This window comes from Streptomyces sp. NPDC048696 (assembly GCF_043198895.1).
GTDB lineage: Bacteria > Actinomycetota > Actinomycetes > Streptomycetales > Streptomycetaceae > Streptomyces.
Map to the genome: position 1 here is coordinate 1 of NZ_JBICVJ010000018.1, position 57,671 is coordinate 57,671.

The window sequence follows — 57,671 nt, forward strand, 5'->3', positions numbered from 1 at the left end:
ACGCCCGGTTACATTCCGAACCCGGAAGCTAAGCCTTTCAGCGCCGATGGTACTGCAGGGGGGACCCTGTGGGAGAGTAGGACGCCGCCGAACAAATCTTCAACGCTGGTCCCTGAGCTTCGGCTCGGGGACCAGCGTTTTTTTATGCCCGCTCACCTGTTGTTCATATGGTGAGAGCACCATGCCCAGCTATGGGGATCATCGCAGGGCTGAAGTCCGCGGGCTTCGCGGCCGGGGACGAAGTGATCGTGTCGGCGTACGACGACGGTGAGGTGGCCCGTGCGGTGGTCGCGGCCGGGGCCGTGCCGGTGTTCGCCGACATAGACGCGGACACCTACTGCCTCGGCGTCGGGGGCATCGAAGCCGTGGTCACCTCGCGGACCGCCGGGCTCGTTCTCGTACACCGCTTCGGACATCCGGCGGACGCCGAGCAGTTCCGCCAGCTCGCGGCCCGGTTGGGCCTCGTCCTGGTGGAGAAGCACGAAGACGATGGTCAGGACGGCCAGGGCGGCCGGGTCGGCGATGTCGCTCAACGGCGGCAGCACGCCGGGTACTTGGACCGGCGCCTCGTGGGCGTACGGACACCGGCGCCGGCGGAGGGGCACGGGTATCAGCGGTACGTCGTGCGGGTGCCCGGGAACGGGCGGCCCGATCGGGACGCGTTCGCGCGGCTGTTGCGGCGGCGCGGGGTGGAGTGCGAGGTCCCCGTGGTCACTCCCGTACACAGGACGCGGGAGTTCCGGCGCGTCGGGTGTGTGCTGCCGGAGACGGAGCGGGCCGTGGACGAGACGCTGGCGCTGCCCCGCCTGGACGGGCTTTCCGACGCCGGCGTACGGAAGTTGGTCTCGGTCTGCAACGCGCTCGGCGGGCTGCTTCAGCCTGCCTAGCGGGGTGTCCTGGGCGCACCCGTGAGGAACGGGTGCGCGTGGTTCGGACCACCGTCTGATTCAGGGTATGCTTTATCTCGTTGGTGAGGGGGAAACCCCGAAACAACAACCGGCCCCTATAGCTCAGTCGGTAGAGCGTCTCCATGGTAAGGAGAAGGTCTGCGGTTCGATTCCGCATGGGGGCTCCACAGCAAGACGAAAGGCCCCGCCCAATTGGGCGGGGCCTTTCGCGTATCCGCCCTCCCGGAGAGGGCGGATACGGTCGTCCGGCTAGTGCTTGTGCTGTTCCGGGATGCGCATCGACAGGATCGCCATGTCGTCGGACGCGGGCTCGGCGGCGAAGCGTTCCACCGCGCGCAGGACGCGGGCCGCGACGGCGCCGGCCGTCAGGCCCGTACAGGTGGCGAGAACATCTGTCAGGCCGTCGTCGCCGAGCATCCGGGTGCCCTCGCGGCGCTCGGTGATGCCGTCCGTGACGCAGAGCAGGACGTCGCCCGGGTCGAGGGTGATCGTCTGCTCGTACAGCTCCAGGTCCTCCATGACGCCGAGCAGCGGCTGGGGCTCGGCGGCGGGTTCCACCGTGCCGTCCTGGCGCAGGCGCAGCGGGAGCGGATGGCCCGCGCAGACCACCTTGAGGACGGCGCTGCCGTCCTCCTGCGGCCACAACTCGCCGTAGAGCAGCGTCAGGAAGCGGCTGCGGGCGCCCTCGTCGAGGATCGCCGCGTTCAGGCGCTCCAGGACCGCCGGGCCGCCGAAGCCCTCGCGGGCGAGCAGGCGCAGCGCGTGCCGGGCCAGGCCCGTGACGGCCGCCGCCTCCGGGCCGGTGCCGCAGACGTCGCCGATGGCGAAGCCGTACGCGCCGTCGCGGATCGGGAACAGGTCGTAGAAGTCGCCGCCCACCTCGTTGCCTTCGCCGGCCGCTCGGTAGATGACCTCGACCTCGACGCCCGGGATCTGGGGCAGGCCCGGCGGCAGGAGGCTGCGCTGGAGGGAGCGGCTGATGGCCATGCGCTCCGAGTACAGACGCGCGTTGTCCAGGGCCAGCGCGGCCCGGCGCGAGAGATCTTCGGCGAGCTCCAGGATCTCCTGGCGGAAGTGGTCGTCGGAGGGCTTGCCGAGGGTGAGCATGCCGATGACGCGGTTGCGGGCGACGAGCGGCAGGACCACGGTCTCGCCGCCGACGGCCGCCGCCGTGGACAGTGTGGTGCCGAGGCCGCTGCCCAGGTACGGGCTGGTGCCGCGGCCGAGGTCGCGCATCGAGGTGCGCAGGGCGGCCTGGTGGGCCGCCTCGGCGGGGGCGGTCCACACGCGTGCGCCCGGCGTGGGCACCGGCTCCGGCGGGGCGATCTTGGAGAGCAGTGCCTTCAGGCCGTCGATGCGCTCCTCGTCCTCGTGCAGGACATAGGAGAGGTACGGGTCGGACGCCTGGTCCGCGATCGTGTACACCGCGCACCAGGTGGCGAGAGTGGGGACGGTCATCTGCGCCATCAGGGCCAACGTCTGGTCCCGGTCGAGAGTTCCCGCCAGCAGGTCCGAGGCTTCGACGAGGAAGCTGAGGGAGCCGCGGCGCAGGCGTTCGAGCTCGCCCAGGCGGGCCGATTCGACGGCGAGCGCGATGCGGTCGGCGGCGAACTGGAGGCGCAACGCTTCTTCGTTGGAGTAGCGGCCGGGGGCCTCGGCGGCGACGCCGAGGGAGCCGGTGAGGCGGCCCTCGACCTTGAGCGGGACGGTGACGACCGAGCGCATGCCGGAGCCGCCGAGGATCGGGACGGCGCCCGGGACGGTGGCCAGGTCCTCGTGGACGGCGGGCATCCTGGCCGAGCCGTAGCGGCCGGTGCCGGCTTCGACGGGCACGCGCGCGAAGCGCTGGCGTGCGGAGGGCAGGCCGGTGGTGGCCCGTACTTCCAGTTCGGTCTCGTCGTCGGTGGCAAGCAGCAGGAACGCGGAGTCGCCGTCGAGCATGTCGCGGGCGCGCTCGACGGTGCGTTGCAGCAGGCCGTCGAGGTCGTCGGGGGCCGGGGAGCCGATGAAGACCTCGAACGGGTCGACGTGGCGGCTCTCGCCGAGGGTCGCCGGATCGGCGGCGGGGGCGCGGACGGGGGTCTGCAGCACGGCCCGCTCGTCGTCGCGCACCAGCAGGCAGACGGTGGAGGGCTCGCCGTTGGTGTCGCGTACCCGCAGATGGGAGGCGTACACGGGCAGGACGCGGCCGTCGGCGCCGCGGATGCCGTAGCTGCCTTCCCAGCGCGAGAGTTGCAGGGCCTCGACGATGCCGGTGGAGGTGCCGGGGGTGTGCGGCCAGGCGGCGAAGTCGGTCAGCGGCTTGCCGGTGACCTGCTCGGCCGGGTACCCGAAGAGCTCTTCGGCGTCCTCGTTCCAGGCGTTGACGGCGCCGGTGCGGTCGATCTGGATGACCGCCACGCGGACTCTGCCGTCGGTGACGGGCAGCAGGGCGACGGGCAGCGCGGGGCCGGCCGAGCGGGTGCCCACCGGGCGGGCGGGGAGGTCGAGTTGGAACCAGACGTGCTTCTTCGTCGGTGTGTACTCGACGCCCCAGCGGGAGGCGATGGCCGCGCAGAGCAGGAGGCCGCGGCCGTTCTCGCGGTCGGGGCCCGCGACCTCGGCGGGGGAGGCGTGAAGCGGAATTTCACGTTCGGGGTAGTGGTCGGCGACCTCGACCCGGACGCCGTCCTCGGAGCGCAGGCACAGAACGTCGGCGGCGGTGCCTGCGTGGACCACCGCGTTGGTGACCAGCTCGCTGGTCAGGACGACCGCGTCGTCGACGACGTCCGCGTACCCCCAGCCCTGGAGGGTGTCGCGGACGAAGGCGCGGGCGGTCGCGACGGACCGCCCGACGGGGTCGAAGCTGGCTGCCGCCCGCGCGGTGATCACAGAACTCCTCGTACGCGTCTCGACTGCGGGTTTCCCCTGCCGGGGCTCGGGAAGGTGCCCCCCGGGAATCAACACTCCCATGTGTGGCCCGCTCCCTCCGGTGTCCCGTGGTCGTCCTTGTGGCGCCCCGCCCCCGAGCTCTCATGGAGCAGGGGGGACCGACACCGGACGGACCGGGGCGGTTGGACAGCCGGATGCCAGGTTACTTACCTTCACTGTCCTGGCGGATGCCGGTCACCAGTGTTTCCGCCCTCCGGGGGCGGGGACGGTATGCGAAGCTGCCGAACTGTTATGGCCGGGTTCGGCCATGGTGAAACACTGGGAAGGCTTCAGAGAAAGCCCGACGAGGGCGGTCGACCCCTGCGGGAGGGACACGGTGGAGTCTGGCGTGGCGGCGCGTGGCAAGAGCACGCGCGCGAAGGGCGGACGGTCCCGCAGTCATGGGACGACCGAGGTGGACACGGCTGCGCTGCAGCGGCTGCTGGCCGCTCTGGCGTCGATGCGGGACGGGAACTTCCGCAAGCGGCTGACCGTCTCCGGCGACGGTGTGATGGCCGAGATCGCCGCGGTGTTCAACGAGGTCGCCGACCGCAATCTCCATCTGACCGGCGAGATCGCCCGGGTCCGGCGGATGGTCGGGCGGGAGGGCAAGCTGACCGAGCGCCTGGAGAACGGGGCCTGTGAGGGCTCCTGGGCGGCCGCCATCGACGCCTCCAACGCGCTGGTGGACGATCTGGCGCGGCCGGTCTCCGAGGTCGGCAGGGTGCTGTCGGCGGTCGCGGAGGGCGATCTGGAGCAGCGCATGGACCTGCGCTCGCACGGTGTGGACAACGCCGAGCGGCCCTTGCGGGGCGAATTCCTCAAAGTGGGGCGAACCGTCAACAATCTGGTCGACCAGCTGTCGGCGTTCACCGACGAGGTGACCCGGGTCGCCCTGGAGGTCGGCACCGAGGGCAAGCTCGGCGGTCAGGCCCAGGTGCGCGGAATGTCCGGTTCGTGGAAGGACCTCACGGATTCGGTGAACACCATGGCGTACCGGCTGACGGCCCAGGTACGTGACATCGCTCTCGTGACGACGGCGGTCGCCAAGGGCGATCTGTCGCGCAAGGTCACCGTGCACGTGGCCGGCGAGATGCTGCAGCTGAAGAACACCGTGAACACGATGGTCGACCAGCTGTCGTCTTTCTCCTCCGAGGTGACCCGGGTCGCGCGCGAGGTCGGTACGGAGGGCGAGCTCGGCGGTCAGGCGCAGGTGCCCGGCGTCGCGGGTGTGTGGAAGGACCTGACCGACTCCGTCAATCTGATGGCGGGCAACCTCACCGCCCAGGTGCGCGGCATCGCGCAGGTGACGACGGCGGTCGCCAACGGCGACCTGTCGCAGAAGGTCACGGTCAACGCGCGCGGTGAGGTCGCCCAACTCGCCGAGACCATCAACCAGATGACCGAGACGCTGCGCACGTTCGCGGACGAGGTCACCCGGGTCGCCAACGAGGTGGGCGCCGAGGGTCTGCTCGGCGGGCAGGCGCAGGTGCCGGGCGCCGCGGGCACCTGGAAGGACCTCACCGATTCGGTCAACACGGTCTTCCGCAACCTGACCACGCAGGTGCGTGACATCGCCCAGGTGACCACGGCGGTCGCCAACGGCGACATGACCCAGAAGGTCACGGTCGATGTCGCGGGCGAGATGCTGGAGTTGAAGAACACCGTCAACACGATGGTGGACCAGCTTCAGTCGTTCGGTTCCGAGGTGACCCGGGTGGCCCGGGAGGTCGGCGTCGAGGGCCGGCTGGGCGGGCAGGCCGAGGTGCCGGGGGCGGCCGGTACCTGGAAGGACCTCACCGACTCGGTCAACAACGCGTTCCGCAACCTCACCGGCCAGGTCCGCAACATCGCGCAGGTGACGACGGCGGTCGCCAACGGCGATCTGTCGCAGAAGGTCACGGTGGACGTCTCCGGCGAGATGCTGGAGCTGAAGAACACCGTCAACACGATGGTCGACCAGCTGGCCTCGTTCGCCGCCCAGTTGACGCGGATGGCGCAGGACGTGGGCACGGAGGGCCGGCTCGGCGGCCAGGCCCGGGTGGACGGCGTCTCGGGCACCTGGAAGGAACTCACCGACTCCGTCAACTTCATGGCGGGCAACCTCACCTCCCAGGTGCGCCAGATCGCCCAGGTGACCACGGCGGTGGCGCGCGGCGACCTGTCGCAGAAGATCGACGTGGACGCGCGCGGCGAGATCCTGGAGCTGAAGAACACCATCAACAACATGGTCGACCAGCTGTCCGGCTTCGCCGAGCAGGTGACCAGGGTCGCCCGTGAGGTGGGCACCGACGGGCGTCTGGGCGGCCAGGCGCAGGTGCCGGGCGTGGCCGGGGTGTGGCGGGACCTGACCGACTCGGTGAACGGCATGGCCGGCAACCTCACCGCACAGGTCCGCAACATCGCCCAGGTCGCCACGGCGGTGGCGCGCGGTGACCTGTCGCAGAAGATCGACGTGGACGCCCGTGGCGAGATCCTGGAGCTCAAGAACGTCCTGAACACGATGGTCGACCAGCTCTCGAACTTCGCGGAGCAGGTGACCCGGGTGGCCCGCGAGGTGGGCACCGAGGGCATCCTGGGCGGCCAGGCCGAGGTGCAGGGCGTCTCGGGCACCTGGAAGGACCTGACCCAGTCCGTCAACTTCATGGCGAACAACCTGACGTTCCAGGTGCGCAACATCGCCGAGGTGACGACGGCGGTCGCCAAGGGCGACCTCTCCAAGAAGATCACCGTCGACGCCAAGGGCGAGATCCTGGAGCTGGTGACGACCGTCAACACGATGGTCGACCAGCTCTCCAACTTCGCGGACGAGGTCACCAGGGTCGCGCGTGAGGTGGGCACCGAGGGCATCCTCGGCGGCCAGGCCCGGGTGCGCGGGGTCACCGGCATCTGGAAGGACCTCAGCGACAACGTCAACCTGATGGCCGCGAACCTCACCTACCAGGTGCGCAACATCGCCCGGGTCTCGACGGCCGTCGCCAACGGCGACCTCACCAAGAAGGTGACGGTCGAGGCGCGCGGCGAGGTCGCCGAGCTGGCCGACACCGTCAACACGATGGTGACGACCCTGTCGTCCTTCGCCGACCAGGTGACCCGGGTCGCGCGCGAGGTGGGCACCGACGGCATCCTCGGCGGCCAGGCCCGCGTCCCCGGCGTCTCCGGTACGTGGAAGGACCTCACCGAGTCGGTGAACTCCATGGCCGACAACCTCACCGGCCAGGTGCGCCAGATCGCCACCGTCACCACCGCCATCGCCAAGGGCGACCTCACCAAGAAGATCGACATCGACGCGCGCGGTGAGATCCAGGAGCTGAAGAACACCATCAACACGATGGTCGACCAGCTCTCCTCGTTCGCCGTGGAGGTGACCCGGGTCGCCCGCGAGGTGGGTACCGAGGGCCAGCTCGGCGGCCACGCGCGCGTACGCGACGTCGACGGCACCTGGCGCGATCTGACCGAGTCGGTGAACGAGATGGCCGGGAACCTGACCCGGCAGGTGCGCGCGATCGCGGCCGTGGCCACCGCGGTGACCCGCGGCGACCTCAATCTGAAGATCGACGTGGACGCTGCGGGCGAGATCCAGGCCCTCCAGGACAACATCAACACGATGATCGCCAACCTGCGCGACACCACGGTCGCCAACAAGGAGCAGGACTGGCTGAAGGGCAACCTGGCCCGTATCTCCGGTCTGATGCAGGGCCGCCGCGACCTGGACGACGTCGCCTCGCTGATCATGACCGAGCTGACGCCGGTGGTCTCGGCGCAGCACGGCGCGTTCTTCCTGGCGCTGCCCACCGGCTCCGCCGCCGAGGTCGGCGGCGACGAGGACAGCCCGTACGAGCTGAGGATGCGCGGCAGTTACGGCTACTCGGCGGGCTCGATGCCCACCTCGTTCCGGCCCGGCGAGACGCTGATCGGCACGGCGGCGGAGGAGAAGCGCACCATCTTGGTGGAGAACGTGCCGCCGGGCTATCTGCGGATCTCCTCCGGCCTCGGCGAGGCGCCGCCCGCGCATGTGATCGTGCTGCCGGTGCTCTTCGAGGGGAAGGTCCTCGGAGTGATCGAGCTGGCGTCGTTCCAGCCGTTCACGCACATCCAGAAGGACTTCCTCAACCAGATCGCGGAGATGATCGCGACCAGCGTCAACACGATCAGCGTCAACTCCAAGACCGAGGTGCTGCTCAAGCAGTCCCAGGAGCTCACCGAGCAGCTGCGGGAGCGGTCCGCGGAGCTGGAGAACCGGCAGAAGGCCCTTCAGGCCTCCAACGCCGAGCTGGAGGAGAAGGCCGAGCTGCTGGCCCAGCAGAACCGTGACATCGAGGTGAAGAACACCGAGATCGAGGAGGCCCGCCAGGTCCTGGAGGAGCGCGCCGAACAGCTCGCGGTCTCCATGCGCTACAAGTCCGAGTTCCTGGCGAACATGTCGCACGAGCTGCGCACGCCGCTCAACTCGCTGCTGATCCTGGCCAAGTTGCTCGCCGACAACGCGGAGGGCAACCTCTCGCCCAAGCAGGTCGAGTTCGCCGAAACGATCCATGGTGCGGGTTCTGACCTGCTCCAGCTGATCAACGACATCCTCGACCTCTCCAAGGTCGAGGCGGGCAAGATGGACGTCAGCCCGACCCGGATCGCGCTGGTCCAGCTCGTCGACTACGTGGAGGCGACGTTCAGGCCGCTCACCGCGGAGAAGGGGCTCGACTTCTCCGTACGGGTCTCCCCGGAGCTTCCGGCGACGCTGCACACCGACGAGCAGCGGCTGCTCCAGGTGCTGCGCAACCTGCTGTCGAACGCGGTGAAGTTCACCGACAGCGGCGCCGTCGAGCTGGTGATCAGGCCCGCGCACGCCGATGTGCCGCACGCGATCCGCGAACAGCTCCTGGAAGCCGGGTCGCTGCGGGACGCGGACGCCGATCTGATCGCGTTCTCGGTCACCGACACCGGGATCGGCATCGCGGCCAGCAAGATGCGGGTGATCTTCGAGGCGTTCAAGCAGGCCGACGGCACGACCAGCCGCAAGTACGGCGGTACCGGCCTCGGCCTGTCCATCAGCCGGGAGATCGCGCGGCTGCTCGGCGGCGAGATCCACGCGGCGAGCGAACCGGGCCGCGGCTCCACCTTCACGCTCTATCTGCCCCTGCAGCCCAGCGAGTTGCCCCCGCAGGGCTACCCGCAGCTGCCGCCCGGTGGCGAGACGGGAGCCGTTGGGGCAGCATCCGGTGCCCGGCAGGACCTTGTCCCGCAGGACTCGGCACCGTCCGTGCCGAGCGAGTCGCAGGCGGGCGCGGCCGGTCTGTTCCGGCGCCGCCGCAAGGCGCTCGGCGCGGACGGACAGGCGCCGTCGCTGCCCGGGCAGCAGCCGGGAGCCCCGCAGGAGGCCTGGGCGCAGGAGCCGGAGCGGGCGCCCGCGCGGACCTTCCAGTTCGGCGGCGAGAAGGTTTTGATCGTCGACGACGACGTAAGGAACGTCTTCGCGCTCACCAGCGTCCTGGAGCAGCACGGCCTTTCGGTGCTGTACGCGGAGAACGGCCGGGAGGGCATCGAGGTCCTGGAACAGCACGAGGACACGGCCGTGGTGCTGATGGACATCATGATGCCGGAGATGGACGGGTATGCCACGACGTCGGCGATTCGTCGGATGCCCCAGTTCGCCGGGCTGCCGATCATCGCGCTCACCGCGAAGGCGATGAAGGGCGACCGGGAGAAGGCCATCGAGTCCGGCGCTTCCGACTACGTCACCAAGCCGGTCGACCCTGATCATCTGCTCTCGGTGATGGAGCAGTGGATGCGGGGGAAGTGATCGATGGCTGTACCGTTCACCCCGAGCCGCTGACTGAGTGTGGCCGAAGGCGTGTGAGGCGGCGGTATTCGGGGAACCTTCTGGTCTCCCACTACGTTTCTGCTACGTGCACAGTGACATCGCGGTGACAGGGTGTGGCGACAGGCGGGGTGCGGCTACCATGACCGGCACAAGGACGGGCGGCGCAAGGGAGTCGTCCCCTGGGGCGGCGCCCGGCGCACTGCCGGGGCGAGGAGGACGGGCCATGGTGCAGAAGGCCAAGATCCTCCTGGTCGATGACCGGCCGGAGAATCTGCTGGCGCTGGAGGCCATCCTCTCTGCGCTCGATCAGACACTGGTGCGGGCATCGTCAGGGGAGGAAGCGCTCAAAGCGCTGCTGACGGACGATTTCGCAGTGATCCTGCTGGACGTCCAGATGCCGGGAATGGACGGTTTCGAGACGGCCGCGCACATCAAGCGCCGCGAGCGGACCCGGGACATCCCGATCATCTTCCTCACGGCGATCAACCACGGCCCGCACCACACCTTCCGGGGCTACGCGGCGGGCGCGGTCGACTACATCTCCAAGCCCTTCGACCCCTGGGTGCTGCGCGCCAAGGTGTCGGTCTTCGTCGAGCTCTACATGAAGAACTGCCAGCTGCGTGAGCAGGCGGCGCTGCTGCGCCTCCAGCTGGAGGGCGGCGGCCACACGGTCGGCGACCCCAAGGAGCCGGCCGGGCTGCTCGCCGAACTGTCCGCGCGCCTCGCGGCAGTTGAGGAGCAGGCCGAGGCGCTGTCCAAACAGCTCGACGACGAGTCGGCGGACGCGGCGGCGGTGGCGACCGCCGCCCATCTGGAGCGCAAGCTGACCGGGCTGCGCAGGGCGTTGGACGCCCTGGAGCCGGGCACGGGCAGCGGCACGGCGACCCTGCCCTCGCAGAACTGACACGCGGCCACCGACGGGGCCGACGCGGCTTCGGTGGAGTTGCCAGGAGGCCGGCGCTGAGGGTGCGTCAGTCCCCTTTGCCCGTATGCCCGTACTGAGTTGTCCGTACGTCAGCACCTTTCGTGTGTCCGACACGGACGGGTGAAGCGGCGGCCGTCGTGTCCACCGCCGTCGGCACCGGTAACCTCAGCACCATGGCCTCACGTACGTCCGGCAAGGGTTCCCAGGGCACGGCGGGCACCGCGAAGCGCACCGGCCGTACCGCGGCACCCGCCAAGAAGGCGGCCGCGCCTGCCAAGAAGGCGCCCGCGAAGAAGACCGCCGCGCCCGCGAAGAAAGCCGCTGCCAAGAAGGCACCCGCCAAGAAGGCGGCGGCGCCCAAGCCCGCGCCCAAGCCGGCGCCTTCTCCCACGGGGGGCGTGTACCGGATGGTGCGCGCCGTCTGGCTCGGTGCCGCGCACGGCGTGGGGGCGATGTTCCGCGGGATAGGGCGCGGCGCCAAGGGCCTGGACCCCGCTCACCGCAAGGACGGGCTCGCCCTGCTGCTGCTCGGCCTCGCGCTGATCGTCGCGGCGGGCACCTGGTCGAATCTGCGCGGACCGGTCGGCGACCTGGTGGAGATGCTGGTCACCGGCGCGTTCGGCCGGCTCGACCTGCTGGTGCCGCTGCTGCTCGGCGCGATCGCGGTCCGGCTGATCCTCTACCCGGAGAAGCCCGAGGCCAACGGGCGGATCGTGATCGGTCTGTCCGCCCTGGTGCTCGGCGTGCTCGGCCAGGTCCACATCGCCTGCGGCTCACCGGGCCGGGGCGACGGCACCAGCGCGATGCAGGACGCGGGCGGCCTCATCGGCTGGGCCGCGTCCAAGCCGCTGGAATTCCTGATGGGCGATGTGCTGGCGGTACCGCTGCTGGTGCTGCTGACCGTCTTCGGGCTGCTCGTCGTCACCGCGACCCCGGTCAACGCCATCCCGCAGCGGCTGCGCGCCCTGGGTGCCCGCCTCGGCGTCGTCGAGCCGCTGCCCGGGGAGCCGGGCGAGGACGAGGCGTACGACGACGACTGGCGGGACGAGGAGCCCGCGCCGCGCGCCCGGCGTGCGCCCGCGCGCCGCGTCGACGCACTGAACGACATCGCCCAGGACATCGCCGAGCAGGAGGCGCTCTCGCAGCGCCGCAAGCCCCGGCGCGCCTCGGTGCAACCGGCGTTCGACGGGCCGATGGACCCGGTCGACGTGGCCGCCGCCGCGGCCGCCGCGCTGGACGGCGCCGTACTCAACGGACTGCCGCCGTCCCCGATCGTCGCCGACCTCACCCAGGGCGTCTCCGTCGAGCGGGAGCGCGAGAGCTCGACGCCGGTGCCGACGGCCCGCGCCGAGGAACAGGCCGCGCCCAGGGCGGACTTCACCAAGGCGGCGCCCAAGCCCGCCAAGGCGGGGCCCAGGGCGACCCCCGGCGCGCCCGATGTCGTACCCGACCTGACCAAGTCCGCGCCCGAGCACTCCGAGATGCCGGTGCGGGCCGAACAGCTGCAGCTCGCCGGGGACATCACGTACGCGCTGCCCTCGCTCGACCTGCTGGAGCGCGGCGGTCCGGGCAAGACGCGCAGCGCCGCCAACGACGCCATAGTGGCCGCGCTGCAGAACGTGTTCACCGAGTTCAAGGTCGACGCCGCCGTCACCGGCTTCACCCGGGGCCCGACGGTCACCCGCTACGAGGTGGAGCTGGGTCCGGCCGTGAAGGTCGAGCGGATCACCGCGCTCGCCAAGAACATCGCGTACGCGGTCGCCAGTCCGGACGTACGGATCATCTCGCCGATCCCCGGCAAGTCCGCGGTGGGCATCGAGATCCCCAACACCGACCGCGAGATGGTCAACCTCGGCGATGTGCTGCGGCTCGCGGACGCGGCCGAGGACGACCATCCGATGCTGGTCGCGCTCGGCAAGGACGTCGAGGGCGGCTATGTGATGGCCAACCTGGCGAAGATGCCGCACGTCCTGGTGGCCGGCGCGACCGGCTCCGGCAAGTCGTCCTGCATCAACTGCCTGATCACCTCGGTGATGGTGCGCGCGACGCCCGAGGACGTACGGATGGTGCTCGTCGACCCCAAGCGCGTCGAGCTCACCGCGTACGAGGGCATTCCGCACTTGATCACGCCGATCATCACCAACCCGAAGCGGGCCGCCGAGGCGCTGCAGTGGGTGGTACGCGAGATGGACCTGCGCTACGACGACCTCGCGGCGTTCGGTTTTCGCCATATCGACGACTTCAACGAGGCGATCCGCAACGGCAAGGTGAAGCTGCCCGAGGGCAGCGAGCGGGAGCTGACGCCGTATCCGTATCTGCTGGTGATCGTCGACGAGCTCGCGGACCTGATGATGGTCGCGCCGCGTGACGTCGAGGACGCGATCGTGCGCATCACCCAGCTGGCCCGCGCCGCCGGTATCCATCTGGTGCTCGCCACCCAGCGTCCGTCGGTCGACGTCGTGACCGGTCTGATCAAGGCGAACGTGCCGTCCAGGCTCGCCTTCGCGACCTCCTCGCTGGCCGACAGCCGGGTCATCCTCGACCAGCCGGGCGCCGAAAAGCTCATCGGAAAGGGTGACGGACTGTTCCTGCCGATGGGCGCGAACAAGCCGACCCGCCTCCAGGGCGCGTTCGTCACCGAGGGCGAGATCGCGGGGATCGTCCAGCACTGCAAGGATCAGATGGCGCCGGTCTTCCGGGACGACGTCACGGTCGGGCAGAAGCAGAAGAAGGAGATCGACGAGGAGATCGGCGACGACCTGGATCTGCTGTGCCAGGCCGCCGAGCTGGTCGTTTCCACCCAGTTCGGGTCGACCTCGATGCTCCAGCGCAAGCTGCGCGTCGGCTTCGCCAAGGCGGGGCGGCTGATGGACCTGATGGAGTCGCGCGGGATCGTCGGACCCAGCGAGGGCTCCAAGGCGCGTGATGTTCTGGTCAAACCCGATGAACTCGACGGTGTGCTCGCGGTGATCCGCGGGGAGGCTCCCTGAAGGCCCGGGGCGGGCCCCGGCGGCCCGTCCCGCGACCGGTAAGTGCACTCGAAAGGGAGCGTGGGGCAACCGTTTGCCTTGGTTGTACGTCCAGTTGGGCGAAGGGCAGCAACATGCCCCCCTCCTGACCCGTTAGGAGGAAGGGAGGAGGCCATTCCGATGGCGTACAAACTCCACCCTCCCGGTTGCCCCACCCTTTCGTACCCCCCCTAGACTGAACACCCAGCAGGTGGCTCACGCTCGAAAGGCGCCCCCGTGTCCATCGGCAACTCTCCCGAAGACGACCGGCCTTCCCTCGGCGACGACGACCGGCCCTCCTTTGCTGACGACGACCGGCCCACCATCGGTCATGCCCTCAAGCAGGCCCGCATCGCGTCCGGACTGACCGTCGACGAGGTCAGTTCGATCACGCGGGTGCGCGTCCCCATCGTCCACGGCCTGGAGGAGGACGACTTCTCCCGCTGCGGTGGCGACGTCTACGCGCGCGGCCATATCCGTACGGTGGCGCGAGCCGTGGGGCTCGATTCGGAGCCCCTGGTCGAGCAGTACGACGCGGAGCACGGCGGCCGTCCCGCGCCCACGCCCGCGGCGCCGATGTTCGAGGCCGAGCGGATCAGGCCGGAGCGGCGCCGGCCCAACTGGACCGCGGCCATGGTCGCCGCCATCGTGGTGGTCGTCGGCTTCGCCGGCTACACGATGTTCAGCGGCAGCGGCGACTCCCGGGACAAGGGCACCCAGGTCGCCGAGGGGCCCACCCAGACCCAGCAGAGCCCCAGCCCCAAGCCGGCCCCGAGCACGCCCGCCCCGCCCAAGCCCGCCCCCTCGGACAGCGCCATCGCGGCCGCGCCGCAGGACAAGGTCACGGTCAAGCTGAGCGCGATCTCCGACCGGAGCTGGATCTCCGCCAAGGCGCACAACGGCAAGGTGCTCTACGACGGCCTGCTGGAGAAGGGCGAGTCGAAGACCTTCATGGACGGCGAGAAGATCGATCTCATCCTGGGCAACGCGGGCGCGATCGAGCTCTACGTCAATGGCAAGAAGGTCAATGACCAGTTCGAGGAGGGCCAGGTGGAGCGGCTCACGTACACCAAGGGCGACCCGGTCGTCGGCTGAGGACGGCCCCCGGTTCCTTGATCAACCCTCGGGGCGGGGGCGAGGGCCGGGACAAAGTAGTCTTGAGTCCATGCCCGAACGCCGTACCGTCGCCCTTGTCACTCTCGGCTGCGCCCGTAACGAGGTGGACTCGGAGGAGCTTGCAGGCCGCTTGGCAGCGGATGGCTGGGAGCTCGTCGAGGACGCCTCGGACGCGGATGTCGCCGTCGTCAACACCTGTGGGTTCGTCGAAGCCGCCAAGAAGGACTCCGTCGACGCCCTCCTCGAAGCCAATGATCTGAAGGACCACGGCAGGACCCAGGCCGTCGTCGCCGTCGGCTGCATGGCCGAGCGGTACGGCAAGGAGCTCGCCGACGCGCTGCCCGAGGCCGACGGCGTGCTCGGCTTCGACGACTACGCCGACATCTCCAACCGCCTCCAGACCATCCTCAGCGGTGGCAGCGTGGAGGCGCACACCCCGCGCGACCGGCGCAAGCTGCTGCCGCTGAGCCCCGTCGAGCGCCAGAGCGCCGACGTGGCTCTGCCCGGCCACGCGCAGGACGCCCAGGAGAGCGCCCCCGAGGACCTGCCCGACGGCCTGGCGCCCGCCTCCGGGCCGCGCGCCCCGCTGCGCCGCCGCCTGGACACCAGCCCGGTCGCCTCGGTCAAGCTCGCCTCCGGCTGCGACCGCCGCTGCACCTTCTGCGCCATCCCGTCCTTCCGCGGCTCGTTCATCTCGCGCCGCCCCTCGGACGTGCTGGGCGAGACGCGCTGGCTGGCCGAGCAGGGCGTCAAGGAGGTCATGCTGGTCTCCGAGAACAACACCTCGTACGGCAAGGACCTGGGCGACATCCGGCTCCTGGAGACGCTGCTGCCCGAGCTCGCGGCCGTCGAGGGCATTGAGCGTGTACGTGTCAGCTACCTCCAGCCCGCCGAGATGCGCCCGGGCCTGATCGACGTGCTGACCTCGACCGACAAGGTCGTCCCGTACTTCGACCTGTCCTTCCAGCACTCGGCGCCCGGTGTGCTGCGGGCGATGCGGCGCTTCGGCGACACCGAGCGGTTCCTGGAGCTCCTGGAGACGATCCGCGCCAAGGCCCCGCAGGCCGGTGTGCGGTCCAACTTCATCGTGGGCTTCCCCGGTGAGACCGAGGACGACTTCAAGGAGCTGGAACGCTTCCTCTCCAGCGCCCGCCTGGACGCCATCGGCGTCTTCGGCTACTCCGACGAGGAGGGCACCGAGGCGGTCACGTACGAGAACAAGCTGTCCGACGAGGTGATCGCCGAGCGCCTCGACCACCTCTCGCGGCTCGCCGAGGAGCTGACCGCCCAGCGCGCCGAGGAGCGCGTCGGCGAGACCGTGCGGGTGCTCGTCGAGTCGGTGGACCCCGAGGACGGCGTGATCGGCCGCGCCGAGCACCAGGCGCCCGAGACCGATGGTCAAGTGCGGTTCACGGAGGGCACGGGCCTGACCCCGGGCCGTATCGTCGAGGCGAAGGTCGTCGCCGCCGAGGGTGTCGACCTGGTGGTGACGAGTCTCGACGTCCTTGAGGAGGCGGCCAGATGACCGGAGTCCCGGCATCCGCGGCGGGCGGTACCGGCCGGACGCCGGCGCCCGGCGGCAAGCTGGGCGCTGCGGCCGTCAACCAGGCCAGCCTCTGGAACATCGCCAACATCCTCACCATGGTCCGCCTCGTGCTCGTGCCGGGCTTCGTGGTGCTGATGCTCCAGGACGGCGGCTACGACCCGGCCTGGCGGGCCTGGGCGTGGGCGGCGTTCGCCGTCGCCATGATCACGGACATCTTCGACGGGCATCTGGCCCGTACGTACAACCTGGTCACGGACTTCGGGAAGATCGCCGATCCGATCGCCGACAAGGCGATCATGGGTTCCGCGCTGATCTGTCTCTCCTCGCTGGGCGATCTGCCGTGGTGGGTCACGGGAGTGATCCTGTTCCGGGAACTCGGGATCACGCTCATGCGTTTCTGGGTCATCAGGCATGGGGTGATTCCCGCCAGCCGGGGCGGGAAGCTCAAGACCCTGGCGCAGGGCACGGCGACGGGGATGTACGTGCTGGCGCTCACGGGTCCGCTGGCCACCCTGCGCTGGTGGGTGATGGCGGTCGCCGTGGTGCTGACCGTGGTCACCGGTCTTGACTATGTGCGACAGGCGGTCGTGCTGAGGCGTGCGGGACTCGCGCAGCAGCGCGCGGAGCGCGCCTCCGAGTCCGCCGCGGAGGGACAGGGCCGGTGAGCGAGGCGGCCCGGGTCCTCCGACTTCTCACGCAGCGTGACCAGACGGTCGCGGTCGCGGAGTCGCTGACCGGTGGTCTGGTGGCCGCCGAGCTGACCGGGGTACCGGGTGCGTCGCGGGCCTTCCGGGGCTCGGTGACGGCGTACGCGACGGAGCTGAAGCGGGACGTCCTGGGCGTCGACGGGACCCTTCTGGCCGAGCGCGGCGCGGTCGATCCCGAGGTCGCGCAGCAGATGGCGGCGGGTGTGCGGGCCGTTCTGGGTGCCGACTGGGGGATCGCGACGACCGGTGTCGCGGGCCCCGAGCAGCAGGACGGACAGCCGGTCGGGACCGTGTACGTGGCGGTCCGGGGACCGGGCGGGAATGGGAAAACCGCCGCTTTGCGGTTGAACGGCGGCAGGGCGGAAATCCGTAGAGAGAGTGTACGGAGCGTGCTCGAACTGCTCTCCGGTGAACTTGGCGAAGATGCGCGGGCACAGGATACGGAACAGAACGGGGGGAATTGATGTTTGCAGCCCTGAGTGAACACGACATCGCTCCCCGCACGGCCGCAGCGCGAGGCGGTACGGTGGGGCGTGAAGGATGCGGCTACGCGGTCCGAGGAGGGAGCCACCGATGATTCTGCTCCGTCGCCTGCTGGGTGACGTGCTGCGTCGGCAGCGCCAGCGCCAGGGCCGTACTCTGCGCGAAGTCTCCTCGTCCGCCCGAGTCTCACTCGGCTATCTCTCCGAGGTGGAGCGGGGGCAGAAGGAGGCTTCCTCCGAGCTGCTCTCCGCGATCTGCGACGCGCTTGACGTACGGATGTCCGAGCTCATGCGGGAAGTGAGCGACGAGCTGGCACTCGCCGAGCTGGCCCAGTCGGCAGCGGCGAGCGATCCGGTGCCTGCACCGGTACGTCCGATGCTCAATTCGATCTCCGTGACGTCGGTGACCGGTGTCCCGACCGAGCGGGTGACGATCAAGGCGCCCGCGGAAGCGGTGGACGTCGTCGCGGCCTGACTCTGTCGGGCTCTGTTCGTGAGTGAGCCCCGGCTGGTCGATCACTGACCGGCCGGGGCTTCTCTTTGCCTCGGCATGCCCCATTTGCTGCTTATGTGCCAAGGTGGGGGAGTCGGTGCGGGCGCGTGTGTGGACGTGCTGACGTGTGGAACTCGTCGCGCACGGAAGTGGACGCACACAAGCCAACGCGTACGGAAACGCGTACGGAACGGAGTGCCTGGATGTCTGTCGTGAAGAGCTCGCTGTCCGAGGCGGAACTCAAGGTCGTCGGCGACGCCCTGCAAGGTGCGCTGGTCGACCTGGTGGATCTGTCGCTGGTCGCCAAGCAGGTGCACTGGAACGTCGTGGGGCCGCGCTTCAGGTCCGTCCACCTCCAGCTCGACGAGGTGGTGGACGCCGCCCGGCTGCACTCGGACACGGTGGCCGAGCGGGCCGCCGCGCTGGGTGTCACCCCGGACGGGCGGGCGGCGACCGTGGCGTCGTCGAGCGCGATCGGCAAGGTGCCGACCGGCTGGGTGAAGGACGGCGACGCGGTACGGATCCTCGTCGACGCGCTGGGCGCGGTGATCGCGCGGATGCGGGAGCGGATCGACGCCACGGCCGAGCCGGACCCCATCAGTCAGGATGTGCTGATCGGGCTCACTGCCGAGCTGGAGAAGCATGCGTGGATGTTCCAGGCGGAGGCGGCCTGAGCGGGTCTGGCCGGGCCTGAGCGGGCCTGACGGGCGGGTCTGGTCGGGCTTTGCGGGGGCGTGCGTGATGGCGGGCGCGCTGGGGCCGCACTCGTTGCGCCCTCCCGGTACATGAGGGGGGCCGTCTAGCGTCGGCCCGAGGAGGCGGCCATGAAAGTGGCGGTGCGATGGGTACCGGCGCTCGTGGTGGGGGCGCTGTGGTGGTGGGCCGCGCTGCGCCTGCTGACCGCGCCGGGCGAGGCGGGAGTGACCGAGGGCGCGATGGTCGTGGGCGGCTGGGGGCTGAGTCTGCTGCCGGTGCACGTCGCGGGCCCGGCGCGGGCCGTGGGCTCGATACGGGGCGGGCACTCTGTACGGGGCGGGGACCCGGCGGTCACCAAGGCATCGCGACGCCGCCGTTGGGGCGGAGGATCTGACCCGTCGTGAACGACGAGGCGTCCGACGCCAGATGGAGCACGGCGTGGGCGATGTCCTCCGGTGCGCCGACCCGGCCGAGCGGGGAGAGCCGCACCATCGTCGACTCGATCCGCTGCTGCTGATCGTCCTCGTGCCGCTCGGTCATCGGGGTGCGGACCCAACCCGGGGCCACGGCGTTGACGCGGATGGAGTGCGGGCCGAGCTCGGTGGCGAGGGTCTTGGTGAGCTGGACGACGGCCGCCTTCGAGGCGCTGTAGCAGAGCAGACCGGCGCTGGCGGAGTCGACGGCTCCGGATGCCATCGTGACGATGCTCCCGGGTGTGCCGTTCTCGATCATGACGCGGGCCGCCTCCTGGCAGGCGTACAGCACGCCCTTGAAGTTGACGGCGAGAACGCGGTCGAGATCGGCGTCGTCGGTGTCCAGGACGGGGCCGAAGTGCATGATCCCGGCTATGGCGGCCAGGATGTCGACCCGGCCCGCGCCCCGGACGGCCGCGCGCAGCCGGGGGCGGTCGGTCACGTCCAGCGTGTGGGTGTACGCGGTGCCGCCCGCCTTGGCGATCAGCTCCTGGGTCTCGCGCAGGCCCCTTTCGTCGCGGTCCGCGCAGTGCACGACCGCGCCGGCCTCGGCGAGCAGAACGGCACTGGCCCGCCCGATCCCTCCGGCGGCGCCGGTGACGAAGGCGGTGCGATCGGTGAGGTCGTACGCCGAGAGGGGCATGCGGGGACGGTACGACTGAATCTGACGGTCAGTCAACTACGCTAACTGTGCGGATGCCGTGCGGGGTTGCCGCTTTCCGACGGGTTGTCGGCGGGCGGCTGGTCGACCGGCGGCTGGTCGGCCGGAGGGTTGGGCTGGCAGTGCGGGCACCAGTATGTGGGCCGCTCGCTGCCGGAAGGATCGCGCTGGGTGGTGGTGCGCAGGGCGGTCCCGCAGCGGGGGCAGGGCTGGCCGCTGCGGCCGTACACGTACACCTTGCGCGAGGTGCGCTCCCGGTTGGCTTCGAGGATCTTCTTGGCGGCGGCGACGACCCGTTCGGGGGCGGGGAGCTCGCCGACCCGCAGCCACGGCACGGCCCGTACCGCGAAGCAGATCTCGGACTTGTAGATATTGCCCACCCCGGCGAGGTTGCGCTGGTCGAGCAGGGCCTCGCCGAGGGGGCGGTCGGGGTCTCGGAGCAGATTGCGCAGGGCCAGCTCCGGGTCCCAGTCGGGCCCGAGCAGATCGGGTCCTAGGTGTCCGACGACGCGGTGTTCGTCGCGGGTGCGGAGCAGGTCGAGCACGGCCAGCCGGTATCCGACGGCCGTGTGATCGGCGGTGGCGAGGATCGCCCGGATCTGATCGCTCCGACCGCCCCGCCAGCGCTCGCCGGGCGCGAACACCCGCCAGGACCCCTCCATCCGCAGATGCGAGTGGAGGGTCAGGCCGCCCTCGATCCGGGTGAGCAGATGCTTGCCGCGGGGGGTGACGTCCAGCACGGTCCGCCCGGTCAGGTCGACGGTCGCGAGCCGGGGCACGCGGAGGTCGGACCGGGTCAGCGCACGTCCGCCGAGCGCGCCATCGAGCCGCCGCGCGGTCTGCCAGACGGTGTCTCCTTCGGGCATGAGGCCATTGTGGGGGACCCTCCGGGGGGATGCGGGATTCGGGTGCGAGCAACCCTGCACGGTCCGCAGACGAATGGCTCCAGAGCGGGGTGCAGGGGGCGCAGCCCTCGGGAGAACCGGGGGATCACGGCCGTAGGCGCAGGCCCCTCGGGGTGGGGATGAAGCCCGACGACTCCAGCGCGCGGGCGAGCGGCGACGTGAGCGCGGCCTCGCCGTTGACCCGCTCCACCGTCACCGTGCCCAGCCGCCCCGCCCGCGCCGCCCCCGCCAACGCCTCGACCGCCGCCACGAGCGCCGGGTCGTCGGCCTCGGCCGGCCAGACCAGCAGGGACTTCCCCCCGCGCTCCATGTAGAGCGCGAGCTCGCCGTCGACCAGGACGACCATCGACCCGGCCTTGCGCCCCGGCTTGTGCCCGGCCCCGGCGGGCGGCTCGGGCCAGGGGAGCGCCGCACCGTACGCGTTGGCCGGGTCCGCCGCCGCCAGCACGATCCCGCGCGCGACCGGGCGGGCCTCGGCACGGTCGCGCGCGGTGGCCGCAGCCCGCAGCCGGTCCACGGCACCGTCCATCGCGAACTGCGCGGCGCCGAGCCCCTCGACGACATAGCCGCGCCGCGCCTGGCCGCTGTCCTCGAACGCCGCCAGGATCCGGTACGTCGCCGAGAAGCCGCCCTCGACCCCCTCGGCCGCGACCGCGCCCCGGGTGACCACACCGTGGCGGTCGAGCAGGGTGCGGGCCAGGGCGTGGGCCCGGTGGGTGGGGTCCGGCTCCCGCTCGGGGAGCAGGGACCAGCGGCCCGACACGGTCGGCGGCCCGGTGCGCGAGGCGGGCCGCGCGGCCGCGGTCAGCGTTCCGTAACGCCCGCGCGGCACCGTCCGTTTGGCACGGTGCGCGGTGGACCCGGCGGTGCGGCCCGAGCCGAGGAGCGCCCGCAGCGGCGCGAGCGTGTCATTGGTGAGCCGTCCCGACCAGGCCAGGTCCCACAGCGCGTCGGCCAGTTGCGGATCGGTCGCCTCCGGGTGTGTGGTGGCCCGGACCTGGTCGGCGATCTGGCGGAAGAACAGCCCGTACCCGGGGGCGAGCGCGGTGAGCACCGACTCATGGAGCGCGGTCAGCTCCAGGGGGTGCGGTGGTGGCAGCAGCAGGGGCGCGGCGTCCGCGACGAACAATGAGACCCAGCCGTCCTTGCCGGGCAGCGCGCCCGCCCCGGCCCACAGCACCTCGCCCGTGGTGGTGAGCTCGTCGAGCAGGGCCGGGCCGTAGTCGGAGACCCGGGACGGCAGGATCAGCTTCTCCAGGGCGGAGGCGGGCACGGCGGCGCCCTGCAACTGCTCGATCGCCCGGGCCAGCCCGTCGATGCCCCGCAGACTGCTGGCGCCCAGATGCTGCCACTGCGGCAGGAACGTGGCGAGCGCCGCGGGCGGTACCGGCTCCAGCTCATGGCGCAGCGCGGCCAGCGAGCGGCGGCGCAGCCGGCGCAGCACCGTCGCGTCGCACCACTCCTGCCCGAGCCCCGCCGGGTGGAACTCGCCCTGCACCACGCGCCCGCCCGCCGCGAGCCGCTGGAGCGCGCCGTCGGTGACGGCCGTGCCGAGGCCGAACCGGGCGGCTGCGGTGGCGGAGGTGAACGGGCCGTGCGTACGCGCGTACCGCGACAGGAGGTCGCCGAGCGGGTCCTTGACCGGCTCGGTGAACGCCTCGGGGACGCCGACCGGCAGCGCGGTGCCCAGCGCGTCGCGCAGCCGTCCCGCGTCCTCGATCGCCGCCCAGTGCTCGGCGCCGCCGACCCGCACCCGGATGGCGCGACGGGCACTCGCGAGCTCCTGCGGCCACGCCGGATCGGCGCCGCGCGCGGCCAACTCGGCGTCGGTGAGCGGGCCGAGGACGCGCAGCAGATCGGCGACGCCTTCCACGTCCTTGATCCTGCGGTCCTCGGTGAGCCACTGGAGCTCCTGCTCCAGCTCGGTCAGGACCTCCGCGTCCAGGAGCTCGCGCAGCTCCGCCTGGCCGAGCAGCTCGGACAGGAGCCGGGAGTCGAGGGAGAGCGCCGCGGCCCGCCGCTCGGCCAGCGGCGAGTCGCCCTCGTACAGGAACTGGGCGACGTAACCGAAGAGCAGCGAGCGTGCGAAGGGCGACGGCTCCGGTGTGGTGACCTCGACCAGACGGACCCGGCGCGCTTCGAGGTCGCCCATCAGCTCGGTGAGACCGGGCACGTCGAAGACGTCCTGGAGGCATTCGCGGACGGCTTCCAGGACGATCGGGAACGACCCGAACTCGCTCGCCACCTGCAGCAGTTGGGCCGCCCGCTGGCGCTGCTGCCACAGCGGGGTGCGCTTGCCGGGGTTGCGCCGGGGGAGCAGCAACGCGCGCGCGGCGCACTCGCGGAAGCGGGCGGCGAACAGCGCGGACCCGCCCACCTGGTCGGTGACGATCTGCTCGATCTCGCCCTTGTCGAAGACGGCGTCCGCCGCGCCGACCGGCGCCTGTTCGCTGTCGTAGGTGGAGTCGAGGTGGCCGGGGTCCTGGTCGAGGAGGTCCAGGCCCATCAGGTCGGCGTCGGGCAGCCGCAGCACGATGCCGTCGTCGGCGTGCATGACCTGGGCGTCCATGCCGTACCGCTCGGCGAGGCGGGCGCCGAGCGCCAGGGCCCACGGCGCGTGCACCTGGGCCCCGAAGGGGGAGTGGATGACGACCCGCCAGTCGCCCAGCTCGTCGCGGAACCGCTCGACGAGGATCGTGCGGTCGTCGGGGACATGGCCGCACGCGCGGCGCTGCTCGTCGAGGTAGGCCAGGACGTTGTCCGCCGCCCACGCGTCCAGGCCCGCGCTCAGCAGCCGCAGCCGGGCGTCTTCCGGAGCGAGGGAGCCGACCTCGCGCAGGAACGCGCCGAGCGCGCGCCCCAGTTCGAGCGGGCGGCCCAGCTGGTCGCCCTTCCAGAACGGGAGCCTGCCCGGCACGCCCGGGGCGGGCAGGACCAGCACGCGGTCGCGCGTGATGTCCTCGATCCGCCAGGACGTCGTGCCGAGCGTGAACACATCGCCGACGCGGGACTCGTAGACCATCTCCTCGTCGAGCTCGCCGACCCGGCCGCCGCCCTTCTTGGGGTCGGAGCCGGCCAGGAAGACCCCGAAGAGCCCGCGGTCCGGGATGGTGCCGCCGGAGGTGACCGCGAGCCGCTGGGCGCCCGGGCGGCCGGTGACCGTCCCCGCGACCCGGTCCCACACCACGCGGGGGCGCAACTCCGCGAAGGCGTCCGAGGGATAGCGGCCCGCGAGCATGTCGAGCACCGCCGTGAACGCCGACTCCGGGAGCGCCGCGAACGGTGCGGCCCGGCGGACCAGTGCCAGCAGGTCGTCCGCCTGCCAGCTGTCCAGCGCCGTCATGGCGACCAGCTGCTGCGCCAGCACGTCCAGGGGGTTGGACGGGATGCGCAGCGACTCGATGGCCCCGGAGCGCATCCGCTCGGTGACCACCGCCGACTGGACCAGGTCGCCCCGGTACTTGGGGAAGACCACTCCGGTGGAGACCGCGCCCACCTGATGGCCCGCGCGGCCCACCCGCTGCAGCCCGGAGGCGACCGAGGGCGGCGACTCGACCTGGACGACCAGGTCCACCGCGCCCATGTCGATGCCCAGTTCAAGACTTGAGGTGGCGACGACCGCGGGCAGCCGGCCCGCCTTCAGGTCCTCCTCGACCAGCGCGCGCTGCTCCTTGGAGACCGAGCCGTGATGGGCGCGCGCGAGGACGGCGGGCGCGCCTTTGGAGGCGCCCGACTGGGCCATGATCTCGGCCGGGGAGTGGGCCTCGTCCAGGGGCACAACAGCCTCGCCCGCGTCGAGCGCCGCCGCGGTGGCCCGTTCGTACGCGATCTCGTTGAGCCGGTTGCACAGCCGCTCGGCCAGGCGGCGGGAGTTGGCGAAGACGATCGTCGAGCGGTGGGCCTGGACCAGGTCGACGATGCGCTCCTCGACATGGGGCCAGATCGACGGCTTCTCGGCGCCCTCCTGCGCGTCGGCCGCCGGGGAGCCGCCCAGCTCGCCCAGATCCTCCACGGGCACGACCACCGACAGATCGAACTCCTTGGTGGACGGCGGCTGGACGATCTCCACCTTCCGCTGCGGGGACAGGAAGCGCGCCACCTCGTCCACCGGACGCACCGTCGCCGACAGACCGATCCGGCGGGCGGGCCTGGCCAGCAGCTCGTCCAACCGCTCCAGGGAGAGCGCGAGATGGGCCCCGCGCTTGGTGCCCGCCACCGCGTGCACCTCGTCCAGGATCACCGTCTCGATGCCGGACAGGGCCTCCCGCGCCGAGGACGTGAGCATCAGGAACAGCGACTCGGGGGTGGTGATCAGAATGTCCGGCGGCCGGGTCGACAGGGCGCGGCGCTCGGCGGGCGGGGTGTCTCCCGAGCGGATCCCGACCCGCACCTCCGGCTCCGGCAGGCCCAGGCGCACCGACTCCTGGCGGATACCGGTGAGCGGGGAGCGCAGATTGCGCTCGACGTCGACCGCGAGCGCCTTGAGCGGCGACACGTACAGCACGCGACAGCGCTTCTTCGCCTCGGCGGGCGGCGGGACGGCCGCCAGCCGGTCCAGCGCGGCGAGGAACGCGGCGAGGGTCTTGCCCGAGCCCGTCGGCGCGACGACCAGGACGTCCGAGCCCTCCGCGATCGCCCGCCAGGCGCCTTCCTGGGCGGCGGTGGGCGCGGTGAAGGCTCCCGTGAACCAGCCCCTGGTCGCGGGAGAGAAGGAATCCAGCGCTGTCCGTGCCATGGTCCCCATCGTGCACCCACCCACTGACAATGGCCCCCAGCTGCGAGAATGCGGGTATGAACGCGGCCGAGGAGTGGGCACGGCACTGGCAGTACCCGGGGCTGCCCGGCCTCGATCTGCTCCGCGCCCGCTATGTCAGCCACTCGTTCGCCCGGCACAGCCACGAAGGCTTCGTCTTCGGCGCGGTGCGCGGCGGGATCGAGGACGTGGTGCTGCCCGGCGAGACGATACGGGCGCGCCCCGGCACCGTCGTCATGATCAACCCCGAGGTGCCGCACGCCGCCCACGCCGGAGTCCCCGAGGGCTGGTCGTACGCGACGCTCTACCCGTCGGCGCGGCTGGTCGCCGAGATCGCGGCCGAGACCACCACCTTGCGCGGCACCGCCGGATTCGCCGAGACCATCGTCGAGGACCCGGAGACGTCGCTGCTCATCCAGGAGGTGCACCGGGCGGCCGAGCAGGGCAACGCGCTGGCCGCCGACAGCCTGTTCCGCATCGCCGTCGCCCGGCTGCTGCGCCGCCACGGCCGCTCGCTCCCCACGCGCGCGACGGTGTCGGCGGGCGCCCGCACCGCGGCCGCCGCCAAGGCGGTCCTGGAGGAGCGGCTGGCCGAGCCGCCGTCCCTGGAACAGCTCGCGCGCGACCTCGGGACCAGCCCGTTCGCGCTGCTGCGGGCCTTCAAGGGCGTGTACGGGCTGCCCCCGCACACCTGGCTCACCGGCGAGCGCGTCCGCCGGGCCCGGCTCCTGCTTGAGGCGGGGACCACGCCCGCGCAGGCGGCCGTCACCGTCGGCTTCAGCGACCAGCCGCACCTCAACCGCCACTTCACCCGCATCGTCGGAGTGCCCCCCGGCGCCTACCGCAAGGAACGCCTGCGCGCCGAGCACCTCCAGGAGCGCGTGTCCGGCGCGTAGGGGAGGAGCCCGCAAGAACGTACAAGAACGCCGGGGCCGGTTCCCCGTAACCTCCGGGGCGTGGCAGCAGAACAGACAGCACCTCCAGAGATACGCCCCCAGGGCGCGGCCAAGCCGGACTCCGCCGTCGTCAGGGACGCCCTCGGCGTCGGTGTCGCCGTGGGCCTGTCCGGCTTCGCCTTCGGTGTGACCTCGGCGGGATCGGGGCTCACGGTCCTGCAGACCTGCGCGCTCAGCCTCCTCGTCTTCACGGGGGCCTCGCAGTTCGCCCTGGTGGGCGCGCTGGCGGCGGGCGGCAACCCGTTCACCGCCGCGGCCGGCGCGTTCTTCCTCGGCGTACGCAACGCGTTCTACGGGCTGCGGCTCTCGCAGCTGCTCGCCCTCCCGCGCGCGATGCGGCCGCTCGCCGCCCAGTGGGTGATCGACGAGACGACCGCGGTGACACTCGCGCAGCCCACCCGGCGGGCCGCCCGGATCGGCTTCACCGTCACCGGACTCTCGCTCTACGTGCTGTGGAACCTGACGACCCTGGGCGGGGCGCTGGGCGCGGAGGCGATCGGCGACACCGACGCGTGGGGGCTGGACGCGGCGAGTCCCGCCGTCTTTTTGGCGCTGCTCGCGCCGATGCTCACGACCGCCACCGAGCGGATCACCGCCGGGGTCGCCGTGCTGCTGGCGCTGGGGCTGCTGCCGGTACTGCCCGCCGGGGCGCCGGTCCTGGTGGCCGCGCTCGCCGCGCCTGTCGTGCTCTTCCTGAAAGGGCGGAGGATGAACGCGAGCCCCGAGGAGTCCGAGAAGTCAGAGAACTCCGGCAACTCCGAGAACTCCGGCAACTCCGAGAAGGGAGCGGGGCGTTGAGCGTATGGATCGCGATCGCGGCCACCGCCGCCGGGTGCTACCTCGTCAAGCTGCTCGGGCTCCTCGTCCCCGCCGGGGCGCTGGAGCGGCCGCTGGTGAAACGCCTCGCGGCACTGCTGCCGGTGGCGCTGCTGGCCGCCCTCACCGCCCAGCAGACCTTCAGCACCGGCCACCAGCTGGAGCTCGACGCCAGGGCCGCGGGCCTCGCGGCGGCAGCCGTCGCCCTGCTGCTGCGGGCCCCCTTCCTGGTCATCGTCGGGGCCGCCGTCCTGGTGACGGCGGGGGTGCGGGCGCTGGGCGGCTGAGGCCGGTCGATCCGGCCCCGCGCCGACCGGCGCCCGCACCGCGCGCGTACGCCGTCAGTCGATCGGGCGGCCGTGGGCGCGCAGGGTCCGCAGTGCCTCGACCGTCACGATCGGACGCCACTCCAGGGCCGTGCCCGGCGCCCACTCGCGCCAGTGGATGGGCCAGCCGCCGTCCTCGCGCTGCTCGGCCGCGAGGTGGTCGAGCGAGCGCGCCATCTCCTCGTCGGTGAACCAGCGGCGGGCCAGTGATTCGGGCACGCGCGCGTAGTCGTGCGGGAAGTGGTGCTCGCCCGGCGCGTATCCGGGGGCGACGGGGAAGTCGTCGAGCCGGTCCGGATCGAGCACCGCGAGGCGCTGTTCGCGCACCAGGTGTCCCAGCCGGTCGGCCGCGGCCTCGGCCCGGCCGCGGTCGGGCACCCCGTCCAGGAAGGCGATCGCGGCCTCGATCTCGTACGGATGGGACTTCTCCATCCCCTCGACCGCCGCCCAGCAGAAGTCCGTGGCCCGGAAGAGCCACGCGTGCCACACCTGGCTGCGGTGGAGCAGCCCGACCACCGGACCGGTGGCCAGCAGTTCGCTGGGCGGGTCGTCGACGACCTGGATGAACGGCGCCGAGGGGTAGCCGCGCAGCGACGGATGGAGCGCCGGCAGGGCGCCGTCCTGCGCGGAGACCCCCGTCAGATAGCGGCAGACCCGCTCGGCCCGGCGGCCGCTGAGACGGCCCACGGAGTCGAGCACGCGCAACGCGTGCGCGGTGTGCAGCGGCTGGCTGACGGGGCCGCGCAGATCGGGTTCGAGCGCGTGCCCGTAGCCGCCGTCGTCGTTCTCGTAGGCGGCGAGCGCGGTCTCCACCGCGTCGGCGGCGCCGCCGAGGAAGTGGTACGCGAACCGCCGCTGTTCCAGCACGCGGGCCGTCAGCCACACGAAGTGCTCGGCGCGCGCGAGGGGCGTGCGGACAGTCGAGGGTGGTGCTCCTGATCCGGCCATGGTCCGACCGTAGGGCGCACAGCGCCGCGGGCAAGGGGGGACGGGCCCGGCTGCACTCTCAGGGGCGGGATACTGGGGTCATGCGGTTGACGATTTTCTGGGAGCGGATGGCCGACCACTTCGGCGAGGCGTACGCGGACTCCTTCGCGCGCGACCATGTGATGGCCGAACTGGGCGGGCGTACCGTGCACCAGGCGCTCGACGCGGGGTGGGAGACCAAGGACGTCTGGCGGGCCGTGTGCCGCGCCATGGACGTGCCCGCGCACAAGCGGTGACGACCGCCTGGGCCACGGCCTGACACCCCGGCCCGGAACGCTCCCGGCGAACGCTGGCAGCGGCATCGGCGAGACTTGCTCCGTGGCACCGACTGACGACAGCGACACCCAGACAGACCGCCGGGCCGACCGCCTGACCGAGAACGAGCGCCGGACGACCGCGCCCGAGGGCGGCATTCCGCGCGCGGCCACGGGCGAGCGCTCGGCCGTGGCGGGCGGCGCGGTCCCCGGCGGCGGGACCGCCGAGCCGACGCCCGTCCCCGGGGCCTGGGGCGCCGCGCGCATGCCCCGGTGGCTGCCGCGCGCCATGGTGCTCGGGCTCGCCCTCTACGGCTGTTTCCAGCTCGGCAGCTGGGCCTTCCACCAGCTCATCGGGCTGCTGATCAACATCCTGATCTCGTTCTTCCTCGCCCTCGCGGTCGAGCCGGCCGTCAGCCGGATGTCGGCCCGCGGGATGCGCCGCGGGCTCGCCACCTTCCTGGTCTTCTTCGCGGTGTTCCTCGCGACGGCCGGGTTCGTCGTGCTGCTCGGCTCGATGCTGGCGGGCCAGATCGTCGACATGGTCGAGCACTTCCCGAGGTACCTCGACTCGGTGATCAGCTGGATCAACCAGACCTTCCACACCGATCTCTCCCGGGTCGAGGTGCAGGACAGCGTGCTGCACTCGGACTGGCTGCAGAAGTACGTGCAGAACAGCGCGAGCGGTGTGCTCGATGTCTCGACCACCGTCCTCGGCGGGCTCTTCCGGCTGCTGACGATCTTCCTTTTCTCGTTCTACTTCGCGGCGGACGGGCCCCGGCTGCGGCGCACCGTCTGCTCCATGCTGCCGCCGGCCCGCCAGGCCGAGGTGCTGCGCGCCTGGGAGATCGCGGTCGACAAGACCGGCGGCTACCTCTACTCGCGCGGCCTGATGGCGCTCGTCTCCGGCGTCGCGCACTACATCCTGCTGCAGATCCTGGGCGTGCCGTACGCCCCGGTGCTCGGTGTCTGGGTGGGTCTGGTCTCCCAGTTCATCCCCACCATCGGTACGTATCTGGCGGGCGCCCTGCCGATGCTGGTCGCCTTCACCGTCGACCCCTGGTACGCGGTGTGGGTGCTCGGCTTCGTCGTGGTCTACCAGCAGTTCGAGAACTACATGCTGCAGCCCAAGCTCACCGCCAGGACCGTGGACATCCACCCGGCGGTGGCCTTCGGCTCGGTCATCGCGGGCACCGCGCTGATGGGTGCGGTCGGCGCGCTCATCGCGATCCCGGCGGTCGCGACGCTCCAGGCGTTCCTGGGCGCCTATGTGAAGCGGTACGACGTGACGGACGACCCGCGGGTGCACGGCAGGCGCGAGCGGCCCGTGCGCGGCGGAGACCCGGCGGCGGCGCGGATACGGCGGGCCCTGGGGCGGGACCGGGCCGCCCAGCCGGTGCCGCCGACCGGTGGCGACGGGGTCTGAGCCGGGCCTGCCACGGGCCCGCACCGGTGGTCGCGGCGGCCCGGCGGGGGTGCCGGGCGTGCCGCGTGGTGCGCTTGACACCAAAATCGAACATCCATTCAGATGGAGTCAGGGCCCTGTGTTTGCTTGGGTTCCGCCGGTTCGACGGCGGAGTTATCCACAGGCCGGGAGGGACTCCGGGGCCCATTGTCAGTGGCAGGGGTTAGCGTCTTTGACGTGAAGCGATCGACTCAAGCAAACCGGGTGGAACCCATGGCAGGAACCGACCGCGAGAAGGCGCTCGACGCCGCGCTCGCACAGATTGAACGGCAATTCGGCAAGGGCGCGGTGATGCGCCTGGGCGAGCGGCCGAACGAGCCCATCGAGGTCATCCCCACCGGGTCGACCGCGCTCGACGTGGCGCTCGGCGTGGGCGGGCTGCCGCGCGGCCGAGTGGTGGAGGTGTACGGACCGGAGTCCTCCGGCAAGACGACCCTGACGCTGCACGCGGTGGCGAACGCGCAGAAGGCCGGCGGCCAGGTCGCCTTCGTGGACGCGGAGCACGCGCTCGACCCCGAGTACGCGAAGAAGCTCGGCGTCGACATCGACAACCTGATCCTGTCCCAGCCGGACAACGGCGAGCAGGCTCTGGAGATCGTCGACATGCTGGTCCGCTCCGGCGCCCTCGACCTCATCGTCATCGACTCCGTCGCGGCCCTGGTGCCGCGCGCGGAGATCGAGGGCGAGATGGGCGACTCGCACGTGGGTCTGCAGGCCCGTCTGATGTCCCAGGCGCTCCGGAAGATCACCAGCGCGCTGAACCAGTCCAAGACCACCGCGATCTTCATCAACCAGCTCCGCGAGAAGATCGGCGTGATGTTCGGCTCGCCGGAGACCACGACCGGTGGCCGCGCGCTCAAGTTCTACGCCTCGGTGCGCCTCGACATCCGCCGTATCGAGACGCTGAAGGACGGCACCGACGCGGTCGGCAACCGCACCCGCGTCAAGGTCGTCAAGAACAAGGTCGCGCCGCCCTTCAAGCAGGCCGAGTTCGACATCCTGTACGGCCAGGGCATCAGCCGCGAGGGCGGCCTGATCGACATGGGCGTCGAGCACGGCTTCGTCCGCAAGGCCGGCGCCTGGTACACGTACGAGGGCGACCAGCTCGGCCAGGGCAAGGAGAACGCGCGCAACTTCCTGAAGGACAACCCCGATCTCGCCAATGAGATCGAGAAGAAGATCAAGGAGAAGCTGGGCGTCGGCGTCCGGCCCGAGGAGCCGAAGGCCGAGCCGGGCCAGGACGCGGCCGGAGTCCCGGAGGCGGAGGCGGCATCGGTGCCGGCCCCGGCCACCAAGGCGAAGACGGCCAAGGCCGCCGCTGCCAAGAGCTAGAAAATGACACGCAGGACCGAGTGGGCCGAGCCGGACGGAGCGGGTCCCGAGCGGGCCCGGTCCGGGCGGCCGGTCCCGGGGCGGGCCGGGTCCCGAAAGGGCGGCCCGGAGGGATTCGGCGACGGCCCCGACTCGTCGAGGGCCGAGAAGGAGCCGTCGCCGCAGGACCCGGCCGAGCGGGCGCGGGCGATCTGTCTGCGCCTGCTCACCGGGCAGCCCAGGACCCGTAAGCAACTGGCCGACGCCCTGAAGAAGCGGGAGATCCCCGACGAGGTCGCCGAGGAGGTGCTCTCGCGCTTCGAGGAGGTCGGGCTGATCAACGACGCGGCGTTCGCGGGGGCGTGGGTGGAGTCCCGCCACCACGGGCGCGGCCTCGCCCGCCGTGCCCTGGCGCGCGAGCTCCGCACCAAGGGCGTGGACTCGGCGGTGGTCGACGAGGCGGTCGGGCAGCTCGACTCCGACCAGGAGGAGGAGACCGCGCGGGAACTCGTGGCCCGCAAGCTCCGCTCCACCCGGGGCCTGGACCGCGACCGCCGGATCCGCCGTCTCGCGGGCATGCTGGCCCGCAAGGGCTACCCGGAGGGCATGGCCCTGCGGGTCGTCCGCCAGGCCCTGGAGGCCGAGGGCGAGGCGGCGGACGACTTGTACGAGACGTACTGACGTATTGACGTACTGAACTGACGTGTTGACGTACTGGTTGACGCGCTGAGGGGACTGCGGCGGAGTACCCGGGGTGGGGGGCTTCGGCCCAGCCGACCCGGGGCCGCCGCCCCCTAGGCCGACGCCTCTCGGCCCGCGGCCTCCGCCGGTGCCGTCACCGGGAGGCCCTGAGCGCGCCATGCCTGGAAGCCGCCCACCAGGTCCGTGGCGCGGTGCAGGCCCAGCCCGTGCAGGGACGCGGCCGCGAGGCTCGACGCGTAGCCCTCGTTGCAGATCACCACGACCCGCAGGTCATGGCCGGTGGCCTCGGGGGCGCGGTGGCTGCCCTGGGGGTCCAGCCGCCACTCCAGCTCATTGCGCTCGACCACGAGCGCGCCGGGGATCAGACCGTCCCTCTCGCGCAGCGCCGCGTAGCGGATGTCGACGAGCAGCGCCTCGCCCGCCCGCGCGGCGTCGTGCGCCTCCCGGGCCCCGATCCGGTCGAGGCCGTGCCGGACGCGCTCCAGCAACTCGTCGATTCCCAGCGGCCGTTCACTCGCTTCGCTCACTGCCAGTCCCCCGGGTGCTCGACCCGCTCAAGGCGCAGCACCGCGCCCGTACGGCTGTAGCGCCGGATCAGCGGCAGGGGCGGATAGTAGGCGTGGACCGAGATGGTGTGCTCGGTCGTCGACTCGTTGCGGACCTCGTGCACATGGTGCGGTCCGAACGCTCGCCCCGTTCCGGCCGCCACACTCCGTGAACGGTCGAGGTCCTCCGCGAGTTCCAGCGTCTTCCATCCCTCGGTCGGCAACCGGGCCGCCAGGGAGTCCTCCTTGAGCGTGCCCGCCGCCGTGGCGAAGGCGCCGTGCGAGCCGCCGTGGTCGTGCCAGCCGGTGCCGGTGCCGGGCGGCCAGCCGATCAGCCAGGCCTCGCTGCCGCCGGGACCGTCCAGCCGGATCCAGGTCCGGCCCTGCGGATCGAGCGGCAGGGAGGCGACGAGCGTGTCGTCGGCGGCGGTGCGGCGGGCGAAGTCGAGCAGTTCCGCCTGGCTCGGCCCGGACGAGGAGGCGGACCGGGAGACAGGGGCCGTCGCGGGCGTGGGGGAGTGCGTGGAAGGTGACACGAAGGGACCGTCCTGGAGAGTTCGCGAGAGCGCGCGTACGCGGGACAGCGGCCCGGCGGCGCGCGAAGGGGAAGGCGAATCAGCAGGAGGGGCGACACACGCAGCCCGCGTAACGGACGAGGTCCATATGGACCCTCCGCCACAGGCGCACATCGGTGTCGGTCACGTTCCGGAGTAGACCATGCGCGCCCGCGTCGGTCAATTGACGTCCGCCGTACGGTCCTCCACGCGCGCGTGGGCGAGGGATCCGCCGCGTGCCGCGTCCGCCGCCGCGTACAGCTCGGCGGGCCACACCCCGCCGAACGCGGCCACCAGGTGTCCGTCGGGGCGTACGAGCAGCACCGAGTGGGCGGCCGCGCCCGGGTACTCCTCGGCGACCAGCAGCTCGGCGTCCGCGGGGAGCGAGCCGACCGCCGCCGCCAGGCGCGGCATCACTCCGGCGGTCAGCCAGTGCCGCCGCTCCCACACGCCGGTGCCGGGCGCGATCAGGATCACCAGGAGCCGTCCCCGGCCGAGCCGCTCGCGCAGCGCCACCGTGGACCCGTCCGGCGCCGTCACCGGTACGTCCTCGACGGGCGCCCCCGGCGCCGTGCCGACCGGGGTGTGCGCCTCGGCGGGTGGGGGTGCCAGGGGGGAGTGCGGGTAGGAGGGGGGCGCGCCGAGCGGGCCGCGCCCCAAGTGGCCGTCCGCGAGCAGCGCGTCGTGGCCGCGCGCGGTGCCCGGGATGTACGCGCGCAGCCCTCCGCCGCCGCGCAGGACCGGCAGTGCCTGGTCGGCGGCGCGCAGCCGGGCGGCCACGCTCGCGCGCCGCTCGGTCTGATAGCTGTCGAGCAGCACCTCGGACGCCCCGTGGTGCCAGGCCTGGGCCAGCTTCCAGGCCAGGTTCGCGGCGTCCCGCAGCCCCTCGTCGAGCCCCTGGATGCCCACCGCGCCCAGCAGATGCGCGGCGTCCCCGGCGAGGAAGGCGCGGCGCACCCGCCAGCGCCGGGCGAGGCGGTGGTGCAGCGTGTACACACCGGTGTCGAGGAGTTCGAAGGGAGGCGTCGTGCCGCACCAGCCGGCCAGGGTGTCGCGCAGCCGGCCCATCAGCGCGTCGGGGGTGACGAGTTCGGCACGCGGCGGCAGCAGCCAGTCGATGCGCCACACCCCGTCCGGCAGCGGCCGCGCCGTCACCTCGTCGCCCCCGGTGCGCCAGGGCGGCAGCCGGTGCAGCAACGCCTCCTGGGGCCAGGGCAGTTCGGTGCGCAGCGCCACGACGGCCTGGCGCTCCACCGCCGTACGCCCGGCGAAGCGGATGTCGAGGAGCTTGCGCACGGTGGAGCGGGCGCCGTCGCAGCCCACCAGGTAACTGCCGCGCCACCAGGTCGCGTCGGGCCCCGAGGAGTGTGCGGCGACGCCGCTCTCGTCCTGCTCCAGGGCGTCAAGGCGGCTGTGCGGCACCACCCGGACGAGGCTGGAGGCGGCCGCGGCGTCGCGCAGCCCGCGGGTCAGGGAGTGCTGCGGCAGGTGGACCGGGGACGGGCCGCCGTCGTGACCGTCTCCGAAGGAGACCTGGCGTTGCAGATGGCCCCGGCGCATGGCCCGCCAGCCCGTCCAGCGGGCGCTCTCGTCGCGTACCGTGGCGCTGCCGAGGCATTCGGCGAACGCGGCCGTGTCGGGCCGCAGGACGGCCGTACGGGCCGGTCGGGACTCCTCGCGGCCGGAGCCCTCGTCCAGCACGACGCTGGGCACGCCCTGGGCGGCGAGCGAGAGGGCGAGCGCCAGTCCGACGGGACCGGCGCCGACGACGATCACCGGGTCCACGGCGCGTCCCCTCCGGCCCGTCGGGACGGCTGGCAGGTGGCGCTGGGGACCCGGTGCACGATCACAGAACGTATGCAACCCACTGCGGGTGCTTGCGTCAAGTGACGGAGGCAGTGACGCGGTCGCCACTGCCTCACATACCGTCAGTTCGTCGTACCACCAGGCCCGTCGGGCACATTGGCCCCGGCGCCCGCGATGGCTCCGACCGGGTCGGCGGCGGTCACGGGAGCGGCGGCCGCGCCCATCGTGATGCCGGTGCGGGCGCGCCGTCCGCGCCGCTCGATCCAGGTGGCGAGCCCGGAGAGCGCCAGGCACATCGCCACGTAGATGGTGCCGATGACGACGATCGTCGACACATACGGGTACTGGCCGTTGACCTGCGTGTTGCTGGCGATCAGCCGGGCGGTCTGGAGCAGTTCGGGGTACAGGATGATGAAGCCGAGCGAGGTGTCCTTGAGGGTGACCACCAGCTGGCTGATGATCGTCGGCAGCATCGCCCGGACCGCCTGCGGGATGAGCACGCTGGTCATGACCTGCGTCTTGCTCATGCCGAGCGCGTACGCCGCCTCGCGCTGGCCCTTGGGCACCGAGTTGACGCCCGCCCGCAGCACCTCGGCCTGGACGCAGCCGTTGTAGATCGACAGGCCGAGCGCGAGCGCCCACATCGAGTAGTCGGTGAGGAATCCGACCCAGACGGCGTAGATGGTGATCAGCAGCGGGATCGAGCGGAAGAGTTCGATGAAGGCCGTCGCGGCCCAGCGGACGGGCCGGTGGTCGGAGAGCCGGGCGACCGCGAGGAGCACGCCGAGGACCAGCGACCCGACGGCCGCGAGGCCGAAGGCCTTCAGGGTGGCGACGACGCCGTCGGAGATGTTCTGCCGGATGCCCGCGTAGTTGAAGATGTCCCACATCTCGGGGGCGAGATGGCCCTTGTCCTTCAGCCGTATGACGCTGACCGCGAGCAGCGCCACGATGGCGAGGGAGCCGACGACGGCGTAGATCCGGTTGCGTACGACGGCCTTGGGGCCCGGGGCGTCGTAGAGAACGCTGGCGCTCATCGGGCGACCTCCATACGGCTCTCCAGCAGGCGGAAGGCGCCGCTGATGGCGAAGGTGACGACCAGGTAGCCGAGAGCGACCCAGACGAAGAGGGAGGCGATGCCGTAGCCCTGGTCGCTCATCAGCTTCTGCCAGCCGAAGAGTTCGGTGACGCTGAAGGCACCGGCGATCGCCGAGTTCTTGGTGAGCGCGATGAAGATCGAGCTCAGCGGCGGGATGACGGTCCTGGTGGCCTGCGGCAGCACGATCAGACGCAGCGTCTGCGTGAACGACATCCCGATCGAGCGGGCGGCCTCGGCCTGGCCCAGCGGGACGGTGTTGATGCCGGAGCGGACGGTCTCGCACACGAAGGAGGCGGTGTAGAAGCCGAGGGCGAGCGAGCCGAGCAGGAAGGGGTCCATCCCGGGGAAGAAGATCTCCGGTACGACGAAGAAGAAGACCAGGAAGAGCAGGGTCAGCGGGGTGTTGCGCAGCAGCGTCACCCAGGCGGTGCCGAAGAACCGCAGCGGCGGCACCGGCGAGACCCGGAATCCGGCCAGCAGCAGGCCGAGGACCAGCGCGATGACCGAACTGACGGCGGTGATCTCCACGGTTCCTATGAAGCCGTCACGGAATTCCGAGAAGTTGTCGAGCAGTACGTTCATGAGGTCTCCGCGTCGGCGGGGGTCGGCTGGGCGGGCAGGGCCGTCAGCGCCCTCTACGCGCGCGTAGAGGGCGCTTCGGCGGCGGGATCAGTCCCGCGCGATCAGTAGCGCTGTACGGCCGGCGGGGCGGCGTAGGTGGCGCCGGACAGGCCGAGCGTCGCCTCGTAGATCTTCTTGTAGGTGCCGTCCTGGACGTGCTTCTCGATCGCGCTGTTGACGAAGTCGCGCAGCGCCTTGTCGTCCTTGTTCATGCCGACGCCGTACGGCTCCTGCGTGAACGGGTGGCCGGCCACCTTGAGCTTGCCGGAGTTGGCGGCGGCGTAGCCCTTGAGGATCGCGTCGTCGGTGGTGACCGCGTCGACCTGCTTGGTCAGCAGCTGCTGGACGCAGTCCGAGTACTTGGCGAGCTCCACGACCTTCGCGCCGTACTCCGGCTTCTTGATCTCCTGGAGCGGGGTGGAGCCGACGATCGAGCAGACCTTCTTGCCCTTGACGGTCGTCTTGTCGGTGATCGCCGTCTCGTCCTTGCGCACCAGCAGGTCGGCGCCCGCCTTGTAGTACGGGCCCGCGAAGCCGACCAGCTTCTTGCGCTTGTCGTTGATCGTGTAGGTGCCGACGTAGTAGTCGACCTGGCCCTTGGAGATCGCGGTCTCGCGGATGCCGGAGTCGACCGTCTTCCACTCGATCTGGTCGGGGGTGAAGCCCAGGTCGGCGGCGATCATCTTGGCGATCTCGACGTCGAAGCCGGAGCGCACCTTGGTCGACTGGTCCTCGAAGCCGAGGTACGGCTGGTCGGCCTTGGAGCCGATGACGAGCTTGCCGCGGGCCTTGGCGGCCTTGAAGGTCGGGGAGTCGAGGGCGACGTCCTTGGCGACCGTGTACGTGGGCAGCGCCGGGGCGCCCGACTGGCCGGGCTTGGCGGCCGTCTTGTCGCCCGCGGAGCCGGACTTGCCGCCGCAGGCGGTCGCGGTCAGCGCGAGCACAGCGATCGCCGCGAAGGCGGCGGACTGGCGGAGCTTCATGTGAACTTCCCTACGTATCGCTTGAATCACTCAGGTCGTGGGGCCGCCGGCGGTGACGCCGCGGCGGCGGGGCTGCCCGGGGCAGTCGCTCTTCGAGGTGCGCGCCCTCAGTGGTGGAGGATCTTCGACAGGAAGTCCTTGGCCCGGTCGCTGCGGGGGTTGCTGAAGAACTGGTCGGGCGCGGCCTCTTCGACGATGCGACCGTCGGCCATGAACACGACCCGGTTGGCGGCGGAGCGGGCGAAGCCCATCTCGTGGGTGACGACGATCATCGTCATGCCGTCGCGCGCCAGCTGCTGCATGACCTCAAGGACCTCGTTGATCATCTCGGGGTCGAGCGCCGAGGTGGGCTCGTCGAAGAGCATGACCTTCGGATCCATCGCCAACGCGCGCGCGATGGCGACGCGTTGCTGCTGGCCGCCGGAGAGCTGCGCGGGGTACTTGTCGGCCTGGGTGCCGACGCCGACCCGGTCGAGCAGCGCGCGGCCCTTCTCCTCGGCCTGCTTCTTCTCCGTCCTGCGGACCTTCGTCTGGCCCAGCATGACGTTCTCCAGCACCGTCTTGTGCGCGAAGAGGTTGAACGACTGGAAGACCATGCCGACGTCGGCGCGGAGCCGGGCGAGCTCACGGCCCTCCTGGGGCAGCGGCTTCCCGTCGATGGTTATCGCCCCGGAGTCGATCGTCTCCAGGCGGTTGATGGTGCGGCACAGGGTGGACTTGCCGGACCCGGAGGGTCCGATCACCACCACGACCTCGCCGCGCGCGATCGTCAGGTCGATGTCCTGGAGCACGTGCAGCGCGCCGAAGTGCTTGTTGACGTTGCTCAGCACGACCAGGTCGCCCGACGCTGGTACGGCGTCCTTGGCGTCCTTGGCCACTGATACTCCGCTCATCGGCTTCCAGCTCCGCTCTTCCTCGGTTGGGGAGGAACGTAATGCGCCGCTGCGACCAGCGTCATCACATCTGAGCGGAACTTGAGGATCACGATCGGGTAGCGAGGTCGCACTCTGCGTGAGGGGGGCGCGCGGTGCAATACCGGCTGCGTAACGGATACCGCGCTCCGGTGGGTGCCCCCTTGACTCACACTGTCGGCATGGGCGTGGATGCGGGGGTACATGCCTGTCGGGGACCACGGAAGGGGGGACGATGAGACTGCTGCTCGTCGAGGACGACGACCATGTCGCCGCGGCCCTGTCCGCCGTGCTCGCCCGGCACGGCTTCGCCGTGGTGCACGCGCGCAACGGCGAGGAGGCGCTGCGGGCGCTGCTGCCCGACGACCGCGCGCCCAAGGACCCCTTCGGGGTCGTTCTGCTCGACCTCGGGCTGCCCGACCAGGACGGCTACGAGGTCTGCGGGAAGATCCGCAAGCGCACCGCCACCCCGGTGATCATGGTCACCGCGCGCGCGGACGTCCGCTCGCGCATCCACGGGCTGAACCTCGGCGCCGACGACTACGTGGTCAAGCCGTACGACACCGGTGAGCTCCTGGCCCGGATCCATGCGGTGAGCCGGCGCACCACGGCGGGCGAGGACACCGGGGCGCTGCCCGCCGCGGCCCTGCGGCTCGGGCCGGTCCACATCGAGCTGCCGACCCGCCGGGTCAGCGTCGACGGCGAGAGCGTCCAGCTCACCCGCAAGGAGTTCGACCTGCTCGCGCTGCTCGCCCAGCGGCCCGGGGTGGTCTTCCGGCGCGAGCAGATCATCAGCGAGGTGTGGCGCACCAGTTGGGAGGGGACCGGGCGCACCCTCGAAGTGCATGTCGCGTCCCTGCGCTCCAAGCTGCGGATGCCGGCCCTGATCGAGACCGTGCGCGGCGTGGGCTACCGGCTCGTCGCCCCGGCCGCGCTGTAAGGCCCGACGTCCGCGGTGCGCGCCCGACTTCTCCCGCTGCTGATCTTCCTGCTCGCGCTCGTCCTGATGGCGCTGGGCTTCCCGCTCGCGATCAGCGTGGCCGCCGCCGAGCAGCAGAAGGTGGTCGTCGACCGCATCGACGACACCGCGCGCTTCTCGGCGCTCGCCCAGTTCGTCAGCGCCGCCGACGACAAGGACCCCAGCAGCAAGGAGCGGCTCACCACGCTGGAGGACGAACTCGCCCGCTACCACGACCTGTACGGGATCCGCGCGGGCGTGTTCTTCCGCAACGGGGTCGCCATGGCGAGCTCGCCCGCCGACTGGAGTGTGCCGGACGACAGCAAGGGCGGTGACGCCTTCCAGGAGGCGCTGGCGGGCCGCCGCAGCCACGATCCGCCCCAGGTGTGGCCGTGGCAGCGCGGACGGCTCGTGGTGGCCTCCCCGGTGGTACGGGAGGGCGATGTGATCGCGGTGGTGGTCACCGACTCGCCCACCGGGCACATGCGTTCGCGGGTGCTGCGGGCCTGGCTGCTGATCGCGGCCGGCGAGGTGGCGGCGATGCTGCTCGCGGTCGGCGCGGCCTTCCGGCTGACCAGCTGGGTGCTGCGGCCGGTACGGGTCCTGGACGCGGCCGCCCACGGCATAGCGACCGGGCGGATGAAGTCGCGGGTCGCGGCGGCCGGCGGACCCCCGGAACTCAGAAGGCTGGCCCGGTCGTTCAACGAGATGGCGGACAACGTCGAGGACGTGCTGGACCAGCAGCGCGCCTTCGTCGCCGACGCCTCCCACCAGCTGCGCAACCCGCTCTCCGCGCTGCTCCTGCGCATCGAGCTGCTCGCGCTCGAACTCCCCGAGGGCAACGAGGAGATCGCCTCCGTGCAGGCCGAGGGCAAGCGCCTGGCCCAGGTCCTCGACGACCTGCTGGGCCTGGCGCTGGCCGAGCACGCCGAGGCCGACCTGCGGCTGACCGACGTGGGCGCGCTGGCGGACGAGCGGGTGGCCGCCTGGCGGCCGCTCGCCGAGGACCGGGGGGTCCACCTGGTCGGGAAGCGGGCCGCCGTCACCGGGTGGGCGGACCCGGTGGCGCTCTCCAGCGCGCTGGACGCCGTCATCGACAACGCACTGAAGTTCACTCCCCGGGGTGAGGAGGTCAGCGTCGCCGTCGCGGCCGACGGCGAGTTCTCCCGGATCACGGTGGCCGACCGCGGGCCGGGCCTGTCCGACGACGAGCTGAGCCGGATCGGCGACCGCTTCTGGCGCGCGGGCCGCCACCAGAACGTGAAGGGCTCGGGCCTGGGCCTGTCCATCTCCCGGACGCTTCTCGCGGCGGGCGACGCCACCATCGCGTACGCCCACAACGAGCCGCACGGTCTGCGGGTGACGGTCAGCGTCCCGCGCACCTCGCCGACGGGCTGACGCCGGGCTCGCCGTTCTCGGCGGGCGCTTCGGGTTTACGGCTTGGCCGACAGGTAATAGCGGCGGGCACCGTCGTGCAGCGGCAGCGGGTCCGTATAGATCGCGGTGCGCAGGTCCACGAGCTGCGCGGCGTGCACCTCGTGGCCGATCGCGTCCCGGCTGCGGATCACCGTATGGGTGAACTCCTCGGTGAGCCCGGCGTCGGTGCGGTCGGTGGTGACGAGCAGGTTCGCTATGGCGATCGTGGGTACGGCGGTGCCATGCTGGGCCTGGGGATAGGCGTCGGCGGGCATGGTCGCGGGCCGGTAGAAGCCGGTGGTGCCGTCCTCCGCGTGCAGCGCGGCGACCAGGTCGGCCAGCGGTACGAGCCGGATCTGGGCCTCCTGGGACAGCAGCCGCACCGCCGAGGTGGGCAGTCCGCCGGACCAGAAGAAGGCGTCGATCCTCCCGCCGCGCAGCAGGTCCGGCATGGTGTCGATGCCCGCCGACACCGGCGTGATGTCCCGGGCCGGATCCAGCTTGGCGGCCGTGAGCAGCCGGTCCGCGAGCAGTCGCACCCCGGAGCCCGGCTGGCCGACGCCGACCCGCTTGGAGCGCAGGTCCGCCGTGCTGCGCACCGGCGAGTCACGTGGCACCACCAGCTGGACGTAGTCGTCGTACAAGCGGGCGCAGCCGCGCAGCCGGTCGGCGCCGGGGCTGCCGTCGCGGCGGTACTTCTCGACGGCGTCGGCGGTGGCGATGGTGAAGTCGGCCTGACCGGTTGCCACCCGCCGGAGGTTCTGCTGGGAGCCCTCACTGGTCTGCAGCTGGATGCGCACATCGGGCAGGTCGTCGGCGAGCGCCCGCTGAAGGAGCTCTCCGTAGCGCTGGTAGACGCCGGTGCGCACGCCGGTACTGAACGTGATCGTCCCCGACGGCTGGGACGCCCCGAACGGCAGCAGCCACCACAGCAGCATCCCCAACACCACCAGGCCGGCGGCCGCTCCCTGGAGGGCACGGCGGCGGCTGACGCGGAGGAGGGGCTGGAGCATGGCGCGATCCTGCCAGCTCACTCCCCGTAATGGCCAGGCCCCCGGTCGGGTAATGCGGGGCGGCGGGCGTTCGCGACCTCGTACCCTGGTGTACGAGATGAGCGAGGTAGAGGGTTTGAAAACGTACGAGGTGCGCACCTACGGGTGCCAGATGAACGTGCACGACTCCGAGCGGCTGTCGGGCCTCCTGGAGGACGCGGGCTACGTACGCGCGCCCGAGGGGGCCGACGGTGACGCCGACGTCGTCGTCTTCAACACCTGCGCGGTGCGGGAGAACGCCGACAACAAGCTGTACGGCAATCTCGGCCGGCTCGCCCCGATGAAGACGAAGCGGCCCGGGATGCAGATCGCCGTCGGCGGCTGCCTCGCCCAGAAGGACCGCGACACCATCGTCCGGCGGGCGCCGTGGGTGGACGTCGTCTTCGGCACGCACAACATCGGCAAGCTGCCGGTGCTCCTTGAGCGCGCGCGCATCCAGGAAGAGGCGCAGGTCGAGATCGCCGAGTCGCTGGAGGCGTTCCCCTCGACGCTGCCGACCCGCCGCGAGTCCGCCTATGCCGCCTGGGTCTCCATCTCCGTCGGCTGCAACAACACCTGCACCTTCTGCATCGTCCCGGCGCTGCGCGGCAAGGAGAAGGACCGCCGTCCCGGCGACATCCTCGCCGAGGTCGAGGCGCTGGTCGCCGAGGGCGTCAGCGAGATCACCCTGCTCGGCCAGAACGTCAACGCGTACGGCTCGGACATCGGCGACCGCGAGGCGTTCTCCAAGCTGCTGCGCGCCTGCGGGAACATCGAGGGCCTGGAGCGGGTCCGCTTCACCTCGCCGCACCCGCGCGACTTCACGGACGACGTGATCGCCGCGATGGCCGAGACGCCGAACGTGATGCCGCAGCTGCACATGCCGATGCAGTCGGGCTCCGACACCGTCCTGAAGGCGATGCGCCGCTCGTACCGGCAGGAGCGTTTCCTCGGGATCATCGAGAAGGTCCGCGCGGCCATTCCGCACGCGGCCATCTCCACCGACATCATCGTGGGCTTCCCCGGCGAGACCGAGGAGGACTTCGAGCAGACCATGCACGCGGTCCGCGAGGCCCGCTTCGCGAACGCCTTCACCTTCCAGTACTCCAAGCGCCCCGGAACGCCCGCGGCGACCATGGACGGGCAGATCCCCAAGGAGGTCGTGCAGGCGCGCTACGAGCGTCTGGTCGCCCTCCAGGAGGAGATCTCCTGGGAGGAGAACAAGAAGCAGGTCGGCCGCACCCTGGAGGTCATGGTCGCCGAGGGCGAGGGCCGCAAGGACGGCAGCACGCACCGCCTCTCCGGCCGCGCCCCCGACAACCGGCTGGTCCACTTCACCAAGCCGGACCAGGACGTGCGCCCCGGCGACGTGGTGACCGTCGAGATCACCTACGCCGCGCCGCACCACCTGCTGGCCGAGGGCCCGACGACGGCCGTGCGCCGCACCCGCGCGGGCGACGCGTGGGAGAAGCGCAACGCGGCTCCGGCGCAGCCCGCCGGAGTCCTGCTCGGCCTGCCGAAGATCGGCGTCCCCGAGCCGCTGCCGACGGCGACGGGCGGGTGCAGCGTCCTCTGACGGCGGTACGGCGACACGTCGCCACAGCCGCACGCCGGTACGGCGGTACGTAATGCACGCGCGCGTGGGCGCGGCTCTGGAACGGGGCCGCGCCCACGCGCGCGTTGCTGTTTCCTCGGCCCTCGCCACGCGCGCGCAGGCGCGCTTTCGCCACCCTCGCCCCTCGCGCGCGTGGCCGGTTCCCGGTGGGCACGCCGCGCGACAGCGCGGGCGCACCCACTACGCTGCGGATCATGCTCGTAGCCGCCGCCGTCTGCCCCTGTCCGCCGCTTCTGGTGCCCGCGGTCGCCGCCGGCGCCGCACCCGAGCTCGACGCGGCGCGGGCCGCCTGCGCCGACGCGGTCGGGCTGCTCGCCGCGTCCCGGCCCGATCTGCTGGTCGTGGTCGGCCCCGCCGATCAGGACGGGCGCGGGCCGTATCCCCAGGGCGCCCCCGGGTCCTTCGCGGGCTTCGGGGTCGACCTGCGGGCCCGGCTCGGCGCCCCGGAACCCGACGGTGACGCGCGAGGCGACGGTGCCGCGCGCGAGGAGCGGGAGCTGCCGCCCTCGCTCGCCGTCGCCGCCTGGCTGCTCGAACGCGCCGACTGGTCGGACGCGCCGGTGGAGGGCCTGGGCGTCGGCGAGCCGCTGGAGGCGGCGCGCTGCGCGGAGGCGGGCCGTGAACTGGGCGGCCGGGCCGACCGGGTGGCCCTGCTCGTGATGGGCGACGGCAGCGCCTGCCGCACCCTGAAGGCCCCCGGATACCTGGACGAGCGCGCGGCCGCCTTCGACGAAGGCGTGGCGAGCGCGCTGGGCGCCGCCGACACGCGCGCGTTGATGGCGCTGGACACGGAGCTCGCGTCCGAGCTGAAGGCGGCCGGGCGAGCCCCCTGGCAGGTCCTCGCGGGCGCCGCCGAGGGCGCGGGGCTCGCCGGCCGGCTGCTGTACGACGACGCGCCGTACGGCGTCGGGTATTTCGTCGCGGTCTGGTCCTGACCCGGCGAGGCGCGACCGGGCACCTGCCCGAAGCGACGACGGCACCGAAGGCACCCCGGGGTGCCGGACCGCGCCGGTCATGCGCCATGCGACGTGGCGCTCCCGGGACACCGGCGGGGACACACACGGGGACGGCCGCGGAGCTCAAGTGCTCCGCGGCCGTCCCCGACGTGATCAGGCCGCCGCCGGTGGCTTCCCGTCGTCGTCCTTGTGCGCGATCCGGTCCAGGGCTTCCTTCGCCTTCCCGGTTCCCGATTCGATCTTGTCGCTGTACTTGCCCTTGGTCTTCTCGTCGACCGTCTTGGCGACCTTCTCCAGCCCTTGCCCGATCTTGTCCTCGTGCTGCTGCGCGAAGTCCGAGACCTTTTCCTTGGCGGGGGCCAGCTTGGCCTTCAGGTTGTCCAGGAAGCCCATGTGGTCACCTTCCCTCTGCCCTCGTCTCGGCGGTCGTGACGCGCCCTCGACTCGGGGACCGTGCGGAGTACATGCCTGCGTCGGCCAGCCTACTTGCGGGCGCCCTCACCGGCCTCGTTGTCCGCCGCCTCCTCCGCGGACTGCTGCTTCGGAATCTCCACGCCCTCGGCGGCCGCGCCTTCGGCGGGCTCCGCCTCCGCTGCTTGAGCCGCGGCCTCGGTCGACTCCGGAGCCTCGGCCGTATCGCCCTCGGCGGCCTCCTCGGCCGTCAGGGTGGCGGGCTTGGCCTCCTCGGTTGACTCCGCGACAGCCTCCTCGGCCTTGCGACGAAACCTTGCAAAAACGCCCATATCTACTCCATAGCGTACTCGTGTGGGCGAAATCCCGCGCCATCCGGAGCGCCTCATTGCGTCGCCCGGGGCTACCGGTTCGGCAAACCGGCGGTCGGAACCTCGCAACAGGCAACGAACCCGCATGCGCCCCGTCACGTAGCTCGTTCGGGGATGGCCGCGGAGGTTTGCGAGACTGTGGCAGTGAGAACTGCAGCTCCCGCACCGCGGGTCATCGCCGTCGTCGGCCCCACCGCGGCCGGAAAGTCCGATCTGGGTGTCTTCCTGGCCCAGCAGCTCGGCGGCGAGGTCGTCAACGCCGACTCGATGCAGCTCTACCGGGGGATGGACATCGGCACCGCCAAGCTGACGCTCGAAGAGCGCGGCGGCGTCCCGCACCACCTCCTCGACATCTGGGACGTGACCGAGCCCGCCAGCGTCGCCGAGTACCAGAAGCTGGCCCGCGCCGAGATCGACCGGCTGCTCGCCGAGGGCCGCACCCCGGTCCTCGTCGGCGGTTCCGGCCTCTACGTACGCGGCGCCATCGACGTACTGGAGTTCCCGGGCACCGATCCCGAGGTACGCGCGCGTCTGGAGCGGGAGCTGGAGCAGGACGGTCCGGGCGCGCTGCACCGGCTGCTGGCCGAGGCCGACCCCGAGGCCGCCCGCGTGATCCTGCCCGGCAACGGCCGGCGGATCGTGCGCGCCCTGGAGGTCATCGAGATCACCGGCAAGCCGTTCACCGCCAACCTGCCCGGCCACGAATCCGTGTACGACACCGTGCAGATCGGCGTCGACGTCGGCCGCCCCGAGCTCGACGAGCGCATCGCCGTCCGGGTCGACCGGATGTGGGAGGCGGGACTCGTCGACGAGGTACGGGAGCTGGCGGCGCGCGGGCTGCGGGAGGGCCGCACCGCGTCCCGGGCCCTCGGCTACCAGCAGGTGCTCACCGCCCTCGCGGGGGAGTGCACCGAGGACGACGCGCGCGCCGAGACCGTCCGCGCCACCAAGCGCTTCGCGCGCAGGCAGGACTCCTGGTTCCGCCGCGACCCGCGCGTGCACTGGCTCAGCGGCGCCGCCGAGGACCGCGCGGAACTCCCGCACCGGGCGCTGGCGTTGGTCGAACGGGCGGTCACAGCCTGATCACGTGATGGCATCGGGACGCACCACCGGTCATTTGGGCCCCCGCGCGCGTGCCATCATCGAGCTCGATCGACCAGTGGAGTCCGAGTTGGGAGGGCGCGTGGCGATGGAGGCCGGCCCTCGCGACCGAGAGCAGGGACCGCAGAACGACGCTGGGCGACCGGGTCCTTCGGAAATGACAGCGATGTCGGAGGGGCCGGACGTGAGCGACGTGGGAGCGGAGCCCGCGCACGGCGACCTCCCCGAGCCCCGTCCCGCCGAGCTGAGCCTGCCGCCCCTGGGCCCGGCCGTCCCCGGCGCCGTCGGTCTCACCCCCGACGGTCCCCAGGACGAGGGCGTGGTCGCCGACGGCGGTGAGGTCGAGGTCGAGATCCGCCCCCAGCGCAGGCTGCGGATCTGGCAGCTCGCCCCGATCGTGATGCTCGCGGCGATGGGCTCCTTGATGTTCGCCTTCCCGCTCGCCTTCGAGTTCGGCGACGGCGGTCCGGTCGTCGCCATGCTCGGCCTCCTGATCAGCTGCTGCGCCGCCGGGTGGGGCATGATGGCCGCCCGTCGGGTCGGCTACACCTGGCCCGGGCTGCCCGCGCGCGGCTCCGGGGAGCGGCCCGACTGGCGGGTCATCGGGCTGTACGTGGCGGGCCTGGGCGTGGCCGTCGCGCTGGCCGTGTGGCGGGTCGCCCGGCTGCGCTGAGCAGCCCGGTGCGCCGTTGTCCACAGCCCCCGGCCGGTTGTCGGCGCCTCACCGTACGATTGATCGCGTGAACAACACCTCGCCGCTCACGTTCCTCAAGGGCCACGGGACCGAGAACGACTTCGTCATCGTCCCCGACCCCGACAACGCCCTGGACCTGCCCGCGTCCGTCGTCGCCCGTCTCTGCGACCGCCGGGCCGGCATCGGTGGCGACGGGCTGCTCCACGTGGTGCGCAGCGCCGCGCACCCCGACGCGCGGGCGATGGCCGACGAGGCCGAGTGGTTCATGGACTACCGCAACGCGGACGGCTCGACAGCCGAGATGTGCGGCAACGGGGTGCGGGTCTTCGCCGGCTACCTCCAGCGCGCCGGGCTCGTCGAGGGCGGCGACCTGGCGATCGCCACCCGGGGCGGCGTGAAGAAGGCGCACATCGCCAAGAGCGGCGACATCACCGTCTCCATGGGCCGCGCCGTGCTGCCCGCGGACGGCGTCACCGTCACGGTCGACGGCCGCAGCTGGCCCGCGCGCAACGTCAACATGGGCAACCCGCACGCGGTCGCCTTCGTGGCGGACCTGGACCACGCGGGCGAGCTGCGCCAGGTGCCGCCCTTCAGCCCCGCCGAGGTCTACCCCGACGGCGTGAACATCGAGTTCGTCGTCGACCGCGGTCCCGGCCATGTGGCGATGCGGGTGCACGAGCGGGGCTCGGGCGAGACGCGCTCGTGCGGCACGGGCGCGTGCGCGGTCGCGGTCGCGGCGGCGCGCAGGGACGGCGTGGACCCCACCGTCACCGGCGTCCCCGTGACGTACACGGTGGACCTGCTGGGCGGCACGCTGGTGATCACCGAGTACCCGGACGGGGAGATCGAGATGACCGGGCCCGCCGTCGTCGTAGCCGAAGGCGTGATCGACCCGGCGCTCATTGAAACGGCTGTGGCCTGAACCTTCGCTCGAATGGGTGATCCGGTTCACGCTGAGCGAGAGCCGGACTGCGCCACGTGGTGGGGTCGGTAGCATCAAGCACCGGCCCGGAGGGCACGCCTGCCTTTCCACCGCCGGTCGATGCTGCCGGAGGTGCCCCATGAGTGCAGAGGCCACGAATCCTGACGCGCAGAGTCGCCGACGCGGCCTTCCCAGGATCGACCTCCGCAGGCTGGGCCGGGCCGCGCTGCTCGGCCCCACCTCCCGCGACCGGCTGCCCGACGCCATCGGCCATGTCGCCGAGGCGCACCGGGCCCACCATCCCGACGCCGACCTGGCGGTCCTGCGGCGGGCGTACGTGCTCGCGGAAACGTCCCACCGGGGCCAGTTCCGCAAGAGCGGCGAGCCGTACATCACGCATCCCCTCGCGGTCACCCTGATTCTTGCCGAACTGGGCGCCGAGACCACCACGTTGACCGCCTCGCTGCTGCACGACACCGTCGAGGACACCGAGGTGACGCTCGATCAGGTGCGGGCGGAGTTCGGCGAGGAAGTCACCTATCTGGTGGACGGCGTGACCAAACTGGAGAAGGTCGACTACGGCGCGGCGGCCGAGCCCGAGACCTTCCGCAAGATGCTGGTGGCCACCGGCAACGACGTACGCGTGATGTCGATCAAACTGGCCGACCGGCTGCACAACATGCGCACCCTGGGCGTGATGCGTCCGGAGAAACAGGCGAGGATCGCCAAAGTCACCCGTGACGTACTCATTCCCCTCGCGGAACGGCTGGGGGTGCAGGCGATCAAGACCGAGCTGGAGGATCTGGTTTTCGCCATCCTGCACCCCGAGGAGTACGAGCACACGCGGGCCCTCATCGCGGCCAACTCGGGCACCGAGGACCCGCTCACCACCACCGCCGACAGCGTGCGGGGAGTGCTGCGCGAGGCGGGCATCAGTGCCGAAGTCCTCATCAGGCCGCGGCACTTCGTCTCCGTCCACCGCGTCCGGCTCAAGCGCGGCGAGCTGCGCGGCACCGACTTCGGGCGCCTGCTCGTGCTGGTGAACGAGGACGCCGACTGCTACGCGGTCCTGGGCGAACTGCACACCTGCTTCACCCCGGTGATCTCCGAGTTCAAGGACTTCATCGCCGCCCCCAAGTTCAACCTGTACCAGTCGCTGCACACGGCCGTGGCGAGCTCCGACGGCGCGGTCGCCGAAGTCCTCATCCGCACCCACCAGATGCACAACGTCGCCGAGGCCGGGGTCGTCGCCCTCGGCAATCCGTACGCGGGGGGCGGCCCCGGCGACGGCGCCGACGCACCGGCCGGCGAGCGCGAGGACCCCACCCGGCCCGGCTGGCTCTCGCGCCTGCTGGACTGGCAGCAGAGCGCGCCCGATCCCGACACCTTCTGGTCCTCCCTACGGGAGGAGTTGGCGCAGGACCGCGAGATCACCGTGTTCCGCGCCGACGGCCGCACCCTGGGCCTGCCGGCCGGTGCCAGCTGTGTGGACGCCGCGTACGCGCAGTACGGCGAGGACGCCCACCGCTGCATCGGCGCGCGCGTGAACGGACGCCTGGCGACGCTCAGTACGGTGCTCGGCGACGGCGACACCGTGCAGCTGCTGCTCGCCCAGGACGCGGCGTCCGGGCCCTCGCCGCAGTGGCTGGAGCACGCCAGGACCCCGGCCGCGCGGATCGCCATCACCGGCTGGCTCGCCGAGCACCCCGAGGGCGTCAAGGTGCCCGCCGCCGCGCCCCGGCCGCAGGTCTCGGTGGCCACCGACCGGCGCAGCGCCGCCAACGCGGTCACCGATCTGCCGGAGGCGACGGTACGGCTCGCGGGCTGTTGCACGCCGGTGCCGCCGGACGCGGTCACCGGGTTCGCGGTCCGCGGCGGCGCGGTCACCGTGCACCGCGAGGAGTGCCCGGCGGTGGCCCGGATGACGGCGCTGGGGCGGGCCAGGGTCGGGGTGCGCTGGGGCGACACCGCCGCCTGCCGGGTCACGCTGGTCGCCGAGGCGTTCGGGCGGCCCAGGCTGCTGGCCGACCTCACCGAGGCCATCGCCACGGCGGGTGCCGCGATCGTCTCGGCCACCGTGGAGCCGCCCAGCGAGCAGCGGGTGCGGCACACGTACACCCTCCAGCTGGCGGACGCCGCCGAACTGCCCGCCCTGATGCGGGTGATGCGTGACGTGGCGGGCGTGTACGACGTGACCCGCGCCCAGCATCCGGCCGCCGCGGGCTGAACCGACGGGCCGACGCTCGTTCGGGTGGGAGTGATGCGCGTCGGAGCCGCGGCCGAGGTCCGTACTGGTAGCGGTAGGGCATGCTGCTCTCCCTCCGTCAGCGCTCCCTCCGTCCACACGCCTCCCGTCCGCACTCCTCGCGTCGGCTGCGTGCCGCCCTGCTGGCCACCGCCGCGACCTGTGTCCTCGCCGCGGCCCCGCCCCCCGTGGCCCCCGCGGGCATCGGCGATCCGCTCTTCCCGAACCTCGGCAACCCGGGCTACGACGTCTTCTCGTACGACATCGGATTCACCTATCAGGGCGACAACACCAAGCCGATGGAGGCCGTGACCACCATCGACGCGCTGGCCACCGACTGGCTGCAGCGGATCAACCTCGACTTCGCGCGCGGCACCGTCCACAGCGTCGAGGTGGACGGGCGGCCGGCGGCGTTCGCGAGCGCCGACGAGGACCTGGTGATCACCCCCGGGCACCCGGTGTACGCCGGGCACCAGATGCGGATCACGGTCCGGCACACCAGCGACCCGGGCGCGGGCGGGGACGGCGGCTGGGTGCGCACCAGCGACGGCCTGGTGATGGCCAACCAGGCCGACGCCGCGCACCGCGTGTTCCCGTGCAACGACCACCCCTCCGACAAGGCCCTGTTCACCTTCCACGTCGACGCCCCGAAGGACTACACGGTCGTCGCCAACGGGCTGCCCGTCGGCCGCGAGCGGGCCGGCAACCGCGTCCTGTCCACGTACCGAACCGAACACCCCATGGCCACCGAGCTGGCCCAGGTGTCGATCGGGCGCTCGGCGGTGCTGCACCGTGAGGGGCCGCACGGGCTGCCGGTGCGCGATGTCGTCCCGGCCGCGGACAAGGGGCGACTGGAGCGCTGGCTGAAGAAGACGCCGGACGAGATCGCGTGGATGGAGCGGCTCGTCGGGCCGTACCCCTTCGAGACGTACGGCGTCCTCATCGCGGGCGCGGACACCGGCTTCGAGCTGGAGACGCAGACCCTGTCGCTCTTCGAGCGCTCGCTGTTCGTGCGGCCCGGCTTCCCCGAGTGGTACGTCGACTCGGTGATGGTGCACGAGCTGGCGCACCACTGGTTCGGCGACAGCGTCTCCCCGCGCGCGTGGTCCGACCTCTGGCTCAACGAGGGGCACGCGACCTGGTACGAGGCGCTGTACGCGCAGGAGCGCGGCAAGCGGCCCATGGAGGCGCGGATGCGCGAGGCGTACCGCCAGTCCGACGGCTGGCGCGCGCAGGGCGGCCCGCCCGCCGCTCCCAAGCCGCCCGCCCCCGGCCAGAAGATCAGCATCTTCCGGCCGGTCGTCTACGACGGCAGCGCGCTCGTGCTGTTCGCGCTGCGTGAGGAGATCGGGACGCCGAGGTTCGAGGAGCTGGAGCGGCGCTGGGTGAGCGAGCACCGGGACGGGACGGCCACCACCGCCGACTTCGTCCACCTGGCGTCCGAGGTCGCCGGACGCGATCTCGCGCCGTTCCTCCAGGGCTGGCTGTACGGGGCGAAGACACCGCCGATGCCCGGGCACCCGGACTGGCACGGCGCCGCGCCCGTGGCGGGGCGCACCGCCGCACCCCGCCACGCCTGACCCGTACCGGCGCGGAAACCGGGATGACGGCCCCGGCGGCACCGTGCGACCATCGACCAGTCGAACGGCGCTGCCGGGCCGGATTCCGTACGGGAATCTTTCGTAGCCATTACGCGTTGTGACCGACGTAACCCGAATTCCAACGACGTAAGGATCCAATGACCTCCTCTTCATCCCCTTCCCAGGACGAGCAGAGCTTCGCGGAGAAGAACCGCACCGAGAGCCTTCGGGCCGATGCCCTGATGGAAGAGGACGTCGCCTGGAGCCACGAGATCGACGGCGCGCGGGACGGCGATCAGCTCGACCGCTCCGAGCGCGCGGCCCTGCGGCGCGTGGCGGGCCTCTCCACCGAGCTGGAAGACGTCACCGAGGTCGAGTACCGGCAGCTGCGCCTGGAGCGCGTGGTGCTGGTCGGCGTCTGGACCACGGGCACGCTGCAGGACGCGGAGAACTCGCTGGCGGAGCTCGCGGCGCTGGCCGAGACGGCCGGTGCCATGGTGCTCGACGGCGTGTACCAGCGCCGTGACAAGCCCGACCCGGCCACCTACATCGGCTCCGGCAAGGCGCAGGAGCTGCGGGACATCGTCCTGGAGTCCGGCGCCGACACCGTGGTCTGCGACGGTGAGCTCAGCCCCGGCCAGCTCATCCATCTCGAAGACATCGTCAAGGTGAAGGTGGTCGACCGGACCGCGCTGATCCTCGACATCTTCGCCCAGCACGCCAAGTCCCGAGAGGGCAAGGCACAGGTCTCGCTCGCGCAGATGCAGTACATGCTGCCGAGGCTGCGCGGCTGGGGCCAGTCGCTGTCGCGGCAGATGGGTGGTGGCGGCTCCGGCTCGTCCGGCGGCGGCATGGCCACCCGTGGTCCCGGTGAGACCAAGATCGAGACGGACCGGCGGCGGATCCGCGAGAAGATGGCGAAGATGCGCCGGGAGATCGCGGAGATGAAGACCGGCCGCGAGATCAAGCGCCAGGAGCGCCGGCGCAACAAGGTTCCCTCGGTCGCCATCGCGGGCTACACCAACGCCGGCAAGTCCTCGCTGCTCAACCGCCTCACGGGCGCGGGCGTGCTGGTGGAGAACGCGCTGTTCGCCACCCTCGACCCGACCGTGCGCCGGGCCGAGACCCCCAGCGGGCGGCTCTACACGCTGGCCGACACCGTCGGATTCGTCCGGCACCTGCCGCACCACCTGGTCGAGGCGTTCCGCTCCACCATGGAGGAGGTCGGCGACTCCGACCTGATCCTGCACGTGGTGGACGGCTCGCACCCGGCTCCGGAGGAGCAGCTGGCCGCCGTGCGCGAGGTGATCCGCGAGGTGGGCGCCGTCGACGTGCCCGAGATCGTGGTGATCAACAAGGCGGACGCGGCCGACCCGCTGGTCCTCCAGCGCCTGCTGCGGATCGAGAAGCACTCCATCGCGGTCTCGGCCCGTACGGGCATGGGCATCGAGCAGCTGCTCGGCATCATCGACGCCGAACTGCCGCGCCCCGAGGTCGAGATCGAGGCGCTCGTGCCGTACACGCACGGACAGCTGGTCTCGCGCGCGCACGCCGAGGGCGAGGTGATCTCCGAGGAGCACACGCCGGAGGGCACCCTGCTCAAGGCGCGGGTGCACGAGGTACTGGCGGCGGAGCTCGCTCCGTACGTACCGGCGAAGCACTGACCGTACGTAGTACGGAGCACTGACAGCGCGGAATGTCGCGCGGTGGGCATGGACGAGGCCCGCCCTCTCCTTCCGGAGGGGGCGGGCCTCGCCGCTCGCGGCGTCAGCTCACGGCCTCACGGCCTTACTGGCCGCCGTACTTCTGGCTCATCTGGGTCAGGAGCTGCTGGGCTCCGGCGCCCAGCTGCGGACCGGCCAGCCAGCCCGAGGTGACCGGGCCGATCGAGGTGTTGGAGACGAGCTCCGCCTTGCCGTCGGCGCCGGTGATGAACCAGCCGCCGCCGGAGGAGCCGCCCGTCATCGTGCAGCCGATGCGGTACATCGGGGCGGTGCCGGGGCTGACCGTGAGGCGCCCGGGACGGTCGATGCACTTGAACATCTTCACGCCGTCGTACGGCGGGGCCGCCGGGTAGCCCCAGGCGCCCATCGCCGAGATGGAGCTCACGGCGGGCGTCGAGAAGTTGACGGTCAGGGCGTTGCCGACCGTCTCCTCAAGGGACTTGGTGCCGTTCTCCGGCTTCACGTGCAGCACGGCGTAGTCGTTCGCGGCACCGGCGCCGCCGGTCGGACCGCCGCCGGAGATCCACTCGTTGGAGGTGGAGACCCAGTCGGCCCAGTACGCGCCGTACGGGGCGACCTCCTGCGGCTGCGCGTTCTGCAGCTGCGCCGGCGACTTGCCCTGGTCGTTGTAGGCCGGGACGAAGGCGATGTTGCGGTACCAGCCGCCCTGGGCGCCCTGGTGGACGCAGTGACCGGCGGTCCACACGAGGTTGGACTTGCCGGGGTGCGCCGGGTCCTTCACGACCGTGCCCGAGCAGACCATGGGGCCCTTGGGGGAGTCGAAGAAGACCTTGCCGACCGGGGCGGCGTAGTTGTGGTACGGCAGGCTCTCGGCCTTGGCCTGGACCGGGCGCGGCTCCGGGTCGGTGACGCCCTGGCCGCCGCTGATGTCACTGGCGTCCATGGTCTTCTGCGGGTCCTTGGCGGACTTCATCCGCTCGGGCTTCCACAGACCGGCGATGACCGGGTTGACGAAGTCCTTGGCGTCGCGCAGCCACTTGGACTTGTCCCAGTTCTTCCAGTCGCCGTTCTTCCACTTGTCGAGGTCGACACTGTGCTTCTTGAGGGTGTCGGAGACATCGGCGGGAAGACCCGAACCGCCCTTGCCCTGGGCCGTGCTGGACGCGGACGGCTTGCTGTCCGCGTTGTCGCCGCCGGGGCCGCACGCGGTGGCCGTCAGCGCGAGAGCCGCCACGAGGCCGGTGGAGGCCAGCAGCGGACGTATGGATCGCATGGAAACGATTCCCCCTGAAGGATTTGCTCTTGCCGTGATCACTCGCCGAGCGGTACGGCCGTGTGGCACCGCCGTACCGGCGTGCCGTGACAGCGAGTATTGCCATGGGCACGTCATGTTGGGAGACGGGGTCTTCCGGGACCGCCGTTTCGCAGCCCCCCACTATGCCGGTAGTTCGTGAGGGTTTCGCACAGGGGTCCCGGAGCTCTGGTGCAGAGATCCGGGACCCCTCATCGGGACTACTGTCCCGCGTACTTGCCGCTCACCGAGTCGTAGACGCCCTTGGCCTCCTTGCCCAGGCGCGGACCCGCCAGCCAGCCGGCCGTCACCGGGCCGATGGAGGTGTTGGAGACCAGCGCGGGCTTGCCGTCGGCGCCCGCCGCGATCCAGCCGCCGCCGGAGGAGCCGCCGGTCATCGTGCAGCCCAGGCGGTACATCGTCGGCAGGGCGGCGTCCAGCGAGAGCCGGCCCGGCTTGTCCTTGCACTGGTACAGCTTCTGGCCGTCGTACGGCGGCGCGGCCGGGTAGCCGTTCGCCGTCATGCTCGCGATCTTCGGCACCGCCGGAGCGTTGAAGTCGACCGGCAGCGCCGAACCGACCGTCTCCTCAAGGGACTTGCCGCCCTTGCCCTTCTCGGGCGTGACGTGCAGCACCGCGAAGTCGTACGGAGCGCCCTGGCCGCCGGTCGGGCCGCCGCCCTCGATCCACTGCTGCGAGGTCTGCGCCCAGTCGGCCCAGAACACGCCGTACGGGGCGATCTGCTCCCGGGTGGCCTTCTTCAGCTGGGCGAGCGGCAGATCGGCGTTGTTGTACGAGGGCACGAAGGCGACGTTGCGGTACCAGCCGCCCTTGGCGCCCGCGTGCACGCAGTGGCCCGCCGTCCAGACCATGTTGGACTTGCCGGGGTGCGCCGGGTCCTTCACGACGGTCGCGGAGCAGACCATCGAGCCCTCGGGGCCGTCGAAGAAGAGCTTGCCGAGCTCCGGCAGGCTCTGGTGGTACGGGGCCTGCTGCGCCCGGGCCTTCACCGGCAGCGGGGTCGGGTCCGTGACGCCCTTGTCGCCGGAGATGTCGTTGGGGACGGGCGTCTGCGGCGGCTTGTCGGCCTTGCGCATCCGGTCCGGGTCCCACAGGCCCGCGATGATCGGGTTGACGAAGTCCTTGGCCTCACGCAGCCACTTGGACTTGTCCCAGTTCTTCCACTCGCCGTTCTTCCACTTGTCCGGGTCGATCCCGTGCTTCTTGAGCTGGCCCAGGACGTCGTCCGGGATCTGCAGGCCGTTGTCGCCGCCCGCCGTCGCCGAGGAGGTCGGCTTGGCGTCGGCCTTGTCGTCGCCGCCCGGGCCGCAGGCGGTGGCGGTCAGCGCGAGCGCGGCCGTGAGGCCGAGCGCGGCCAGCGCGGGGGCGGTCCGGCGAGCTGCGCGCCGCTCACCCCGTGCGGCGAAGGTCGGACGTGTCGGTCGCATGTTCTTGATCCCCCTGGGACTTCGGTACTGACGTTGCTTCGGTACTGCTCTGGAACTGCTCGGTATTGCTCAGGTGCTGCTCAGGTACTGCTTCGTGCTGACGCTGCTCACGCGCGGCGCGGCCACAGTTGCCGCACCACTCGTTGGTTACTGAAGCGAACTCCCGGCTCGCGCGAAGCCGGTGGCCCACTCGTCCCGGCCGAAAAGTACCGGCCGAAGTGCGGCCACCACTATGCCGGTGCCGATGGGGACGGTACGCGGCAGGGCCCTGGTTCCGCTCCTCAAGGATCTTCGCGGTTGCCCGTGATCCCCCGGCCCCGGCGTCGTTGGTACGTACGGGGGACAACACGACAGCGTTCAGCCCCACCGTTCGCACCGGGCAACGGACGTGCCACGGAACCGTCACAGCGGACCGGGCGCGAGGGGCACAGCGGGCACATGGCAACACACCGGACAACAGCCCGGACACCGCACATCAGGGCCAGCGCGGCAGGGACAGCACAGCGGGGCGCACAGCATGGGAGGACCAACAGTCGTGGCCGTGACCGAATCCGCTCCGGCGCCGTCGAGGGACGCGGCCGCGACCGTGCCGCCGCAGCCGGCGCCCGCCGCGCACGAGAGCATTCTGCGGCGGCAGTCGCTGCGCGAGTCGGCGGCCCGGACGTATGCCCGGTCGCTGCCCATCGTGCCCGTGCGGGCCCGCGGGCTGACGATCGAGGGGGCCGACGGGCGGCGCTACCTCGACTGCCTCGCGGGCGCGGGCACCTTGGCGCTCGGCCACAACCACCCGGTCGTGCTGGAGGCGATCAGAAAGGTCATCGACTCCGGCGCACCGCTGCACGCGCTGGATCTCGCCACCCCGGTCAAGGACGCCTTCACCACCGAGCTGTTCGCCACCCTGCCGCGCCCCCTCGTCGAGCACGCCCGGATCCAGTTCTGCAGCCCGGCCGGTACGGACGCGGTGGAGGCCGCCCTGAAGCTGGTCCGCACGGCCACCGGCCGCAGCGGGCTGCTCGCGTTCACCGGGGCGTACCACGGCATGACGGCCGGCGCCCTGGAAGCCTCCGGCGGCGCCCGCGACGTGCGCGTGACCCGGCTGCCCTACCCGCAGGACTACCGCTGCCCGTACGGGGTCGGCGGCGAGCGGGGCGCCGAGCTCGCGGCCCGCTGGACCGAGAGCCTGCTGGACGACCCCAAGGGCGGAGTGCCC

Annotated in this window: 47 protein-coding genes, 1 tRNA gene and 1 rRNA gene (1 of these 49 running past the window's edge); 31 read left to right on the top strand and 18 right to left on the bottom strand. The window is 71.6% G+C overall.

Features of this window, described 5'->3' with window-relative positions; translation table 11 throughout:
- The 3 genes from rrf to ACGFRG_RS30225 all read left to right on the top strand — a co-directional run.
- Positions 1-93: ribosomal RNA gene (rrf, locus tag ACGFRG_RS30215) — 5S ribosomal RNA — on the top strand; the annotation flags it as partial.
- Between the two features lie 98 nt (positions 94-191).
- Positions 192-887 carry a DegT/DnrJ/EryC1/StrS family aminotransferase gene (locus ACGFRG_RS30220; RefSeq protein ID WP_361429792.1) on the top strand — a complete coding sequence of 232 codons (696 nt, stop codon included), beginning with the start codon at positions 192-194 and terminating at the stop codon, positions 885-887.
- A gap of 112 nt (positions 888-999) precedes the next feature.
- Positions 1,000-1,075: transfer RNA gene (locus tag ACGFRG_RS30225), tRNA-Thr, on the top strand.
- 82 nt (positions 1,076-1,157) lie between these two features.
- Here the strand turns inward: ACGFRG_RS30225 and ACGFRG_RS30230 are convergent.
- Entirely contained in the window at positions 1,158-3,860 is a 2,703-nt protein-coding gene (locus ACGFRG_RS30230; RefSeq protein WP_361429794.1) for a SpoIIE family protein phosphatase, read from the bottom strand.
- A 295-nt stretch (positions 3,861-4,155) separates the two neighbouring features.
- Here ACGFRG_RS30230 and ACGFRG_RS30235 point away from each other — a divergent pair, with 295 nt between their 5' ends.
- From ACGFRG_RS30235 to ACGFRG_RS30280, 10 genes are all read left to right on the top strand, one after another.
- A complete protein-coding gene (locus tag ACGFRG_RS30235; protein WP_393269014.1) occupies positions 4,156-9,615 on the top strand; it encodes a HAMP domain-containing protein in 5,460 nt (1,819 codons plus the stop codon).
- Positions 9,616-9,859: 244 nt separating this feature from the next.
- Positions 9,860-10,540: a two-component system response regulator gene (locus ACGFRG_RS30240; RefSeq protein ID WP_188275554.1), complete on the top strand. Its 681-nt coding sequence runs from the start codon at positions 9,860-9,862 to the stop codon at positions 10,538-10,540.
- 194 nt (positions 10,541-10,734) lie between these two features.
- The gene (locus ACGFRG_RS30245) at positions 10,735-13,551 is read left to right on the top strand and encodes a DNA translocase FtsK (RefSeq protein ID WP_393269018.1); all 2,817 of its coding nucleotides are present in this window, start codon (positions 10,735-10,737) and stop codon (positions 13,549-13,551) included.
- A gap of 255 nt (positions 13,552-13,806) precedes the next feature.
- Entirely contained in the window at positions 13,807-14,664 is an 858-nt protein-coding gene (locus ACGFRG_RS30250; RefSeq protein ID WP_393269021.1) for a RodZ domain-containing protein, read from the top strand.
- A 70-nt stretch (positions 14,665-14,734) separates the two neighbouring features.
- Positions 14,735-16,210, top strand: a complete 1,476-nt coding sequence (gene rimO, locus ACGFRG_RS30255) for a 30S ribosomal protein S12 methylthiotransferase RimO (RefSeq protein ID WP_393269023.1) — start codon at positions 14,735-14,737, stop codon at positions 16,208-16,210.
- Positions 16,207-16,896, top strand: a complete 690-nt coding sequence (pgsA, locus tag ACGFRG_RS30260) for a CDP-diacylglycerol--glycerol-3-phosphate 3-phosphatidyltransferase (RefSeq protein WP_361429806.1) — start codon at positions 16,207-16,209, stop codon at positions 16,894-16,896. Before rimO ends, pgsA begins: the two co-directional genes overlap by 4 nt.
- Positions 16,893-17,402: a CinA family protein gene (locus ACGFRG_RS30265; RefSeq protein ID WP_361429808.1), complete on the top strand. Its 510-nt coding sequence runs from the start codon at positions 16,893-16,895 to the stop codon at positions 17,400-17,402. The genes pgsA and ACGFRG_RS30265 overlap by 4 nt, the downstream gene beginning before the upstream one ends.
- A 109-nt stretch (positions 17,403-17,511) precedes the next feature.
- Positions 17,512-17,895 carry a helix-turn-helix transcriptional regulator gene (locus ACGFRG_RS30270; protein ID WP_361429810.1) on the top strand — a complete coding sequence of 128 codons (384 nt, stop codon included), beginning with the start codon at positions 17,512-17,514 and terminating at the stop codon, positions 17,893-17,895.
- Positions 17,896-18,116: 221 nt separating this feature from the next.
- Complete coding sequence (locus ACGFRG_RS30275) at positions 18,117-18,587, top strand: DNA starvation/stationary phase protection protein (protein ID WP_361429812.1); 471 nt, start codon at positions 18,117-18,119, stop codon at positions 18,585-18,587.
- Positions 18,588-18,743: 156 nt separating this feature from the next.
- A complete protein-coding gene (locus ACGFRG_RS30280; protein ID WP_361429942.1) occupies positions 18,744-19,013 on the top strand; it encodes a hypothetical protein in 270 nt (89 codons plus the stop codon).
- Here ACGFRG_RS30280 and ACGFRG_RS30285 read toward each other — a convergent pair.
- From ACGFRG_RS30285 to ACGFRG_RS30295, 3 genes are all read right to left on the bottom strand, one after another.
- A complete protein-coding gene (locus ACGFRG_RS30285) occupies positions 18,961-19,725 on the bottom strand; it encodes an SDR family oxidoreductase (RefSeq protein WP_361429814.1) in 765 nt (254 codons plus the stop codon). The genes ACGFRG_RS30280 and ACGFRG_RS30285 overlap by 53 nt on opposite strands.
- A gap of 41 nt (positions 19,726-19,766) precedes the next feature.
- Positions 19,767-20,609: an Fpg/Nei family DNA glycosylase gene (locus ACGFRG_RS30290; protein ID WP_393269028.1), complete on the bottom strand. Its 843-nt coding sequence runs from the start codon at positions 20,607-20,609 to the stop codon at positions 19,767-19,769.
- Positions 20,610-20,733: 124 nt separating this feature from the next.
- Entirely contained in the window at positions 20,734-25,383 is a 4,650-nt protein-coding gene (locus tag ACGFRG_RS30295) for an ATP-dependent helicase (protein WP_393269032.1), read from the bottom strand.
- 56 nt (positions 25,384-25,439) lie between these two features.
- Here ACGFRG_RS30295 and ACGFRG_RS30300 point away from each other — a divergent pair, with 56 nt between their 5' ends.
- From ACGFRG_RS30300 to ACGFRG_RS30310, 3 genes are read left to right on the top strand one after another with little or no spacing between them, the layout of a single operon-like run.
- The gene (locus tag ACGFRG_RS30300; protein WP_361429820.1) at positions 25,440-26,297 is read left to right on the top strand and encodes an AraC family transcriptional regulator; all 858 of its coding nucleotides are present in this window, start codon (positions 25,440-25,442) and stop codon (positions 26,295-26,297) included.
- A gap of 60 nt (positions 26,298-26,357) precedes the next feature.
- Positions 26,358-27,155 (top strand): AzlC family ABC transporter permease, encoded by a 798-nt coding sequence (locus ACGFRG_RS30305; protein WP_361429821.1) that lies wholly within the window; start codon positions 26,358-26,360, stop codon positions 27,153-27,155.
- Entirely contained in the window at positions 27,152-27,460 is a 309-nt protein-coding gene (locus tag ACGFRG_RS30310) for an AzlD domain-containing protein (RefSeq protein ID WP_361429823.1), read from the top strand. Before ACGFRG_RS30305 ends, ACGFRG_RS30310 begins: the two co-directional genes overlap by 4 nt.
- A 54-nt stretch (positions 27,461-27,514) precedes the next feature.
- Here ACGFRG_RS30310 and ACGFRG_RS30315 read toward each other — a convergent pair whose 3' ends face one another.
- On the bottom strand, positions 27,515-28,447 hold the full coding sequence (locus ACGFRG_RS30315) for a hypothetical protein (RefSeq protein ID WP_361429825.1): 933 nt from the start codon (positions 28,445-28,447) through the stop codon (positions 27,515-27,517).
- A gap of 80 nt (positions 28,448-28,527) precedes the next feature.
- On the opposite strand from ACGFRG_RS30315, the gene ACGFRG_RS30320 reads away from it, so the two are divergent.
- From ACGFRG_RS30320 to recX, 4 genes are all read left to right on the top strand, one after another.
- Positions 28,528-28,722, top strand: a complete 195-nt coding sequence (locus tag ACGFRG_RS30320) for a DUF3046 domain-containing protein (RefSeq protein ID WP_361429827.1) — start codon at positions 28,528-28,530, stop codon at positions 28,720-28,722.
- 82 nt (positions 28,723-28,804) lie between these two features.
- Positions 28,805-30,166: an AI-2E family transporter gene (locus ACGFRG_RS30325; protein ID WP_393269036.1), complete on the top strand. Its 1,362-nt coding sequence runs from the start codon at positions 28,805-28,807 to the stop codon at positions 30,164-30,166.
- A 252-nt stretch (positions 30,167-30,418) separates the two neighbouring features.
- Positions 30,419-31,537: a recombinase RecA gene (recA, locus tag ACGFRG_RS30330; RefSeq protein WP_393269039.1), complete on the top strand. Its 1,119-nt coding sequence runs from the start codon at positions 30,419-30,421 to the stop codon at positions 31,535-31,537.
- Positions 31,538-31,540: 3 nt separating this feature from the next.
- A complete protein-coding gene (gene recX, locus ACGFRG_RS30335) occupies positions 31,541-32,197 on the top strand; it encodes a recombination regulator RecX (RefSeq protein ID WP_361429829.1) in 657 nt (218 codons plus the stop codon).
- A gap of 113 nt (positions 32,198-32,310) precedes the next feature.
- On the opposite strand, the gene ACGFRG_RS30340 is transcribed toward recX, so the two are convergent.
- The 8 genes from ACGFRG_RS30340 to ACGFRG_RS30375 all read right to left on the bottom strand — a co-directional run bounded on the left by ACGFRG_RS30340 (position 32,311) and on the right by ACGFRG_RS30375 (position 38,719).
- Positions 32,311-32,745 (bottom strand): rhodanese-like domain-containing protein, encoded by a 435-nt coding sequence (locus tag ACGFRG_RS30340; protein WP_393269042.1) that lies wholly within the window; start codon positions 32,743-32,745, stop codon positions 32,311-32,313.
- On the bottom strand, positions 32,742-33,299 hold the full coding sequence (locus ACGFRG_RS30345; RefSeq protein ID WP_393269045.1) for a cysteine dioxygenase: 558 nt from the start codon (positions 33,297-33,299) through the stop codon (positions 32,742-32,744). Before ACGFRG_RS30345 ends, ACGFRG_RS30340 begins: the two co-directional genes overlap by 4 nt.
- A gap of 79 nt (positions 33,300-33,378) precedes the next feature.
- Entirely contained in the window at positions 33,379-33,591 is a 213-nt protein-coding gene (locus ACGFRG_RS30350; protein WP_361429833.1) for a putative leader peptide, read from the bottom strand.
- A complete protein-coding gene (locus tag ACGFRG_RS30355) occupies positions 33,498-35,102 on the bottom strand; it encodes an FAD-dependent monooxygenase (RefSeq protein ID WP_361429835.1) in 1,605 nt (534 codons plus the stop codon). The genes ACGFRG_RS30350 and ACGFRG_RS30355 overlap by 94 nt, the downstream gene beginning before the upstream one ends.
- A 143-nt stretch (positions 35,103-35,245) precedes the next feature.
- Positions 35,246-36,160: an amino acid ABC transporter permease gene (locus tag ACGFRG_RS30360; RefSeq protein WP_393269049.1), complete on the bottom strand. Its 915-nt coding sequence runs from the start codon at positions 36,158-36,160 to the stop codon at positions 35,246-35,248.
- Positions 36,157-36,804 (bottom strand): amino acid ABC transporter permease, encoded by a 648-nt coding sequence (locus ACGFRG_RS30365; protein WP_361429839.1) that lies wholly within the window; start codon positions 36,802-36,804, stop codon positions 36,157-36,159. Before ACGFRG_RS30365 ends, ACGFRG_RS30360 begins: the two co-directional genes overlap by 4 nt.
- Before the next feature lie 101 nt (positions 36,805-36,905).
- On the bottom strand, positions 36,906-37,826 hold the full coding sequence (locus ACGFRG_RS30370) for a glutamate ABC transporter substrate-binding protein (RefSeq protein WP_361429841.1): 921 nt from the start codon (positions 37,824-37,826) through the stop codon (positions 36,906-36,908).
- Between the two features lie 107 nt (positions 37,827-37,933).
- On the bottom strand, positions 37,934-38,719 hold the full coding sequence (locus ACGFRG_RS30375; RefSeq protein WP_361429843.1) for an amino acid ABC transporter ATP-binding protein: 786 nt from the start codon (positions 38,717-38,719) through the stop codon (positions 37,934-37,936).
- Positions 38,720-38,972: 253 nt separating this feature from the next.
- On the opposite strand from ACGFRG_RS30375, the gene ACGFRG_RS30380 reads away from it, so the two are divergent.
- On the top strand, positions 38,973-39,677 hold the full coding sequence (locus ACGFRG_RS30380; protein ID WP_361429845.1) for a response regulator transcription factor: 705 nt from the start codon (positions 38,973-38,975) through the stop codon (positions 39,675-39,677).
- A 15-nt stretch (positions 39,678-39,692) separates the two neighbouring features.
- On the top strand, positions 39,693-41,093 hold the full coding sequence (locus tag ACGFRG_RS30385) for a HAMP domain-containing sensor histidine kinase (RefSeq protein ID WP_361429847.1): 1,401 nt from the start codon (positions 39,693-39,695) through the stop codon (positions 41,091-41,093).
- 35 nt (positions 41,094-41,128) lie between these two features.
- Here ACGFRG_RS30385 and ACGFRG_RS30390 read toward each other — a convergent pair whose 3' ends face one another.
- Positions 41,129-42,124 (bottom strand): TAXI family TRAP transporter solute-binding subunit, encoded by a 996-nt coding sequence (locus tag ACGFRG_RS30390; protein WP_393269054.1) that lies wholly within the window; start codon positions 42,122-42,124, stop codon positions 41,129-41,131.
- 97 nt (positions 42,125-42,221) lie between these two features.
- Here ACGFRG_RS30390 and miaB point away from each other — a divergent pair, with 97 nt between their 5' ends.
- Positions 42,222-43,718 carry a tRNA (N6-isopentenyl adenosine(37)-C2)-methylthiotransferase MiaB gene (gene miaB / locus ACGFRG_RS30395; protein ID WP_393269060.1) on the top strand — a complete coding sequence of 499 codons (1,497 nt, stop codon included), beginning with the start codon at positions 42,222-42,224 and terminating at the stop codon, positions 43,716-43,718.
- A gap of 233 nt (positions 43,719-43,951) precedes the next feature.
- Complete coding sequence (locus tag ACGFRG_RS30400; RefSeq protein WP_393269063.1) at positions 43,952-44,692, top strand: class III extradiol dioxygenase subunit B-like domain-containing protein; 741 nt, start codon at positions 43,952-43,954, stop codon at positions 44,690-44,692.
- A 174-nt stretch (positions 44,693-44,866) separates the two neighbouring features.
- Here ACGFRG_RS30400 and ACGFRG_RS30405 read toward each other — a convergent pair whose 3' ends face one another.
- Positions 44,867-45,106 carry an antitoxin gene (locus ACGFRG_RS30405; RefSeq protein ID WP_361429855.1) on the bottom strand — a complete coding sequence of 80 codons (240 nt, stop codon included), beginning with the start codon at positions 45,104-45,106 and terminating at the stop codon, positions 44,867-44,869.
- Positions 45,107-45,195: 89 nt separating this feature from the next.
- Entirely contained in the window at positions 45,196-45,456 is a 261-nt protein-coding gene (locus tag ACGFRG_RS30410) for a hypothetical protein (protein WP_393269066.1), read from the bottom strand.
- A 183-nt stretch (positions 45,457-45,639) separates the two neighbouring features.
- On the opposite strand from ACGFRG_RS30410, the gene miaA reads away from it, so the two are divergent.
- The 6 genes from miaA (at position 45,640) to hflX (ending at position 53,701) form a co-directional block, all read left to right on the top strand.
- On the top strand, positions 45,640-46,578 hold the full coding sequence (miaA, locus tag ACGFRG_RS30415; RefSeq protein ID WP_393269069.1) for a tRNA (adenosine(37)-N6)-dimethylallyltransferase MiaA: 939 nt from the start codon (positions 45,640-45,642) through the stop codon (positions 46,576-46,578).
- 100 nt (positions 46,579-46,678) lie between these two features.
- Complete coding sequence (locus ACGFRG_RS30420) at positions 46,679-47,269, top strand: hypothetical protein (RefSeq protein ID WP_393269071.1); 591 nt, start codon at positions 46,679-46,681, stop codon at positions 47,267-47,269.
- A 67-nt stretch (positions 47,270-47,336) separates the two neighbouring features.
- On the top strand, positions 47,337-48,212 hold the full coding sequence (gene dapF / locus ACGFRG_RS30425; RefSeq protein ID WP_393269074.1) for a diaminopimelate epimerase: 876 nt from the start codon (positions 47,337-47,339) through the stop codon (positions 48,210-48,212).
- A gap of 139 nt (positions 48,213-48,351) precedes the next feature.
- Positions 48,352-50,439 carry a RelA/SpoT family protein gene (locus tag ACGFRG_RS30430; protein ID WP_393269077.1) on the top strand — a complete coding sequence of 696 codons (2,088 nt, stop codon included), beginning with the start codon at positions 48,352-48,354 and terminating at the stop codon, positions 50,437-50,439.
- An 80-nt stretch (positions 50,440-50,519) separates the two neighbouring features.
- Positions 50,520-52,037 (top strand): M1 family metallopeptidase, encoded by a 1,518-nt coding sequence (locus ACGFRG_RS30435; protein WP_393269080.1) that lies wholly within the window; start codon positions 50,520-50,522, stop codon positions 52,035-52,037.
- Positions 52,038-52,195: 158 nt separating this feature from the next.
- Positions 52,196-53,701 (top strand): GTPase HflX, encoded by a 1,506-nt coding sequence (gene hflX, locus ACGFRG_RS30440; protein ID WP_361429867.1) that lies wholly within the window; start codon positions 52,196-52,198, stop codon positions 53,699-53,701.
- A 124-nt stretch (positions 53,702-53,825) separates the two neighbouring features.
- On the opposite strand, the gene ACGFRG_RS30445 is transcribed toward hflX, so the two are convergent.
- Entirely contained in the window at positions 53,826-54,995 is a 1,170-nt protein-coding gene (locus ACGFRG_RS30445; protein ID WP_393269083.1) for a trypsin-like serine peptidase, read from the bottom strand.
- Between the two features lie 239 nt (positions 54,996-55,234).
- The gene (locus ACGFRG_RS30450) at positions 55,235-56,461 is read right to left on the bottom strand and encodes a trypsin-like serine peptidase (protein WP_393269086.1); all 1,227 of its coding nucleotides are present in this window, start codon (positions 56,459-56,461) and stop codon (positions 55,235-55,237) included.
- A 517-nt stretch (positions 56,462-56,978) separates the two neighbouring features.
- Here ACGFRG_RS30450 and ACGFRG_RS30455 point away from each other — a divergent pair.
- Positions 56,979-57,671 carry the 5' portion of a diaminobutyrate--2-oxoglutarate transaminase family protein gene (locus ACGFRG_RS30455; protein ID WP_393269089.1) on the top strand. Its footprint extends 738 nt past the window's final position, so only the first 693 of its 1,431 coding nucleotides appear in the window; it begins with the start codon at positions 56,979-56,981; its stop codon lies off the right edge, out of view.

Excerpts from the sequence above, each read along its gene's own strand:
- ACGFRG_RS30315 (WP_361429825.1), bottom strand. The coding sequence starts at position 28,447 with ATGGCCGGATCAGGAGCACCACCCTCGACTGTCCGCACGCCCCTCGCG.
- ACGFRG_RS30450 (WP_393269086.1), bottom strand. The coding sequence starts at position 56,461 with ATGCGACCGACACGTCCGACCTTCGCCGCACGGGGTGAGCGGCGCGCA.
- pgsA (WP_361429806.1), top strand. The coding sequence starts at position 16,207 with ATGACCGGAGTCCCGGCATCCGCGGCGGGCGGTACCGGCCGGACGCCG.
- ACGFRG_RS30245 (WP_393269018.1), top strand. The coding sequence starts at position 10,735 with ATGGCCTCACGTACGTCCGGCAAGGGTTCCCAGGGCACGGCGGGCACC.
- ACGFRG_RS30410 (WP_393269066.1), bottom strand. The coding sequence starts at position 45,456 with ATGGGCGTTTTTGCAAGGTTTCGTCGCAAGGCCGAGGAGGCTGTCGCG.
- ACGFRG_RS30230 (WP_361429794.1), bottom strand. The coding sequence starts at position 3,860 with ATGGGAGTGTTGATTCCCGGGGGGCACCTTCCCGAGCCCCGGCAGGGG.
- miaB (WP_393269060.1), top strand. The coding sequence starts at position 42,222 with ATGAGCGAGGTAGAGGGTTTGAAAACGTACGAGGTGCGCACCTACGGG.
- ACGFRG_RS30275 (WP_361429812.1), top strand. The coding sequence starts at position 18,117 with ATGTCTGTCGTGAAGAGCTCGCTGTCCGAGGCGGAACTCAAGGTCGTC.
- ACGFRG_RS30380 (WP_361429845.1), top strand. The coding sequence starts at position 38,973 with ATGAGACTGCTGCTCGTCGAGGACGACGACCATGTCGCCGCGGCCCTG.
- ACGFRG_RS30365 (WP_361429839.1), bottom strand. The coding sequence starts at position 36,804 with ATGAACGTACTGCTCGACAACTTCTCGGAATTCCGTGACGGCTTCATA.
- ACGFRG_RS30400 (WP_393269063.1), top strand. The coding sequence starts at position 43,952 with ATGCTCGTAGCCGCCGCCGTCTGCCCCTGTCCGCCGCTTCTGGTGCCC.
- ACGFRG_RS30430 (WP_393269077.1), top strand. The coding sequence starts at position 48,352 with ATGAGTGCAGAGGCCACGAATCCTGACGCGCAGAGTCGCCGACGCGGC.
- ACGFRG_RS30270 (WP_361429810.1), top strand. The coding sequence starts at position 17,512 with ATGATTCTGCTCCGTCGCCTGCTGGGTGACGTGCTGCGTCGGCAGCGC.
- recX (WP_361429829.1), top strand. The coding sequence starts at position 31,541 with ATGACACGCAGGACCGAGTGGGCCGAGCCGGACGGAGCGGGTCCCGAG.
- ACGFRG_RS30220 (WP_361429792.1), top strand. The coding sequence starts at position 192 with ATGGGGATCATCGCAGGGCTGAAGTCCGCGGGCTTCGCGGCCGGGGAC.
- ACGFRG_RS30360 (WP_393269049.1), bottom strand. The coding sequence starts at position 36,160 with ATGAGCGCCAGCGTTCTCTACGACGCCCCGGGCCCCAAGGCCGTCGTA.
- ACGFRG_RS30320 (WP_361429827.1), top strand. The coding sequence starts at position 28,528 with ATGCGGTTGACGATTTTCTGGGAGCGGATGGCCGACCACTTCGGCGAG.
- ACGFRG_RS30240 (WP_188275554.1), top strand. The coding sequence starts at position 9,860 with ATGGTGCAGAAGGCCAAGATCCTCCTGGTCGATGACCGGCCGGAGAAT.
- ACGFRG_RS30285 (WP_361429814.1), bottom strand. The coding sequence starts at position 19,725 with ATGCCCCTCTCGGCGTACGACCTCACCGATCGCACCGCCTTCGTCACC.
- ACGFRG_RS30390 (WP_393269054.1), bottom strand. The coding sequence starts at position 42,124 with ATGCTCCAGCCCCTCCTCCGCGTCAGCCGCCGCCGTGCCCTCCAGGGA.
- ACGFRG_RS30445 (WP_393269083.1), bottom strand. The coding sequence starts at position 54,995 with ATGCGATCCATACGTCCGCTGCTGGCCTCCACCGGCCTCGTGGCGGCT.
- ACGFRG_RS30290 (WP_393269028.1), bottom strand. The coding sequence starts at position 20,609 with ATGCCCGAAGGAGACACCGTCTGGCAGACCGCGCGGCGGCTCGATGGC.
- hflX (WP_361429867.1), top strand. The coding sequence starts at position 52,196 with ATGACCTCCTCTTCATCCCCTTCCCAGGACGAGCAGAGCTTCGCGGAG.
- ACGFRG_RS30375 (WP_361429843.1), bottom strand. The coding sequence starts at position 38,719 with ATGAGCGGAGTATCAGTGGCCAAGGACGCCAAGGACGCCGTACCAGCG.
- ACGFRG_RS30295 (WP_393269032.1), bottom strand. The coding sequence starts at position 25,383 with ATGGCACGGACAGCGCTGGATTCCTTCTCTCCCGCGACCAGGGGCTGG.
- ACGFRG_RS30405 (WP_361429855.1), bottom strand. The coding sequence starts at position 45,106 with ATGGGCTTCCTGGACAACCTGAAGGCCAAGCTGGCCCCCGCCAAGGAA.
- ACGFRG_RS30300 (WP_361429820.1), top strand. The coding sequence starts at position 25,440 with ATGAACGCGGCCGAGGAGTGGGCACGGCACTGGCAGTACCCGGGGCTG.
- recA (WP_393269039.1), top strand. The coding sequence starts at position 30,419 with ATGGCAGGAACCGACCGCGAGAAGGCGCTCGACGCCGCGCTCGCACAG.
- ACGFRG_RS30435 (WP_393269080.1), top strand. The coding sequence starts at position 50,520 with ATGCTGCTCTCCCTCCGTCAGCGCTCCCTCCGTCCACACGCCTCCCGT.
- ACGFRG_RS30370 (WP_361429841.1), bottom strand. The coding sequence starts at position 37,826 with ATGAAGCTCCGCCAGTCCGCCGCCTTCGCGGCGATCGCTGTGCTCGCG.
- rimO (WP_393269023.1), top strand. The coding sequence starts at position 14,735 with ATGCCCGAACGCCGTACCGTCGCCCTTGTCACTCTCGGCTGCGCCCGT.